The sequence below is a fragment of the Streptomyces sp. NPDC053069 genome (assembly GCF_044546895.1).
Classification (GTDB): domain Bacteria; phylum Actinomycetota; class Actinomycetes; order Streptomycetales; family Streptomycetaceae; genus Streptomyces.
Window position 1 is genome coordinate 55,125 of the sequence record NZ_JBITZN010000018.1, and the last position, 54,597, is coordinate 109,721.

The window sequence follows — 54,597 nt, forward strand, 5'->3', positions numbered from 1 at the left end:
TTGCCCACCTCGGCCCCGTGACCCGTGTGGGACTGGACACCGCGGCCTGGGAAGGTCTCCCGACGCGTATCGCCGTGGACGACCGGGTGGTGCACATCGATGCCTTCCCGGTCGGTGACGACACGGTCCTGATTACCCGGGGCGACACGGACATCTTCTCTCTGCTCGTGGTCCCGCCGGACGCGGCACCGGACGCCGCCCGCGCCGCGATGGCCCAGGCGGTCCGGGCAGACAACATCAGCCAGGCCGAGCAGATTCTCATCGACACCGGGAGCGGGCACGGTTCGCCGGGCTGACGGGCCTGCCGCTGGGCGTGACCGGCCGAGCGGTGTCGGACGGCGGGGGAGATCAGCCGCGCCACTCCACCATGAGCAGCGTTGCGTCATCGCTGGTCTGTCCGCCCCGCGCCTGCTTGAGCGTGTGGGACAGGGAGCGCGTCACCGCCCGGATGCCGCGGCCGGTCCTCTCCAGATGGTTCACGCAGTCGATCAGCTGGTCCTCCCCGAACTCCTCCCCACCGCTCCTGTGCTCCTCGACCACTCCGTCCGTGAAGCAGAGGACTCGGTCCCCGGGCACCAGCCCCAGCTCGCTGATCCGGGGCTCCGAACCACCGAGGCCGACGGGGAGGGTCGTCGGGGCGGCCAGACGCCGCGCGACGCGGTGGTCGCGGACGAGGATCGGCGGCGGGTGTCCGGCGTTGACCCACTGCACCCGTCCCGTCGTCGTGTCCAGCTGCATCATCTGCGCGGTGACGAAATGCTCGGGACCGAATTGCCTGGCCACGGCGCGGTCCATGAACGCGTAGATCTCCGGCAGTCCGATGCCGGCGCGGCGGGCGTGGCGGTAGGCGCCGATGGCCACCGTGGCCATGGTGGCTGCGTCCAGTCCGTGGCCCATCGCGTCGATCATGGCCACGTGGAGGACGTCGTGGTTGAGCGCGTAGTCGAAGCTGTCGCCGCCCACGTCGTAGGCGGGTTCCAGGATCCCGGCCACAGCGACCCGGGGCATGATCATCGCAAGCGGTGGCAGCAGTGACCACTGGATCTCCGCGGCGACGCTCATCGCCTCACCGCGTCGGACGTCGAAGAACAGGTCGGAGTAGCCGTGCTTGGTCACCAGAAGGTCGGCCACCAGGCCGGAGATCCTGAGCAGCAGGCGGCGGTCGTGGGCGTCGATGCTGTCCAGCGTCACCGCCATGACCCCTACCTGGTCACCGCCGTCCAGCAGAGGCAGATGGATCCGGACGCCGTCTTCCTGGGGCACCTCCACGGGGACCGCGTCGAGAAAGCAGCGGCCCGCCTCGGAGTCGTCGATAACCTGCGGTTCCCCGCCGGCGAGGCACTCACCGGGCAGCGGTACGAGCAGCAGCTGGCCGTAGTCCTGCAACAGCACCTGTGGACGGCGGCCACCGAGCCGCTCCACGACGTCGGCGACCAAGGGCCCGATGAGGTGGGGCGGGAGTTCGTGCGCGCTGTCGAGGATCTTTCCCAGGAGAGCTTCCCCGAAGCTTTCGGACCGGTCCGTACGCTGTACTGCCGTCATCCCCTCACCTGCCGCGGTCACGCTTCGTGTGGGGGCGGGCCAGGATGACGAAGGGTCTGTCGGTGCCATGGCTCCATCACGGGGTCGTGGACGCCCGGCCTGCCGGCCACGGAGTCGGCCGGGTCGGGCTGCTCATCTCGGTCCGGCTCCGCCTTCCGACTCCCAAGCGTTCTGTCCGTCGAGGCCGCTCTCGGCGAGTGCCAGCAGGCGCGGAGCCGACAGTGGGTTCCCGGCGTCGGCGGCGGCGGTCAGCAGCCTGGTGGCTACTCCGACCGGCTCGTCCGGGGGGATCACCAGCAGTTCCCAGCGTCCCACGGTGCCGCAGTCCACGGTGATGGCATGCGCCTCGGCGGCCGAATCGGTCAGGACCACCTCGATCACGTGGCCGGGCGCCATCACCTCCTGCGGAGCATCGGGCCAGGCGGCGGACCCCACGGTAACGCGGGTGACGGTGCCGCTGCTCGGATCCAGGGAGCCGACCAGCGCGGGCAATTCGAGTTCGAGTGCGTCGCAGCGCGGCCACCATGCGCCGTCCAGCGGGCCATGGCTGACGTCCGGCGTGAGGCGCAGCCGGGGCATGGGCATCCGGTAGGAGTGTCCGTAACCTGGCGCGGTACCTTCGGCGGGCTTTGTGATGGCGTTCATCGTGCGATCCCGTTCCGGGCGCTGCTTTCCGGCTGCCCGTGTCAGTCACTCGCCGGGAACGGCGCCGCCGTGGTCGTACGCCCGGAAGTTCTCGGTACCTCCCACGCTACCCCCAGCCGTGGCGGGCGGCGTGGTGCGCAGCCATCGCGCCGAGAGGCAGGCAGCCATCGCGTGGAGGCACCTCGGTACGGCGGACGACGGGTCACGTGACCGCCCCGGCCGGTACGACCGCCGGCTCATCGCTCCTCTGCCACGTCATCGGCGTGCCGAGGGCTGCCCTTCGGCGGACAGGGTCAACACGCAGGGGGCTACGGAGCCGGGCAGCCCGACGACCTCACCCATGTTCTGCCAGCCCCAGGACGAGAAGGCGGCTTGTCCTGCCCGGTCGGCAGGATGCAGCAGGGTGATCCCGAGGGAGGAGTGCAGCTCTGTGAGCAGACGCTGTTGCAGCCGGCGGGCGATGTCGCGGTGCTGAACGTGCGGGTGGGCCACGACCTGGGTGAGGACGACGAACCGTGCGCGGGAGGTGAGCCGCTGGATGATCTCCTGGAGCGTTCCGTCGGACCCCCGGCTGCCGGGGCCTTCAGAGCCCATCGGAAAACCGAAGGCGCAACCGACCAGCACCGTCGTCTCGGCGACCAGCAGGGCGAAGCCGGGGCGGCGGGCGGTGATCGACAAGCGGTGCAGGAAGTCCCCGCGGTTGTGGTACCGCTCGCCCGTGGTGCCTGCGACGGACTCCGCAGCCAGGTCCGCGATGTCCGCGCCCATGTCTTCTGCCTGCCAGCGGGTCAGCCGACGAAGGCGGATCCCGTCCTTGAGGACCGGCTGGTCCGGTCGGCGAGCGGAGTCCTCGGGCGCCCCCGTCGCCGCACTCATGAAGCCGTCGGATGCGGCGGGCGGCAGGGGACTCGCGGGGGCCGTAGGGAGCAGCGAAGTCGATCCCGTGGCATCGAGGACCCGGGTGATCTGAGCGCACGGATGGTGCAGCCGCAGGCGAGCGTGGACCCGGCCGGCGCGCTGTGCTGCCGACAGGAGGACGTCCAAGCCCCTGGCGTCGCAGGAGCCGACTGTGGTCAGGTCGATGTCGATCACGGTGACACCGTCCAGCAGACACTGCTCCACTGCGGCCCGCAGCAGCGGCGTCGTGGCCGGCCCGATGTCGCCGGCAAGCGTGACGAGCGTCCGCTCTCCTCGGTTCCGCCGATGGATGTCCAGCCGGGAAAAGGTCATCACGTCTCCCATCGGCGAGGTTGCGGACCTGCACGGGCGCTCAGCGCGACCCTTGCCGTGATGAGCTTGCGCTGAGTTGCTTCGACCGCGGCGTACATGGCCCCGACCCGTCTCCGCGCCGACCGCTGGGGCGGCCCGGATTCACTCGTCTCTCGCCGAGGACGACCCGGCGTGGTGGCCCGGAGTGCGTGATGCCCTCGGTACTTCAACCGTACGTCTGCCGCAACCGGAAGCGGCTGGGTCGAAGGGCGCGGCACGGTAGGGGCCGCGTCACTTGAAAGGCCGTTCTCCCACGTCAGAACGGTGGTGATGCTGCGGCTGCTGGTACGTGTGCACCTCACAGCCGAGGGCCGGCAGGGTAAGGGGGCACCACCTCGCCCCTGCCCTGTCGCGACAGGTGCCCGGATGCGCGCCGCTCTGGACACAACACTGGCCGCCGCGCAGTTCCCCTGGACACAGCACAACACTGCCGCCCGCGATCGAAGCCGGGCGGCAGAGCGGGCGGACGAATTGAATGCCAGCTCACTTCCGAACCCACACGCGACACGACCTCCACTCACCGGGTCTCCGAACCCATTCGAGCGAAACGTCGCACGCCAGGAGGATCGGTCCCTACGTGAAAGCCAGCTTTCGAAAGGCGTTGCGGACACCAGTCAGCGGTTCGCGGTCACGGGTGTAGTAGAGCTTGTTGGTCAGAAGCACCGCCCAGCGACCCTCGGTAGGGGAGATCCACATGCCCGTGCCGGTGAAGCCGTAGTGGACCCAGACGTCCTCCTCGGCAGTGGTGCCGGGAGCCGGGTGCCAGAACAGGCCACGAGCTGGCTGGAGATCACCCGTCTGGATGGCCAGGGAGCGGGTGATCCACTCGGCCCCGAAGCCAGCCCGGAACTGGGAAGCGGCAGGGGCGAGCATGTACCGCAGGACGGCAGCCAGGTCGTCGAGCACGGTGAAGACGCCTGCGATCCCGCAGATGCCGCCGAGGAGGCGGGCCGAGAAGTCGTGGGCGACTCCCTTGAGGTGAGTGTCGGTTTCTTGGTCGAGTTCGGTGGGAGCGCAGCGGGCGGCGAGGTCGGCGGGGAGGGGGCCGAAGCGGGTGCCGGCCATGCCCAGCGGGTGCCAGGTGCGGGCGGTGGCCAGCTGGTCCAAGCGGCGGCCGGAGAGGTGTTCGGCGAGGTAGCCGAGGATGAGGGCGGCCCGGTCGGTGTACTCGACGGCTTCGCCGGGCGAGCGGTGGAGTGGCTCGTGCAGTACGCCGTGGCGGATGTCGTCCGGATTGGTGCCGTAGAGGTTCTTCAGCTGAGCTCGCAGTGGGACGCCGGCGGTGTGTGTCAGCAGTTGCTGGGCGGTGACGGCGCCGAGGGGGTGTCCGGTGACCTCTTGCCAGAAGTTGCCGAGCGGCTCGTCGAGGTCAAGGGTGCCGTCCTCCCACAGGGCGCCGGTGGAGGACCAGACGGCCAGGATCTTGGTGAGGCTGGCGGCGTCGAAGACGGTGTCGGTGCGCATCGGCACGTCCGGCTCGTCGGGGTCGAGGACGCCGGTGGCGCCCTGGGCGAGGGTGCCGGTGGCGTCGCCGAGGGCCCACACGGCGCCTGGGTACACCTTGTCGCGGAGTCCCTCGTCGAGCAGGGCTTCGATGCGGTCGCGGTCGTACGTCATGGTCTCCCTCTTCACCGACGTGTCTTGTCGGGCGTTCACTGAGGAAACCTGGGAACGCTGAACGCGGTCACTCATCACACACCGTGGGGCGAGACGCTTTCCCGGAAAAGGCGCTCAGTTAGTTCCAGCCGTCCAGCGACACCTGGGGCCCGCCGCTGAGGTAGCGGTGGAGGGCGCTGGCGGTGGTCTCGACGAATTCGTCGGGGATGGCGTGGGCATCGACCCAGCGGACTTGGGCGTGCTTGCGCGGTTCGCGGTTTTCGGGCTCGCCGGACCATTCGTCGGCGACGAAGACGACGGTGAGGAAGCCGTTGGGGGCTTCCACACCCCAGGCGCCGTGGATGATGTGGGCGACCTTGAGCGCTTCTGGCTTGACGGTCAGACCGGTCTCTTCGTACAGCTCGCGGACGGCCGTCGCGGTGATCGGCTCGCCGGGCTCGCTCTTGCCGACGGGGAGGTCCCACCTGCCCTTGGCGAATTTGGCCTGGTCGCTGCGCTGGAGGAGGACCACGCGGTCGGTGGCCTTGTCGTGGACGATGACGGCGGCGACCAGCAAGGTCATGGATTCCAGGGCGGGCCTGAGCGCCTCGCGCTGGTCATCGGTTGTCGGCTGAGCCACGGGGGTCCCTTCGTCGGCGGGATTGGTGGGCATGTTAGGCGAGCGCCTCACGGGCGCGGCGGGCGAGTTCGGCGGCGCCGGGTACTTTGCGCCGCTGGTAGACCGCCAGGGTCGAGCGAATGGAGGTGATCGCCTTGCGGGTGCGGTCGGAGGTCATGCCGTCCATCAGCGTGAGAGCCTCGCTCCAGGCGGCGACCGCCTCATCGGCGCGGGCCTGGACGGCGAGGCTGTCGCCGAGGTCGGCGTATGTGAGGGCGTGGACGCGCTTGTACTTCTCAGGATCCCAGCGGACGAGCGCGTCGCGGTGCTGTTGCTCCGTACCGACGTGATCGGCGAGGTCGGTGAGAGTACGGGCCGTGTGGCTGGCGACGGTGCCGGCAGCGGGTCCGCTGACGAGGGAGAAGCTGGGTTGTGGCCCGTCGTCGCGGAGCAGAGCGTCTTCGGCGGCGAGCAGGGCGCGGGCCGCTGCGGGTTTCTCGTGGACTGCGGCGAAGGCGCGGGCGTGGGTGATGTGGAGTAGTGCCTCGGTCTGACCGTCCACGTGGCCGAGTCCACGGCGGAGGGCGCCTTCCACAAGGTCGACGCAGTGGTGGGGCTGCTTGAGGCTGAGGGCCTGGTGGGCGAGGGCGCGCATCATCCAGGCGGCGTGGCCGTGCGCATCGGCTTCGCAGGCGAGTTGGTAGCCGACCTGGTAGTAGCGCTGGGCGGCACCTTCGTGGCCGAGGTCGTGGTGCTTCCAGCCCGCGAGATAGGCCAGCTCGGCGACGGCGCCGAAGGCTGCTCGGCGTAAGGCTTCAGAGGCGAAGCGGGCACGCAGCATGGGGGCGGCGGTGTCGGCGAGGTAGGCGGTAACGGTGGTCAGCCCGTGGCCGCCGCCCAGGCGTTCGTCGGCCGCGCTGAACGCGGCGGTGATCTGGCGGACAACGTCGACGTCTTCCGCTCCCACCAGCGCCCGGCCCGTGCGTGTGCGGAGCATCCGTGATGCGGCTTCGTGGTCGTAGGCCAGGGGCATGGCCACGCCTGCGGTGGTGAAGGCGGCCACGGCGAGGAAGCGGCGCCGTTCCATGTCGGCGCGGCCCAGGTGGGTGACCGTGACGACGGGATCGGGGTCGTCAGGGACGGCGACCTCGGGGTCGCGTAGGCCGATCTCGGTGAGGGTTACGGGGCGGCCGGCCCGGCGGGAGAGGGCCTCCGCCAGGTAACGGCCGGTCCGTCCGGTGGGCTGACGCGTGCCATTTACCCAGTGGGAGATCGCCGACTTGTTGGTGTGGATGATCTCGCCGTTCTCCGCGGCGATCCGGCGCACGTCCTTGGCCAGCGCGTCGTAGGTGCAGCCGATCGCGTCGATGGCCTCGCGTAAACGGACATTGGGCCTGTTGGGTGCCGCCATGACCTCCTCCGTCCTGGGGCTGTAAACCGTGTATACCGCTTGGCCTTGCCCACACCGTACCCACTGTGCGTGACGGACTGTTCACTTAATCACAGCCGCCCGGAACTGCCCGACTGCAGTCCTGGTTCTCCCCACGGCTCCGGGCGGCTCCCTGAAGTTCCGTACGCCCGCTCCGGGTTCGGGCACTCCTGTGCCCGAACCCGGCCGATCAGAGACGGAGACACGGTGACCACCATCGACACCAAGGCCATCACGGTCGAACTGCCGCAGGCGTTCGACGAGCGCTGGAGCCGCCTGCCGGGCATCCAGGTCGACGGCCGGCGCATCACGATCGACCCGGCCGAGTACTTCTTCCGCTTCGAGTCGAATACCTGGCTCGTCGCTGACTGGGACTTGGTCAAGTCCCAGCTCCTGGACGCGCGGGAGACCACCGAGAGCGCGGTCGAGCAGCTCGCGCTGGACTTCATCAAGACCCACGGTGAGTCCACCTCGGACGCCGCCCGCGTGCTGGCGACCGCCTACGAGGTCTACGCCTACCTGTTCCGCGACGAGCACCTCGCCGGCCTCGGCCTGCCGCAGATCACCGCCGAGCACCTGCGCATGCTGCGCGAGGCGGCCACGCTCATGGCACTCAACAAGGTCGAGCTGGACGGGCACATCTCCAACGTCGGCCCGTGCTGGTTCTTCCCCGCCGCCACCTCGGTCGTCTTCGACCTGGACGACGAGATGGGCGGGATGCTGGACGAGGTCTACCACGGCGGCTGGTTCAACGAGCACCGCCGCATCGAGTCCATCAAGGCCCACGCCGCCCTCGGCGGACGCCTGGTGCACGGCTGCCAGTCCGTGCCGGACCAGTCCGGCGGCGTCGTCGCGCCCTACGGTGCGTCGATGGCGAACTTCCGTGGCGACCTGGCCGCCTTCAAGGCCGGCTGGATCGAGCAGGTCTACGCCCAGCGCGTGGCCCCCGCCGCGTAACGCCCAGCAGCAAGGCTCCGGGGCGGGCAGGCTCGCTCGCCCTGGATGCCGCCACCACCGTGATGGAGTCCTCGTGAACGAGAACCTGACCACCGATCTCCTCGCCAACCTGTGCATCGTCGCGAACCAGACCACCGCCAAGCGCGAGGAGGTGAGGGTGTGGTCGATGTCCGGCGTCGAACGCGTGACCTTTCCCGACGGCAGCACGCGGATCTTCAAGTACGCCAAAAGGCCCTTCGACAGCGAGGACCAGGCTCTACGACTGGCCGACACCCTCGGCATCCCCGTCCCGAAGGTCTACCACTCGGTCCGGATCGAGGGCTGGCTCGGCATGTTCCTGGAAGACCTCGGCACTCCTACCCGGGAAGCGGACGATCTCGACGGCGCCGCTGCGGCCGTGGTCCTCCACCGCACCCGCACTGCCGGCGCGCTGCCTGTACTGCACGAGGAAGGGCTGCGGGCCCTGCCCGGCCGCGCCCTGGACCACCTCGACCAGCTCCGCAAGGCCGACCGCTGGCCGGACACCGGCGACATCGAGCACGCCCTCGACCAGATCGCCCAGGCCGCTGGCACCCGCGCACGAGGAACTACCGTCGCCCCGTTCGGCTGGGTGCACTCCGAGTTTCACCCCACCAGCCTCCACATCGGCCGGCGCGGCTGGCGCCTGCTGGACTTCGCCCGCGCCTTCACCGGACCGGGCCTGCTCGACCTCGCCAGCTGGCACGGCACCCTCGACGACCCCGACCCCGTATGCGTGCGCGTCTTCCTGGAGTCCTACGTCACCGAGGGCGGTACTCCCGACGCCCTCGCCGAGCGCGGTGGCCTGCCCGCCGAGAAGTGGGCGCTGGGATGGCACCGCATGTGGGCCGTCGAGTGGTTCATGGAGCAGTCCATCCGCTGGATCAACGACCCCGCCACCGATCCCACCTACATCAAGGTCGTACGCCGACACCTCACCGACGCCCTCCAGCTCCTGGAGGTGTAAGTGCTCGCCCAAGCTTCCCCCTGGTACGCCCACGCCCTCCAGCGCACGGCCGCGGGTCCGGCCGAGCCGCTCGCCCCACCGCCGCGGATGGAGTGGACCACACGGCCGGGCATTGGGCCCGGAGCCGAAATCCTCGGCTCCGACCTGCGCCGCAAGCGCGTGGTGGAACTCGGTTGCGGCCCCGGCCACAACGCCGCCTACCTCGCCACCCGGCACGCGGCCCACGTCACCGGCGTCGACCTGGTCGGCTTGCAAGTCCGTCGCGCCCGCTCACACTACGGACGGCTGAACAACCTCACCTTCGTCGCCGGCCACGCCCTGCACTACCTGCACACCTCCGACGAGCAGTTCGGCGCGATCTACTCCGTATTCGGAGCTGTCGGCCTCGTCGCCCCCGAACTCCTGCTCCCCGCCATCACCCACCGCCTCAAGCCCGGCTGCACCCTGGCCTTCTCCGTCCCCCACCCCCAGCGCGGCGGTCGACCGCCCTCCGCAGACGACCGCCCCCGCCGCGACCACGTCACGCTGCCCGACCGCACCCGCCTGCCCGTCGCGCGCTGGGACTTCGACGCTGCCCGCTGGGAGAAGCACCTCGGCCGCGCGGGCCTGTGGCTCGCCTCGGCCCAGGAGTTCCACGACCCCCGACAGGGCCGCTGGCCCACCACCCTGCTGATCACCGCGCGCAAGCTCTGACCCTCGGCTCCCCGTGGAGGAATCGATGCGCCCGCCCTACCTGCTCCTCGACATCGACGGCGTCCTCATACCCTTCCCCGACGCGGACGGCGCCACCCCGGCCTCCCACGTTCGCCACGACGTCGTCCCCACCGGCCGCAGCGCAGACGACCCGGTCACCATCTGGCTCAACCCCGACCACGGCCCCATGCTCATGGACGTGATCCGTACGGGCCTGATCACACCGATCTGGTGTACGAGCTGGAGGCAGGACGCCACCACGCTGATCGGCCCACTCCTCGACCTCCCGCCCCTGCCGCACGTCGACCTGCCACGCCCCGACATCACCACCAGCCATCCCAACGGCTATCTGTGGAAACGCGACCACGTCGACGCCTGGCTGGGCGACGAGCCCGCTGTGTGGATCGACGACGACTTCACCGGCCTCGACCACGAATGGTCAGCCGAGCGTGTCGCCCGCGGCCTGCCAACTCTCCTCATCCAGCCCAATCCCCGAGTAGGTATCGAGCCACAGCACCTGGCCGAGATCTCGGCATGGGCCACGGAGGTTTCGGCACTCCGCGCAAGCGTGTCCTTGACTCCGCGTGGGGCTGAAGCCGCATAGGTAGAGGTAGAGGCGGCTGCCGCGAATCCCCCGCCGGCTGGTGTCGCCACGCATGGCTCGTACGGGTGGCCGTCGTCCCTCATAGCGGTCGTCGTCGCTGCTCGCGACGTGCCGGTCGCGCTGGCGCGCTCGTGTGGGCTTGGGCGGCTCGTGCTCGGGCGCTGGGCACCTGCCGGGCGGCCAGGCGTTGGATGCGCCAGGTGAGGGTGCTGGCGGTGGAGCGGGCGTCGTCCAGGGCGCGTTGCCGTGCGGTGTGCTGGAGGAGCTGTTCGGGGTCGTGGCCGACGTTCTCGGCTTCGGTCAGGGCGGCGGCCAGTGCCGGCCAGGCGGGGTCGTCGAGGATCTGCTGGGCGTGGTCGGGCAGGATCACGAGGATGCGCTGGGTGTGCCGTTCTATGGTGCGGGCCGGTGGTTGGCGCTGAGCCAGGGCGGCCAGCGGCCCGGCAGCAGCCTGTCGGTAGGCGGTCTGGAGATGGGCCAGGGTCTGGTGGGCGGCGGCGACCTGCTGGTTGTGCCGGCGGGCTTGGTGCCAGCGAGCTGTGGCGATGACGATGAGGACGGCGATGTCGAGGAACATCGCCAGCCCGGAGCCGTCGCTGGTGACCGGCGCGGTGCGCAGGGCTCGGACGGCACCCCGCAGGGCGCGGGCCTGGTCCTGCTGGGCGCGGATGCGGGAGCGGGTGGCGCGCTCGAAGGCGACGGCGGCCTGCTGCAGATGTGGCCGCAGGTGGCTGGGGGCGAGCAGCGGCAGGACGTCGATGGCTTCGCCGAGCGCAGCGATGTGGGCCTGGGCGGCTTCGTCGTCGCCGTGGTCGAGGTGGTGGAGGATGCGCTCGGCTGCTGCCGTGGCCTGGTGCCACGGGTTGGGCCTGCGTCGGCTGCCCGGCTCCGCTGCGGGCGGGGCATCGATGGCGGTGAGGCGTTCGCGGATCTTGGGGAAGGACAGGTCGGGGGCGAGTTTGGCGCCGGAGAACCAGATCGGCTCGCCGGCGGCGTTGGTGTCGCCTTCCACGGCGACCTTGTACCCGCGCACGTCACCGGAGGGAAAGTGCTGCACGTCCACAAGGACGCCCTCGACGCCGTCGAGCAGAAGGAGGAATTCCTCCGGGCTGGTGGCGATGGACACTAGCTGGCGGACGGTGGTGCGCAGGCGTTCGCGGGAGGTCTGGGTCTTGCCGGCGCGGCGGGCTTTCTCCGTCTCGGCGCGGGTGGGGCGCTTGGCGGCGGTGCGGTCGCCGCGCACGACTTGCTTGAGGCCGTATTCCTTCTCGATGGCCGCGAGTTCCTTGTCCGCGGTCAGGTAGTCGTTCCAGTGGCGGGCGGTGCGCAGGTCACCACGGACCTTGGTGGCGGCGATGTGGATGTGGTCGTCGGCGTGGCGGACGGCGACCCACCGGCACCCGTCCGGATCGCCTTGTGGCGCGATGCCAGTGGCCGCCACAACGCGGCGCGCGATGTCCGCCCACTCGGCGTCGGTGAGGTGCCGGTCGCCGGGGGCGGCACGTACCGAGCAGTGCCACACGTGCCGCTCGGGCGCCCGGCCCAGTCGGCGGGCTTGCTTAACCCGCAGGTCGAGGTCGGCCACGAGCCGCTTCTTTGTGGCGTCGAAGCCGTCGGCGCGGCCGGGATCGGGAGCGAAGCCGTCCCAGGAAGCGACCAGGTGCGGGTCGGTGTGGTCCTTGGCCTTCTTCGTGTCGAACAGATACCGGATCAGGCCGGCGGTGCTCTTGCCGCTGCCGATCTTGGCGATCACCAGGCCGCCTTCACGGAGACGGCGTGGTTCATGGTCTGCGCGATGTCGCTGATGGCGCCGCGGACGGCGACCAGGGTGCGTTCGGTCTGGGCGAGGACGGTGGCGTCCACAGGGTGTGGATCGCCTCCGGCGTTGAGGCGGTGCGCGATCTGGTTGACGTTGTTGCCGATGCGCGCGACTTCGGCCCGTAGGGCGTCGAGCTTGTCGAGGCAGTCGTCGAGCTGGGTGCGCTGCCCGGCCAGGCCCACGGCGAGATCACCGTCGAGGTAGGCCGTGATCACGGCGCCGACGAGGTGGGCGCCGGCGATGCCCATCTTGCGGGCACGGGTAAGGATCCGGGCCTTCTCATCGCTGCTGTAGCGGACATCGACACGTTGCTTGCGCTGGACGCTCTCGCGGGTACGGCGGCGAGCGATGCGACGCAGGGTGACTTCGTCGGCGGGGGCGGCGGGCGACTGTTCGGCTGCGTCGCCGGGCGTTACCTCCTCGGGCACCCCCTGGTGCCCGAGGTCCTCCGCCACCCCCGGGGCGGAGGTGCCTGCGTTGGACCGGCCCTTGGACGGTCCAACGCCATACCTTGCTGCGCTGGTGGCGATGGTCATCATCTGCGTCCGGTCGGTGGCGAGTTCGGGGTGCTGGTCGTGCATTGAGGGGTTCTCCGTGCGGTGTTGGGGGGCGAGGCCGTGTCGCCTAGTGGGCCGCTCGTCCCCGCTCCGGGCTGTGCGGGAACGAGCGGAGGGGGTCGATCGGGGTGGGGCGGCGGCCCTCAGCGCGTGCCGACGGGGGCCGTGTCGGGCTCGGCCTGTCGCTGGCGGGCAGCCCGGTCGAGTTCGGCCTGTACTCGGTCCTTGAGCTGAGTGAGACGGTCCTTGCCGATGCGGTACTCAGCGGCTCGGATGGCCGCCTCGATGTTGCGGCGTGAGGCACGGTCCCCGCGTCCCAGCGGTGCGGTGCGGGCGATGGCGAGGAGTTCGTCGAAGGTGACATCCCGTTCGTGGCCCTCGTCTTTGGAGAGCGGCTTCGGGGCCCGCGGCACGTTGGCGGCTGCCTCCGCCAGGTCTGGGCGCTCGGCCACGTCACGCGAGCTCTGTGCCTCCTTCGGCAGGAAGTCATCGTCTTGCGAACGGGCAGGCCGCATGGCGCTGTGCGTGCCGTTGTGGCTGTGGCCAGAGGAGTTGTGGCCCGGTGTGGCGGCGGCCTCTTCGCGCAGACTCGTGGGGTGGCGGCGGATGACGAGGTCGAGGTGGACCGCGCCGGCCAGGGCGAGCGGAGCTATCGCGGACAGGGCGCCGACGGTGACATCGTCCAGATGGAGCCCGGCGGTGTGTGCCTGCTGGTTGAGGCGGACGGCGTGCAGAGCGTTCGCCCAGATGCTCGTGACGGTGGCGAGACCGACCAGTGCCCAGACGTACAGGCGAGAACGCCAGGGCGCGGTACGGAGGATGAGCAGGGCGGCGACGCCGATGGCGATGAACCCGTCGATCACGAGGGGGAAGGCGTAGGTGAGGACTCCGCGGATGTGGATGGCGACGGCCATCTGCCGCAGGGCGTCGTAGGAGAGGGCGAAGCCGATCGTGCCGACCAGGGCGACCCCGAGGCGGATCGCTACGGTCACTGGCGGCACGGGGGCTTGGGCGGTGCGTGAGGGCAAGCGTGGTACTCCAGGGGGAGACGGGTGCCTAGGCACGGTGCGGGGTTGCCAGTGGGGAGGGCGGCGGACTCGTCGCACCCGTCGCATGCCTGGTCAGGGCAGGTACGGGAGCCTGGCGTGATACGGGAGGACCCGTCACAGTTGCCGGACCCGTCACGGGGATGACCTGCGGTGCGACGTGTGCGACGGGTGTTTACGGGTGTACGGCCGACCCGTGACGTGTGGTCTCACCGCCGTCGGGTGGCTGCTCCTCGGGGCAGTAGCGGGCCCAGGCATCGGTGAACTGTGCGTGGGTGAATCCCCGGGCCTGCCGTCCGCCTTCGAAGCGGAGGACGGCTGCCTGGATACCGAAGTCCTTCAGCAGGATCCCCAGGTAGCGCGGGGTCAGACCGGTGTTGCGGTACTCCGCCCACGGCGCCTCCTGGTCCTTGAGTAGCTCTTCCAGCAGGTCCCGCGTGCGCACGGTGTCAGGATCGCCGTAGCACGCGAAGACGCGGCGGATGTCCTTCAGCAGGCGTGTCTTCACGTTGGACTCGTCGTCCTGGCCGACCTCGGCGGCACACATGGCCACGCACGCTTCGCGTGCTCGCTCCGGCCAGGAGTCGCCTGCCAGTTCGGCGACGACCACCAGCGGTTCCCAGGTATCGGCCGCACGGTCCTGCACCGGCATCGGCGGCACCAGGTCGGCTGCGGTGTCCATCAGCGGGCGCAGCCAGGCAGTCAGCCGGTCACGTAGGGCGTGCAGGGCGGGTATGTCGCGGCGGGAGCGGAACTGTTCCACCCGCTCACCTGGCTTGCGCCGCTGCATTCGGATCACCACGGCCCGGTCCATGACCGTGTCCGGCAGGTCCCCGATGCCGGCGAGCGCGGCCATGGCGAAGGTGGGGAACGCCTGCGGCTTGTGCTCCGGCCCGGAGATCCGCAGGGCGGGCCGGTTGCGCTGGTGGCCGGCGTTGAGGAGGCCACGCAGCTCCTCGTTCTTTTCGGCGGCCTTGATGCTGCCGAAGATGGTGTCGGCCTCGTCCACCAGCAGGGTGGGCGGGTCCGCACCGATGGCGCGGAAGACCACCGCCGGGCTGGTGTTGACCGTGATCAGCGGCTCGCGCACAGTCTCGGTGAGCACGTCCAGCAGGCGGGACTTACCGCACCGCTTCGCAGGCCCGACCACGGCGAGGCGAGGTGCGTGCTGGAGGGCGGGCTGGATGTGCGTGGCCGCCACCCACAGCGTGACGGCGGTCAGCGCCTCACTGCTGGGCAGGATCACGTACCGCGCGATGGCTTCCTGCAGCTCGTCCAGTAGCTGTGCGCCTTCTCCGGGCTGCCCTGGCTCGTCGTCCTCCGAGGTCGAGGCTTTCGCGGTGGCGTCCTGGCCCAGGGCGGCGGCGGGCGGCCAGGTGGGTATCGAGGATGCGGCGGAGGAGTCGGGGGACGTAGATTCGTCCATAGGCGTTCCTTCCCGGTGGGCCGGACGGGCAAGGCCCGGCCCACCGATTCGATCGTTCAAGAGCGATGGGGCGGGGACTCTGCGGCTCTCGGCCGTGGCACGCGGTGAGCCGCTTCGCTGTCCCGGCAGGGCGGCTTCAGGCCGTGAGGTCGTACGCGGACTGGGCGTTCACCCAGGCGTCCACCTCGGACCAGCGGTAGCGGAGGTGGCGGCCGACCTTGTGCACGTTGGGGCCGATGCCCCGGTACTTCCACTGGTAGAGCGTTTTCACCGGCACCCCGAGATAGGCAGCGACTTCCGCCGGGGTGGCCAACGGGCCGCGCCGGGCAGCGTCGGCGGAGGAAGGGGCGTTCGCGCTGCGGAGAGAGGTATTCGGCACAGGGCTCCTTTTCGGTCTTGGACAGCGTGCCTGGACAACACAGCCACACCGTCAGCGAAGAAGTCCAGCGTTGGTTCTAAAACTCTCCACTAATTCCCTCGGCGTGGCTGGGAGGGGGAATAACCGTAGAGGCGGATCGGCCGTTGACCAAAAAGTTGGCGACTACCTCCTCATCCCTGATCGCCCGAGGGGCTTCGACCGGGCCTGTCTCGTCGGTTGGTGCAGGCCGGAGCTTGTCTGGGCAGGTGATCAGGTGAGCTGAAGCAAGCGGTGAGCACATCATCGGTTACCGGCTCAAAACGCCCAAGGTTCACGCGCGACGGCAAGTTAGCACGGCGACTCCCGGAATTACCCGTCCGTGCCTCGTGAATGGGCGAGATAAACGCCACGCCGCCCCACGGTCACCCTGCAACGACTTCTGTAGAGTTTTAGAGCCAACTCTTGCCATAAAGGTCGGCTGCAAGTTACAGCTACCTGTCATGGCAACTCGACCCGTTGAAATAGGCCCCGCCGGCCTCCACGCCGCCCGCGCCATAGAGCGAATACGCATCGCGCGCGGCCTGACCCAGCACCAGTTGGCTGCCCGATGCACCGCGCTGGGCCGCCCGATGTCCAACACGGCCCTCAGCCGCACCGAGCGCGCCCACCGCCGCTGTGACGTCGACGACCTCGTCGCGATCGCCGCCGCCCTCGGCGACTCGCACGCAGTCCTGCTGCCTCTGGAGACCTCTGCGATCCAGACCTGGGAGCGCATTCAGGGGGTCCTTCTTGGCTGACGTGTACGACCGCTGGCACAAGTCCCACCCCAAGCCCACCGAGGCCGAGTGCGGTGAACACAAGAGCCGTACGCGGCAGATGGTCCCCACCGCCGATCACGGCGTCGGCAAGCGGTGGCAGGTCCGCTACCGCGATCTGGACGGCCGCCAGCGCAAGGAGAACTTCGACACCAAGGCCGAGGCGGACAACCGGGCCGCCGAGGTCGACGTCGAGATCCGGCGCGGCTCCTACGTCGTACCAGCCGAGACGAAGCAGACGCTCGGCGCCTACGCGCAGAAGTGGCTGGACGCGAACTCCGTCGGTCCGACGACAGCCCTCCGCTACGAGGCGACGGTCCGCAACCACATCGTCGAGCACCTCGGGCGACGCGAGCTGCGTTCCCTCAACCAGCCCTCGGTCATCCAGGGCTGGATCCGCAGGCTCCAGGACGCCCGCCTGGAGGTGTCGACGATCGAGGGCATTTTCGACATCCTCTCCAGCATCCTCGGCGCGGCCGTGGAGGATGGGCTGCTGCCGAAGAACCCCTGCAAGGCGAAGTCGGTCAAGCTGCCGACCGCGACCAAGAAGAAGATCATCCCTTGGCCGCTGGAGCGCGTCCGGGCAGTCCTCGCCGGTCTGCCCAAGCGCTTCCAGGCCGGAGGCAAGCTCGCGTTCGGCTGCGGGCTGCGTCAGGGCGAGGTGTTCGGCTTCGCCGTCGAGGACATCGACTTCAAGGGCGGCTGGATCCACGTCAACCGCCAGGTGCGGCTCGTCGGCACGAAGCCCGTCTTCGCCCTGCCCAAGGGGAACAAGATCCGGTCCGTGCCTCTATCGGCCCAGCTTGCCGCAGCCCTCAAGGCCCACATGAAGGAGTTCCCGCCGGTCGAAGTCGCCCTGCCCTGGGCCAAGCCGGACGGCGAGCCGAAGACCTTCCGTCTCCTCTTCGTCGACGCGAAGGGGCGGGCCTACAACCGCAGCGTCTTCAACATGGGCGATTGGAAGCGCGCTCTGGCCGTCGCCGGCGTGATCCCTCCCCGCGAGCGCGGGGCGAGGTACCTCCAGGCGGCCCCCGAAGACGGGATGCACGCCCTCCGGCACGCCTACGCCTCCGTGCTCCTGGACGCGGGTGAGAGCATAAAGGCGCTCTCCGAGTACCTCGGCCACTCGGACCCGGGCTTCACGCTCCGGACGTACACGCACTTGCTGCCGTCCAGCGAGACCCGCACCCGCAAGGCGATCGACGACGCCTTCACGGAAACGGAAGCCGAGGCGGAAAACGACGGCGACCCACCCGCAGCCCAGGGCACATCAGCACCCCCAGCAAAACCAATGTGCCCTCAATGTGCCCTGGCCGCCTGACGGCCCTCCCCGGCACCAAAAAGGGCGAGGCCCGAAGACCCCGCCCAACCCGCAAGAAACCCCAGCTCAGAGCCGGTCAGGGCCAAACCAGGCAGTACGGCTGATGTCCCGCCTCATGCAGCCGATGGCTGAAGTCCTGCCATTCGTGCAGCAGCTGGTACACGTTGAACGCGTCACGCGGCCCGCCCCGGTCCGGGACCGTCGACCAGATGAAGGCTGCCGCGCCGACCGCCTCCTCGCCGATGCCGCGCAGGGGGTCGACGACGGTCATGGGGAGCTTGACGACCGCGTAGTCGGGGTGCAGGACGACCAGTTCCAGGGGCGGGACCTTGTGCAGGGGGACGCCCTCGATGCCCGTCAGGACCATCGCGGCCATCGTCTCCGGCTTGATCTTGGTGAACATGCCGTTCATGCCCAGCTCGTCGCCGCCGAGTTCCTCGGGGCGCATCGAGATGGGGACGCGGGCCGCGGTCGCACCGTCCGGCGCGCCGAAGTATTTGTACGTCACCCCCACCCGACCACCCTTCCTGCTCCCCGCCCTCAGGCGGTCGGCCCGGTGGTCGAACCGGCCCTCGATCGGTCGCTCCAGCCGGCTCTCCAGCTGCCGATCAACCTGCCGGTCGAACCGCTCGGGCTCGCTCGGTACACCCTGTGTCTGACGTGCGTCGCTCTGCCGTGTTTCGGTCGATTCCTCCGCGTCGCGCCGGTGCCTTCCCCGCCGGGCACGTCGAGGACCCAGGTCATCAGTCCCCTCGCCCAGTCCGCCACCGCGATGCATATCTCCACCCGACTGCTTTTCTAGGACGCGTGGCCCCCGCCGCGCAACCCGATCATCGTGTCAGTGACCTCCCCCACGGCCGCACGCCGAAACGTGCGGTGGAACAACAGTCCACGGGTTCTTGTCCGGCCCCTGATCATTACGTGCGTAAGAGCTGTGTGTATCAGCTCTCAGTCTCGCAGATGGCGGATGGCGGCGCTTGGATCTTGAGGCGGGCCACGCGCCCACCGGGTCGCGGCCTACCCTGAGGAGGTCACCCCAGCAGCCGGAGTCCGAGAAGCCGGAGAAGCAGCACGTCATGAGTGCCCTGAGCGAAACGCCCCATCCCTACGACGCGCCCGCCTCCCAGGCGCTCTTCGACCGCGCCTCCGCCGTCACGCCCGGCGGTGTGAACTCGCCGGTGCGCGCCTTCCGCGCCGTCGGCGGCACGCCGCGGTTCATGGTGTCCGGCCACGGTCCGTACCTCACCGACGCCGACGGCCGCGAGTACGTCGACCTCGTCTGTTCCTGGGGGCCCATGATCCTCGGGCACGCGCACCCCGAGGTCATCGCCGCCGTCCAGGAGGCCGTCGCCCGCGGTACGTCCTTCGGCACGCCCGGTGAGGGCGAGGTCGCGCTCGCCGAGGAGATCGTCGCCCGGGTGGAGCCCGTCGAGCAGGTGCGGCTGGTCAGCAGCGGCACCGAGGCGACCATGTCCGCCATCCGGCTCGCCCGCGGGTTCACCGGCCGGTCCAAGGTGATCAAGTTCGCCGGCTGCTACCACGGGCACGTGGACGCGCTGCTCGCCGCCGCCGGGTCCGGTGTCGCCACGTTCGCGCTGCCCGACACCCCGGGTGTCACCGGCGCCCAGGCCGGCGACACGATCGTGCTGCCGTACAACGACCTGGAGGCCGTGCAGGAGGCGTTCCACCGGCACCCGGGTGAGATCGCGTGCGTGATCACCGAGGCCTCGCCCGGGAACATGGGCGTCGTGCCGCCGGACCCCGGGTTCAACCAGGGGCTCAAGGACGCCTGCCACAAGAACGGCGCCCTCTTCATCTCCGACGAGGTCATGACCGGGTTCCGTACCAGCCGCGCCGGCTGGTACGGCATCGACGGGGTCAAGCCGGACCTGATGACCTTCGGAAAGGTCATGGGTGGCGGGTTCCCCGCCGCCGCCTTCGGCGGCCGGGCCGATGTGATGGCCCACCTCGCCCCGGCCGGGCCGGTGTACCAGGCCGGCACCCTCTCCGGGAACCCCGTCGCCACCGCCGCCGGGCTCGCCCAGCTGCGGCTGCTGGACGACGCCGCCTACGAGAAGGTCGACGCCGTCTCCGCGCAGATCCAGTCCCTGGTGACGGAGGCGCTCGGCAAGGAGGGCGTCGCGCACCGGCTGCAGACCGCCTCCAACATGTTCTCCGTGTTCTTCACCGACCGGCAGGTGCGGGACTACGAGGACGCCAAGCGGCAGGAGTCGTACCGCTTCACCGCGTTCTTCCACTCGCTGCTGTCGAACGGCGTCTACCTGCCGCCGTCGTCCTTCGAGTCCTGGTTCGTGTCCACGGCCCACGACGAGCGGGCCATCCAGAAGATCGCCGACGCCCTTCCGGCGGCGGCCCGGGCGGCTGCGGAGGCCACCGCGTGAGCATCAGCAACGGCAGCAGGGACAAGGACGTCACCGTCGTCCATCTCATGCGGCACGGTGAGGTCGACAACCCGCAGGGGGTCCTCTACGGGCGGCTGCCCGGGTACCACCTGTCCGAGCTGGGGCGGCAGATGGCGGACCGGGTCGCCGAGCACCTCGCCCCGCGGGACGTGGCGTACGTCTGTGCCTCGCCGCTGGAGCGGGCTCAGGAGACGGCCGCCCCGATCGCCAAGGTGCACGGTCTCGACCTGGACACCGACGAGCGGCTCATCGAGGCCGACAACGTCTTCCAGGGCAAGACCTTCGGCGTGGGGGACGGCGCGCTGCGCAAGCCCGGGAACTGGAAGCACCTGGTCAACCCGTTCAAGCCGTCCTGGGGTGAGCCGTACGTCGACATCGTCGTGCGGATGATGGGCGCGCTGAACGCGGCCAAGGACCAGGCGCGCGGTCACGAGGCGGTGCTGGTCAGCCATCAGCTGCCGGTCTGGATCGTGCGGTCCTACGTCGAGCGGCGGCGGCTGTGGCACGATCCGCGCAAGCGTCAGTGCACGCTCGCCTCCCTGACGACTTTCACATATCTGGGCGACAGGATCGTCTCGGTCGGCTACAGCGAACCCGCCATCGACCTCGTCCCGGCCCATCTGCGGGCCGGTGCCAAGCCGCAGAAGGGCACGGGTACCGCCCAGGGGAAGGCCTTCGGCGCCTGAACCAGGGGTTTCTGACGGTCCGTTTGGCACGGCTTAGCGTACTTTTTCAGTACCCGTTACGAAAACCATACAAATTAACGGAACCTCCCCGATCGTCGCGCCCTCTGACTGGGTGACCATCAACAGGCGCAACGATCGGGGAACTCCATGCGCACCGTCTCCCAGGCCCTCTCCCGCAGGGGAATGCTCGGACTCGGCGCGGGCGTGGCGGCCGCCGCCACCCTGGCCGGCTGCGGGAGTCACACGTCATCGGACGGCGCCGGGCACCCGGACGGTTCCGGCCAGGGGAAGAACGCCGAGGGCGGCGCGACCGGCTCGCGTCCGGGCAAGCCGATCGGGGACGGTTCCACGTCGTTCACGGGCAAGCAGCCGCATCAGCCGGCCAAGCCCGAACCGCTGCAGCCGGGTCAGACCCCTCCGCAGTTCGTGATCTTCTCCTGGGACGGCGCCGGCGAGGTCGGCAACGGGCTCTTCCCGCGCTTCCTGGACCTCGCCAAGGAGCACGGCGCGAGCATGACCTTCTTCCTCTCGGGGCTGTATCTGCTGCCCGAGTCGAAGAAGCGGCTGTACCTGCCCCCGAACAACGCGCGCGGCGCCTCCGACATCGGCTACCTCACCGACGAGCACATCAAGGCGACGCTCGCCAATGTGCACCGGGCCTGGCTGGAGGGCCACGAGATCGGCACCCACTTCAACGGGCACTTCTGCGGCGAGACGCACGGCTCGGTCAAGTGGTGGACCCCGCAGCAGTGGAAGAGCGAGATCGAACAGGCCAAGTCCTTCGTGAAGCAGTGGCGGACCAACACCGGCTGGCACGACCTGCCCTCGCTCCCCTTCGACTACGACAAGGAGCTGGCCGGCGGCCGTACGCCCTGTCTGCTCGGCCAGAACAACCTGCTGCCCACCGCCCGTGAGCTGGGCTGGCGCTACGATGCCTCCTCGCCGGGCGGCCGCCAGGTGTGGCCGGAGAAGAAGCTGGGGATCTGGGACCTGCCGCTGCAGCAGATACCTTTCCCCGGACGTTCCTTCGAGGTGCTCTCGATGGACTACAACATGCTCGCCAACCAGTCCGTGAACTCCACCAAGGCGCCCGCCTACAACTACCCGGGCTGGCGCAAGCAGTCCGCGCAGGCGTACATAGCGGGCTTCCAGCGGGCATACGAGACAAACCGGGCGCCGTTCTTCATAGGCAACCACTTCGAGCAGTGGAACGGCGGCATCTACATGGACGCCGTCGAGGAGGCCTTCAAGCACATCGCACGGGAGAAGGAGAAGGGCGCGGACGTGCGGCTGGTCTCCTTCCGGCAGTTCGTCGACTGGATGGACGTGCAGAAGCCCGAGGTGCTCGCCAAGCTGCGCACGCTGGGCGTCGGACAGAAGCCCGCCGCCGGCTGGAAGCAGTTCCTCGCCTGAGCGCGGTGTCGGAAATGTCCCGTGTAAGTACGCCCTGAAATGCGGTTTTCCGCCCGGCAGGGGGGCGCCACAGATCGCCGGAACGGGCATGCGAAACTTTTCACATGAGTACCCGTAGCCGCGCCGTCCTGCTCAGCGCCGTGGCCGCCGTGGCGGGCCTGACCCTGTCCGCGTGCGGCAAGGGCGGCATGTCCGGCGGTGGTGGCAACACCAACTTCGTCACCGGCCACAACGGCATCGAAACCGTGCCCGCAGGCAAGCGCGCCGCGGCCCCGGACCTGTCCGGCGAGACCATCGACGGCAAGACGCTGGACGTCGCCCGGTACAAGGGCAAGGTCGTCGTCATCAACGTCTGGGGCTCGTGGTGCGGCCCGTGCCGCGAGGAGGCGCAGTACTTCTCCAAGGTGTCGAAGCAGTACGAGGGCAAGGGCGTGCAGTTCGTGGGCATCAACACCCGCGACACCAGCACCACGCCCGCGGTCGCCTTCGAGAAGGAGCACGGGATCGGCTACCCGAGCCTGTACGACCCGTCGGGCAAGCTGATGCTCCGCTTCGAGAAGGGGACGCTCAACCCGCAGCTGATCCCCTCCACGCTCATCATCGACCGGCACGGGAAGGTCGCCGCGAGGGCCCTGGAGGCGCTCGACGACACCTCCCTGCTGGACATGCTCAAGCCGGTCCTCGCGGAGAAGTGACGTGAGCGCACTCGTGACGCTGGCTGCGACGGGCCAGAACCAGACCGTACTCAACGGCGCCCTGATCGTCGCCGCGCCGATCGCCCTGATCGGCGGGCTCGTCTCGTTCTTCTCGCCCTGTGTCCTGCCGCTCGTCCCCGGCTACCTCTCCTACGTCACCGGGGTCGCCGGCACGGACCTGGCCGAGGCCAGGCGCGGGCGGATGGTCGCCGGAGCCTCCCTGTTCGTGTTCGGCTTCAGCGCCGTGTTCGTCTCGACCGGGGCGCTGTTCGGCTTCTTCGGCCGGAATCTGCGGGCTTACCAGGACACGCTCGCCCAGGTGCTCGGCGTGCTCATGATCCTCATGGGCGTGTTCTTCATGGGACTGCTGCCCGGCCTCACCCAGCGCGAGTTCCGCTTCCACCGGCGGCCGGTGACCGGCCTGGTGGGCGCGCCCCTGCTCGGCGCGCTCTTCGGCGTCGGCTGGACCCCCTGCCTGGGCCCGACCCTCTCGTCCGTGAGCCTCCTCGCCATGCGCGAGTCCAGCGCCGGGCGCGGCGCACTCCTGCTGGTCGTCTACTGCATCGGTCTGGGCATTCCCTTCGTCCTCACCGCGGTCGCCTTCCGCAAGGCGCTCGGCGCCTTCGGCTGGGTCAAGCGCCACTACGCCTGGGTGATGCGCATCGGCGGCTCGATGATGATCGTGACCGGTGTGCTGCTGCTGACCGGCGCGTGGAACAGTCTGGTGCAGCAGTTGCAGCTCTGGTCCTATGGCTTCGATGTGGGGATCTGACCGATGAGCAAGACCGAAACGGACAACAGCCAGGACCAGGAGGACCTCGGCGCGGCCGGCTCCCAGCTGTCCACCGCGCCACGGGAGGAACTCTCCTCCGCGCCCGGCCTCGGCGTCATCGGATGGTCCCGCTGGTTCTGGCGGCAGCTGACCTCCATGCGCGTCGCGCTGCTGCTGCTCCTGCTGCTCTCGCTCGGCGCGATCCCCGGCTCGCTGATCCCGCAGACCGGCGCCGACCTGAACAAGGTCGACGAGTTCCGCAAGGCCCACCGGACGCTCGCGCCGGTCTACGACAGGCTCGGCCTGTTCCACGTCTACAGCTCGGTGTGGTTCTCCGCGATCTACATCCTGCTGTTCGTCTCCCTCATCGGCTGTATCGTCCCGCGCACCTGGCAGTTCGTCGGCCAGCTGCGCGGCCGGCCGCCGGGCGCGCCCAAGCGGCTGACCCGGCTGCCCGCGTACACGACGTGGCGTACGGAAGCCGACCCCGAGCAGGTCCGCGAGGCCGCGCTCGCCCTGCTGAAGAAGCGCCGCTTCCGCGCCCACGTCGCCGGTGACGCCGTCGCCGCCGAGAAGGGCTATCTGCGCGAGCTGGGCAACCTCGTCTTCCACATCGCCCTGATCGTGCTGCTGGTCGCCTTCGCCTCCGGCCAGCTGTACAAGTCGGACGGCACCAAGCTGATCGTCGAGGGCGGCGGCTTCGCCAACGCGCTCCCGCAGTACGACGACTTCAAGTCCGGCAGCCTGTTCCAGAACGACGACCTGGTGCCCTTCAGCTTCGACCTGAAGGACTTCAAGGGCACCTACGAGGTCACCGGCCCGAACAGGGGCACGCCGCGCACCTACGAAGCGAGGATCGATTACAGCGAGGGTGCGTACGGCAAGGACAAGTCGACCACCATCAAGGTCAACCAGCCGCTGCACATCGGCGACTCCAAGGTCTACCTCGTCAGCCACGGCTACGCGCCCGTCATCACCGTCCGCGACGGCAAGGGCAACAAGGTCTTCCATGACGCCGTGCCGCTGCTGCCGCTCGACGGCAACGTCACCTCCAACGGCGTGGTGAAGGTCTACGACGGATACCGCAACCCGCAGGGCAAGACGGAACAGCTCGGCTTCCAGGCCTTCTTCGTGCCGACGTTCAACCCGAAGAGCGGCACGATGCTCTCGCAGTTCCCCGCGCTGGTGAACCCGCTGCTCGCCGTGAACGCCTACCACGGCAACCTCGGCACCGTGAACGCGGGACTGGCGCAGAGCGTGTACCAGCTGGACAAGACGCACATGAAGGCGTTCAAGGACAGCAAGGGCCAGCTGCTGAAGAAGCTGCTGCAGCCGGGCGACACGCTGACGCTGCCGAACGGCGCCGGGTCCATCACCTTCGAGAAGGACATCAAGGAATGGGCCGGCTTCGAGATCGTCCAGGAGCCCGGCAGCGGCTGGGCGCTCGGCGGTGCCCTCGCCGCGATCTTCGGTCTGGCCGGGTCCCTGTTCATCCAGCGGCGCCGGGTGTGGGTGCGCGCGGTGCGCGGCGCCGACGGCGTGACGGTCGTCGAGATGGCCGGGCTCGGCCGCAGCGAGTCCGCCAAGGTGCCCGAGGAACTGGGCGACCTCGCCGGAACCCTCTACGACCAGGCGCCGGGGGCTCCCGACCCGGGCGACGATCCCGACGACGACTCCACCGAATCTCCCGTCGTACCTGCCGAAGGGGCTGAGAAGTGACTCTCGCCGCCGCAACCAACGAACACCTCGCGAGCATCAGCAACACGCTGATCTACTCGTCGATGGCCGTCTACACCCTGGCCTTCTTCGCGTACATCGCCGAATGGCTCTTCGGCAGCCGCAGCAAGGTCGCCCGTACGGCCGCCGCGCTGACGGCGCAGACCTCCGCACAGGCTCCCGCCGTCACCGTGAAGCAGGCCGGCGGCACCGCCGTGCTGGAGCGGCCCAAGGTCGTCGTCCGCTCGGCGTCCGGCGCCCGTGACGTACCGGACGGGCCCGGCGCGCACGGCGGGGACGTCCAGGGCGACCTCTACGGCCGTATCGCCGTCTCGCTCACCGTGCTCGCCTTCCTGGTGGAGCTGGCCGGTGTCGTCTGCCGCGCGGCCTCCGTGCAGCGGGCGCCGTGGGGCAACATGTACGAGTTCAACATCACCTTCTCCACCGTCGCCGTCGGGGTGTACCTGGCACTGCTGGCGCTGAAGAAGAACGTGCGCTGGCTCGGCCTGTTCCTGATCACCACGGTCCTGCTCGACCTCGGTCTCGCCGTCACCGTCCTGTACACCGCGAGCGACCAGCTGGTCCCCGCGCTGCACTCGTACTGGCTGTACATCCACGTCTCCACCGCGATCTTCTGCGGCGCGGTGTTCTACGTCGGCGCGGTCGCCACGATCCTGTACCTGTTCAAGGACTCGTACGAGAACAAGCTGCAGACCGGCGGCAAGCCCGGCGCGTTCGCGACCTCGGTGCTGGAGCGCCTGCCCGCCTCCGCCTCGCTCGACAAGTTCGCCTACCGGGTGAACGCGGCCGTCTTCCCGCTGTGGACCTTCACGATCATCGCGGGCGCGATCTGGGCGGGCGACGCCTGGGGCCGGTACTGGAACTGGGACCCGAAGGAGACCTGGTCCTTCATCACCTGGATCGCCTACGCCTGTTACCTGCACGCCCGCGCGACGGCCGGCTGGAAGGGCCGCAAGGCCGCCTACCTGGCGATGCTCGCCTTCGGCTGCTGGCTGTTCAACTACTACGGCGTCAACATCTTCGTCAGCGGCAAGCACTCCTACGCGGGCGTGTGAGCCGTAGGTCGCCCACACTGGTGTCATGAGCGGTTCCATCGCACAGGGCACCAGTCAGACCCACGGGAACACGCACATACTCCACTTCCTGGTGCGGCTCCCGAGGCGCATGGAAGACGTCTGGCCGGCGGTGGCCACCCCCCAGGGACTCGGGGCGTGGTGCACCGCCGTCGACGTTCTGGAACCCCGGCTCGGCGGTGCGGTCACCCTGCGGGACCTGGGCTCCGGCAGGGTCACGGCCTGGGACGTGGACCGGGTCGCGGAGTACACCGTCGAGCGCGGGCGGATCCGGTTCCATCTGGAACGGGACGAGGGCGACGGCTGCGCGCTGCGGTTCACGCACGAGTTCCAGGGCGAGGAGGAGTCGGAGCAGAGCTGGCGGACCAGATTCGAACGCCTGATCGGGCACGGGGAGGGGCCGCAGGCCGTTCCGGGTCAGGGGCCCGCCCCGCCCGCCGAGCCCGCGGAGCCCCTTCCCGGGCAGTTCACCTAGGACACTGCGGACAGGCTGCCATGGGCCACCGACGCGATGTGGTCGCGCAGCCGCTCCACGTACAGCCGCAGGTTCTTCGCCGCCACGTCCGTGTCCGGGTACCGGCTCGCCAGCCACAGCCCCTCGTGCAGCCGGTTCACCCACACGCACACCTGATCGCCGTACGACACCCGCAGCAGCGCGTGCGCCCGCTGTTCGGCCCAGCGCTCGGCGCCGGGGACGGCCCGCGTGTCCACGTAGGAGACGATCGAGTACAGGTCGGGTGAGGTCGGCCGGAAGTCCGCACCGAGCAGGCGCAGCACCCTGGCCAGCGGCATCCGGGCCAGTGACCGGTTGGCCTGCAACTGCGCACGGACCGCCCTCAGGGTGTCCGGGAAGCCCGCCGTACGGCCGACCGGGACCTCGATGGGGGCGCCGCCCACGTACCAGCCGACCGAGTCGTTCCACCGCGACTTCACCCGGGTGTGGAACGGCACCACGGTCCGGTACACCGACTGCCCGCCCAGCTCGTGCACGATCAGCCCGGTCGCGGCCAGCAGGCCGACCATGCTGCCGCCGTACGGCCTGCAGTACGCCTCGAACGCCGCCGCCTCGTCCGCGTCCGTCAGCGGCTCGCACAGCATGCGCTGCCTCGGCAGCGGGCCGCCCGGCTCCAGGCCCAGGTCGACCGGGAAGCCCGGCAGCATGCCGTCGCAGCGCTGGATGAACTCGCGCCAGCGGCCGACGATCGCGTGCCGGCCGTCGATGCCGTCCGCGTCGGCCCGCTCGATCTCGCAGAAGTCGACGTAACTCGCTGCCGGTGCCAGGGAGCCGGGCTCGGTGCCGGCCAGGCCCGCCGTGTACAGCTCGTGGATCTCGGCGGCGATCCGGGTCAGGGAGTAGGCGTCGACGTTGCTGTGGTCGAAGGCCATGTACACGCTGGCGCCGTCGTCCCGGACGACCGCGGTGTAGATCAGGTTCGGCCAGCGCAGCGCGTCTGCGACGGTGTCGAAGCGGTCCTGGAGGTGCCGGACCAGCTCGTCGGCGTCGTCGAAGTCGCCCGCCTCCTCCCGGTGCAGGGACACGTCCGAGGCGTCCAGCGTGAAGCGGCGCAGCTCGTTGCCCGAGGGGCCCGCCCAGCGGAAGCCGCTGCGCAGCGTCTCGTGCCGCACCGTCCACGCGCGCAGCGCCTCCTGGAGCGCGTCGAGGTCGACCGGGCCCGGCAGGTCGAAGGCGGTGCCGAGCCAGGTCGGCACGAACAGCCCGTCCTCCCGGACGCACCTGGCCGTCCTGATGTGCGACTCCTGGATGTAGGCGGGCGGCCGGGAGTCCTCCGGCAGTGCCGTCGCCGCCGCCACGGTCGCCGGGCTCAGCGTCCATTCGACGAGCCGTCCCGGCCGGACCTCGCAGCGCTGGATGTCAGTGATTCGCACGCGTCTCCTATCGGCAAAAAAAGGGGGGCCCTGAAGACAGGCCCCCTGGATGGCAATGCCGTGGGACGCGGCCGGGACATGCCCGCCCGGTTCTTTTCAGCGGATCGGGTGGTCGGCCGAACGCGGAAGTGAATAACCGAGGGTGACGGGAGGGGCAGGGCTGGCTCAGCCGACGGTGATCGAGTCGAGCTTCTCGCGCAGGTACACATGCGAGTCGACCGGCGGATACGCCACCCGGCCCAGCGGCGCCGGCACGGACTCCACCCGGGTGCCGGGGGTGCACTCGCCGAAGTACACGAGCGACATCAGCTCCTCGGCGGGTGCGTCGAGCGGCGGCGGAAGCACCCGGTGCCGCCCGGACCGCCACCGGTCACCCGTCCAGCGGGCCAGCAGGTCGCCGACGTTGACGGTGAACGCCTCCGGGTCGTACGGCGCGTCCTCCCAGCCCCCCGCGTCGGTGTAGATCTGCAGTCCGCCCTTCCCGGCCTGCCGGTCGAGGATGGTCACGGTCCCGAAGTCGGTGTGCGGCCCGATCCGGAACTGCCCCGGCAACGGCTCGCCGGTCACCTCCGTGCCCGGATACCAGTTGATGTTGAAGCCGTACGTCGGACGGTCCATGTGCCGGGAGAAGAAGTCGCGTTCGAGCCCCAGCGCGTAGCCCAAAAGCGACAGCAGCTCCTTCTCCAGGGCGGCCATCTCCGCCAGGTAGTCCTTGCACAGCGCGCGCAGCCCGGGCACCTCGGCCGGCCACACGTTGGGCGCGTACCACTGCGCGTTGACGACGGGGTCCTCGAAGGGCTCGTCCGTCGCGAAGGTCAGCGACTCCTTCAGATCGGGCGGGGTCTCGGTGCCCTCCGCGTATCCGTTGGCCTCCGCGCCGGGCCCGAGCCAGCCCCGGCCGCCGACCTTCGCCTCGTACGCCTGCTTGACCTCGGTGGGCAGCAGGAAGAACTCCCGCGCGGCCGCCCGGATCCCGGTCCGCAGCCCGGGTTCCACCCCGTGCCCGGTGACCAGCAGGAACCCTGCGGTCTGCAGCGCCTCGTCGACGGTACGGGCGAGGGCGGCGCGGGCCGCGTGGCCGCCGTCGAACCAGGGACGCAGATCGATGGTGGGAACACGCGTGCTACTCACCGATGTCCTCATTCCACAGCTCGGGGTTGTGCTTGACGAAGCCTGCCATCAGGGCCGTGCACGCGGGGTCGTCGAGCAGGACGATCTCCACACCGTGCGCGGCGAGCCAGTCGTGGCCGCCGTGGAAGGTGGCGGCCTCGCCGATCACCACCCGGGAGATGCCGAACTGGCGGACCAGACCGCTGCAGTACCAGCACGGGGAGAGCGTGGTGACCATGGTCGTGCCGCGGTACGTGCGCTGCCGTCCCGCCGCGCGGAACGCTGCCGTCTCCGCGTGGGCGGAGGGGTCACCGTCCTGGACCCGGCGGTTGCGGCCGCGGCCGAGGAGGGCGCCGTCGGGGGCGTAGAGCGCGGCACCGATCGGGATCCCGCCCTCGGCCAGCCCGGCACGGGCCTCGTCGAGAGCGGTGGCGAGCCAGGCGCGGGCCTGTTCCTGGTCCATGGCTTCACTGTGCTGGGCCGGCCGCCCCGAGGCAACGGGCACCGTTACGCGTCACCGGCGTCCCGTGACGCGTCCGCCTTGGCCCGGCGGCGCCTGAGGTGCCTGCACAGCGCCGCCGAGGCGGCCATGACGCCGGCCGTGGCCAGCTGGGCGGGCAGCTCTGTGAGGATTCCGTGGGCGATGACGGACAGCACATGATTGAGTTGACCGGGCATGGAAGTTCCTCCGGAAGAGGTCCGGTGCCGTGCGCCCCGGGGAGAGCGGTACGGCGGACGGGCGATGGCGTCAGCGTGCTGGCCCGGCCCACCGCGACTCCACTAGTCCAGGTCTTCGTGCGTACAAGTCCGGACAAGGCCGGAGGGGGTCGACGCGTGCCGTGGGCGAGCGGGAGAGCGGAGGTTCGGTGGTGGGCAGGGGACGTCGCACGCGCCCGTGGGCGCGGTTACGCGGGCCCACGGAGGAGGCCAATCGCCTCGCGGAGCTCCTTCGGGGGTGGCTGGACGATGCCGGCCTCCGCCTGGACGACCTGCTGGGGGAACTGAAACCCGAGCACTTCGAGAGCCAGACCGTGCCCGGCAGGTCGACCGTCGCGGACCGGCTGGCCGGGGTGAACCTGCGGTGGGACTTCGTGGAGGCCGTCGCCGACGCCTGCTCCGGCAGCGCCGCCGAGTACGAAGGGTTACGGCAGCAGGCACGCCCCCTCCACCAGGCCGCCGTCGCCGCCGCACGCCACGGGCGGACCGGTGGCGTCGGCCGGCAGGTCCCGTCCCCGGGCGACGCGAGTCCCGGCACCCCGGACCCGGAGCGGGAACTGGTCGTCGCGCAACGGCGGTCGCTGGAACTCTCCGATCAACTCATGCGGGCACTGCACCGCACGGCGGAACTGGAGAAGGCGCGCAACGACGCCCACCACATGGTGTTGATCCTGCTGACGCTCGTCGACAAACTGCACCGTGACATCGCGACGTTGACCGCGGAACGGGACCGCAGCGCCGCCCGCGCCCCGGCCTCCGAAGCCCTCGCGGACCTCCAGGAACAGTTGGGCCACAGCGAGGCCCAGCGTCTCCAGGCCGAAGCCGAACTGACCCGTGCCCGGGACGAACGGGAGAAGGCCGACCGGCTGGCCGAGCAGTCCGCCGAACAGGTGCGCAGGCTCACGGCGGAACTCGCGCGGCTGCGGCTGGAGCAGGATGCCGCACACCCGGAGACGGACGCCGTACCGGAGGACCCGGGTCCCGCGCCGGTGCTGCCGACGCACCCCACCGCCCACGACGACATCGACATCGCGCTGATGAAGGCCGCGCACATCCTGGACTCGGGAGCCGAGCGGCTCGACCGGCTCGCCGAGGAACTCCGGGAGGAGCCCGACGGACTCCCGGACAACTCCGCCGCACGCACCCCGGACAGCGCTTCTGACGAGGCCCCGCGCACCCTGACGGCCGCAGGTGAGTCCCCGGACAACAAGCCGGACAACAAGCCGGACAGGAAGCTGGACAACCGGTCGGACGACCAGCCGCATGACGAGGACGGCACGGACGTCGACACGTTCGTCGAGTGGGCCCTTGAACTGCCGACCTTCGATGCTCTGGAAGAGGCCTTCCCCCGCCTGATGACCACGGGCCGCGACTGGCCGCCCGAGCCGCTCACCGCTGCCCTGCAACGACTGCGGGCGGCGGAGGCGACGGACAGGGCCGATGCCCTGGCCCTCGCGATCGGCTGGTCCCGTCCCGGCCCCGGACTGGTCACCCTGCTCGGAAGCCTCTCCGCCCCGGACACCGACGCGGTGATGATGGGCATGGCGGAACGGCCCGCCCGGAGCTTCCAGCAGGCCATCGGCCATCTGCGCAAGGCCGGCTTCGGCGGGTTCGCCCACCGGGTGCTGCTCGCCGCGGGCCGGCACCGCTCGATGAAGGACCTTCCGCTGCTCCTGTCGTCTCTGCCCGACGAGAGTTTCGCCGACCGGATACTCCTCGTGAACGGCGTGTGCGCACGCAGCGCACACCGGGTCGCGCAGATCGTCCAGCGGCTGCGGGAGGTCGGGATGCGCCAGGACGCCCACCTGCTGACGGTCGCCGCCCTGGCGAACCCGGGCGTCACCCTCACCCCGCTGGACTCCGTGCCGTGGGGACCCGAGGCGTGGTTCGACGGGGCCACGTCACCGCGCAGGCCGACACCGTCGTCCGGGCCGGCCGACACCGTCCTGACCACCCGTATCCGTATCAACATTCCGGGAAGCCGCCCCATCCCGCCGGTCGTCGTACGCCGCCGCCCCGCCCCGCCGCAGGAGCCGCCCGACTCCGGGTGAGGAGGGTCAACCGCGCTCCAGCACCGCGTAGTCGGCGAAGCAGCGGCGGTAGCGGGTGTGGCGGGTCTGCTGGGTGTGCAGGCGCTGCCACTCCTCGACCGGGGCCGGGTCCTTGTACGGCCCGGACGCGGCACCGCAGTCGGCGTCGTCCCCCGAGACGCAGCAGGCCTCGTACTCCGGCTCCGCCGATGGGTCCTGGACGATCGAGTAGGGCACGTAGCGGAAGATCCGCCGGACCTCGCCGTCGGGCTGCACATCGTGGTCGCGCCTGTGGTGGCGGCGGAGCAGGACGTTCGCGTCGGTCTCCGTGGTGCCGTCGTCGCGGGCGCGGGCCTCCTCACGGAGTAAGGCGAGTTCCGTGCAGGCCTGGCAGCCGGGGACCGGTACGGGCGGCAGGGGCACGTTCGTGACCGTGTAACGCCCCTCCACGGAGCGGGCGTTGGCCGCCCGCACCGCCGCGCTCAGCCGCTCCTCCGCAGTCGCCGAGCGGATCGAGTCCGGCGCGGCCTCCCACTCCCGGCCCCCGCCGACCGGACGCAGCATGGCGTACGGGCCCGCCTTGCCGCAGTACTCGCCGACCTTGCCCGTACGGGGGTCGTAGACGAGCGTTCCTGCTTCGATCCGCTGTGCGATGTGCTCAACCATGTCCACTCCAGGCCCACTTCGTAACTCTGGGTGTATCGAGCGTCGCCCACGGGAACCGTCCGTATCAATGCTCGACGCGTGCCACGGGGTACCTGTCACGGAGGGGGCCGACGCCTGTGACCACCAATGCCGCGCTCTTCGGCGAACTGCTACGGCACTTCCGCGAGGCCGCGTTCCTCACCCAGGACGCCCTGGCCAGGCAGATCCCCTGTGACCGGTCCCTGGTGGCCCGGGTGGAGGCGGGGACGCGGGTGCCGCAGGACACGTTCGCCAAGAAGTGCGATGAGGTGTTGGTTACGGGTGGGGTGTTGGGGCGGCTGTGGGGGAAGATCGACTGGTATCCGGAGGTGACGCATCCGGACTGGTTCGAGCGCCGGGCGGAGATGGACGCGAAGGCGGTGGAGCTGTTCGCGTACCAGGAGCGGGTCATCCCGGGTCTGTTGCAGACGGAGGAGTACGCGTGGGAGCTGTTCTCCCGCGTTCTGAGTCGGGACGAGGCCGAGGAGCGGGTCCGCGCCCGATTGAGCCGTCAACAGCGCTTCCTGGCCGACGGCGGCCCTCTGTACGTCGCCGTCCTGGACGAGAGCTGCCTGCGGAATGTGGTGGGAAGTGCCGTTGTCATGCGGGACCAGTGCGCCCATCTGTTGAAGACGGGGAAGCGACCCAACATCCGTATCCAGGTGGCCCTTTCGGGCCTGCCGCATCTCCGGCGTCCAAACACCTCCATGTCGCTGATCACGCTGCCCAAAGGCGAGCGCTGGGTGTACTCGGAATCGCTGGACAGCGGCCATTTCAACAACGATCCGGCCGTCCACGCGCGCCACACCCGGACCTATGATGTGCTCAGGGCGGATGCTCTGTCGGCCCGCGAGTCCGCCACTCTGATCAGCGATGTGATGGAGGGGTACGAGCAGGATGAAGCGGCACGAACTCAGCGCGGTGACCTGGATCAAGAGCAGCTACAGCGGCGACAACGGCGGCGACTGCGTGGAAATCGCCCCCGGTATCCCCGCCGTCGTCCCCGTACGTGACAGCAAGACCCCCGACGGCCCGGTCCTGATGATCCCCCGTTCCGCCTGGTCGGCGTTCACTTCCTCTCTGCGCTGACCGACAGCCAGATCCTGTCCGGCAGGACCAGCGCGGCCTGTTCCAGGTCCACGTCCTCGATGCCGGACAGCCACCGGCGGGCGACGCCGACGACCGGGCCGAGGATCAGGGACTCGATCAACGGCAGGGGCAGCGGGGCCAGTTCGCCGGAGTCGACGTACGCCTGGGCCCACTGCGCGAGCGGGGAGAGACGGGCCTCCTGGGCGTCGCGCAGTTTCTTGCCGTCGGCCATGCCCTGACGGTCGGCGTAGGAGGAGTGCAGGAGCAGCGCGGCCTCGCGGTGCTCCTGCACGAAGGACAGGTAGGCACCGACCAGGGCCCGGATGCCCGTGTGGGCCGTACGCGTGCCCTCCAGCGAGGTGACCAGCTCGCTCAGCAGCCGCTCCAGCCAGCGCAGCAGCAGCGCGTTCATCAGCCCGTCGACGCTGCCGAAGTGGTGGTACAGGCTGCCGAGGCTCACCCCGCTCGCCCGGGTGATCGCCGCGACCGTCAGCCCCTGCTCACCCGACTCGGCGTAGACCCGCAGTGCGGCGTTCAGGAGCTGTTCGACGGTGGCCTCGCCACGCTGCTGCTTGGGGCTCATACTGAAGTGCTTTTCTAGAAAGATATTTTAGTTCTGTGGGCCGTCGGCCCACACTGGTTGCCTCATCCTCACATCCAGGAGCGGCTGGTGTCGTCACCCGAGAATCCAGGAATCGCCGAGATCCCCGTCTCCCTCACCCCGCAGCAGGCAGCCTCCGGTACGGTCCTCAGGCTGCCGCCGGGTACCGGTGTACCGCCCGTCCGCATACCCCCGGTCCGGGACGGCGACGTCGTACGGCTGCGCACCGCCGACGGCGAGGTGCGGCTGCGGATCCGCGTCACCCCGGCCGCCGCAGGAGCGGGCTCCGGGAAGAAGCAGGGCCTCACCTGTCTGGGCGTGCTCGGTGCCGTCGCCGTCGTCGTGTTACTCCTGGTGCTCACGAACCGGGGCGGCAGCGACGACTCGTCCGACGACACGCTCGGCTCGTCGTCGTACTCACCGTCGTACCCGACCGCCACGGCGACCGGCGAGCCGTACAGCAGCGATCCGTACAGCAGCGCTCCGGGCGCCGGCGACACCTACTCCAGCGACCCGTACGGCACCGCCGACCCCTACGGCACACCGAGCCCGGACCCGAGCCCCTACACCTCGGGCACCTGCCTCAACGGCACCCTGCCGGACTCCACCACCGCGCAGTCCGTCAGCGGAGTGGAGGAGGTCTCCTGCTCCGCGTCCGACGCGCACTACAAGGTGATCGAGACCATTCCGCTGACCTCGGACATGAGTCGCTGCAAGGACAACTCCCGGACCCAGTACGCCTTTTCCTCGCGGTACACGATCAACGGGGCGACCGTCAACGAGTACGTGTACTGCCTGGTGGGCCTCGGCTCCTACGCACGCTGAAACAGGGGGAAAGAGTTGAACGGGGAACACAACGGCGTCGCTCCGCTGGAGGAGGACGATCCCCGGCGGATCGGACCGATCCCGCTCGTCGGGCGACTCGGGGCCGGCGGCATGGGGCGGGTCTACCTCGGTGTGCACGAGGGGCGGTACGCCGCCGTCAAGCAGGTCCTGCCGTCGGTCGTCGGCGAGGACAAGGACTTCGTCCGCCGCTTCGGGCACGAACTGGACAACCTCTCCCGGCTGCCCGCCGGGGCCACCGCGCCGCTGCTCGCCGGGGACCGGGACGCCCGGCCGCCGTGGTTCGCCACCGCGTACGTCCCCGGGCTGACGCTGCGGGAGGCCGTCGAGGCGCACGGCGGGCCGCTGCCGGCCGAGTCGCTGTGGCTGCTGCTGCGGGAGGCGGCGGCGGGGCTGGCCGCGGTGCACGGGCTGGAGATGGTGCACCGGGACGTCAAGCCGTCCAACGTCATGCTGACCCTCGACGGTGTCACCCTAATCGACTTCGGGGTCGCCCGGGCCGCCGAGCAGAGCCGGCTGACCCGGACCGGGATGGTGGTCGGCACCCCGGCCTACATGTCTCCCGAGCAGGCCTCCGGGGTCCGTCGGCTGACCGGTGCCGTGGACGTCTTCGCGCTCGGGTCCGTGGTGGCGTACGCGGGGTGCGGGCGGCCGCCGTTCGGTGACGAGTCCGGGCACGGCGTGCTGTACCGGATCGTGCACGAACAGCCCGATCTGGAGGAACTGCGCGCGGCTGACCGTGAGTTGGCGTCGGTCGTCGCCTCCTGCCTGGACAAGGACCCCGACACCCGCCCCAGCGCGGCCGAACTGCTGGAACTGGCCGCCGCCCGGACACCGCCCGCCACCCCGCTGTGGCCCCCCGCCCTCACCGAACCTCTCACGGCCCGCGCGGAGTTCGCCGCCCGGGCACCACAGCCGGAACCGGGCGGACCCCCGGAGGAAAGCCAGGCCCCGGAGAAGACACCGCCCCCCAGCACCCTCCGGGCGATCGACGCGAAGCCCGATCCGGCCACCGAGAACCCCGCACCGGGCACCGGCGGCGCCGACCGGGGGACCGAGGGCGCCGGAGCGGAACCCCAGGGCGCGGGGCCGGAGCCTCAGGACGGTGGACCGGGGCCCGGCGGGGCCGGGGTCGGACGCGGTCGGTCGGAGGGTGAGGTCGTTGTGCGGGCCGGTGGGCGTCCGGCCGAGCGGCGGCGCAGGCGGGTGCTGGTGGCCGTCGTACCGATCGTGGTCGGTGCCGGTGTCGCGACCCTCGCCTTCCAGCTGGCGCCGTACGCCACCGACGCCCACCGCGACGGCGCCGCCGGCACACCGGGCGCCTCCGTCTCCGCGCCGGCGGGTCCCACCCCCGGTGCCTCCTCGGCGAGCCCCACCGGGAAGGGCGCGAAGGGCGCGGGAAAGAAGCGCTCCGCCTCTCCGGCGAGCGGGGGGAAGAAGCGCGAGGACACGGGGGACAGGGAGAGATCGACTGCGGATCCGCGGGGTGGGGCGGACGGCTCCGGCGGTGCATCCGGCACGGGGAGCGGTGCCGATAGCGGTAGCGCTAGTGGCAGTGGCAGTGGCAGTGGCAGCGGCTCCGGATCTGGATCCGGCAGCTCCAGGGGTTCCAGCAGCTCGGGAGGGTCCAGCAGCTCCGGTGGATCCGGCAGTTCAGGCAGTTCCGGTGGCTCCGGCGGAGGGGGTGTGTTCCGGCTGAAGAACGGTGAGAACGGCAAGTGCCTGATCCAGGTCTACGGCTCCTCGGGCCTCGGCGACTGCTCGGACTCCACGGCCCGCTGGACCTTCCGCAGTGCCGCCGGCGGCAGCGTCAAGGTCGTCAACGCCTCGACCGGCGCCTGCCTGAGCGCCAACGGCAACGGCCAGGCGGTCTTCGTCGGCGACTGCTCGCAGGGCGGCAGCAACCTCCGCTGGACGACCGGCCACGGCAACTCCCTGCGCACGGTCTACGACGGCGGCTGCCTCGACCTCGCCTTCGGGGGCAACGTGGCCGAGGCGAGCTGCCAGTCGGGGGCGTCCTCGCAGAGCTGGGCCCGGACATGACGGGTGCCGCCGCCGTAGGCGCTACCCGCTGACCATCGCGGTGATCGCCCGTACGGCCTCGGCCACCGGCTGGCCGACCGCTCCGACGGCGGCGGCGATCCCGGCGATCGCCCGCAGCGCCCGGTGCCGCTCCAGCGCGGGCACGGCGGCGTCGGGGCTGAGGGCGGGCAGGGACTCGTCCAGGAGCTGGGCGTCGGGCGCCGGCACCTGCGCCCGCAACTGGGCGATGAGACCGGTCAGTTCGGCGAGGGCGGCGACCAGGGCCGGGTCCTGCTGCCCGGCTCCGGCGCCGCCCTCGTTCCTGACGATGCCCTGGTTGCCCTGGCCGCCGTACATGTTCACGTTGTCGCCGTAGTAGTAGTTGGTGCCGCTCATGCGCCGATCCCCACGTTTCCGCTGCCGCCGTACATGTTGACGTTGTCGCCGAAGTAGTAGTTCCTCGGCGAGACGGTGAGGCTCTCCACCGTCACCTTGAACTCGGCCTCCGGATGATCGATGGCGTAGGAGATCTGGCCGACGACCTGGTCCAGGTAGCGCGGGTCCGGGCTGGTGACCAGCGCGGTGGAGGCGCCCGAGGTCTCGACCGCCATGACGTGGTGCGGGGCGGCGGTCAGGACGGAGAACATGTCGATGAGGAAGTAGATCTCGATGCACACGGCCGCGATCCAGATGAAGGTGACGTAGCCCGCGGCGCCGGAGTGCTGCTCCGCGCCCCCGCCGAACGTGAGGGAGGGCAGGCTGGGCAGCATCGCGATGAACCCGACGATCAGCGTCCCCGCGGTGTACCGCAGGAACCTCAGCACCGCCTCCTTGCGCCTGGGCCGCAGGACGAAGGTGTAGACGCGGGCGATGTTCGCCAGCGGGTACACCGCCGCGCCGATCCACAGGATCCGCTTGCTGACCCGGAGATCGACCCGGTCCGGCTCCTGCACCGCGGGCGGCGCGGGGACGTCCGGCATGAGCGGCGCCGCGGTGTGCGCGGTGGGCGGGGCCGCAGGCGCCGGAGGAGCGGTCTGCGCGCTCGGCGGATCCTGGGCCGGGCGTTCGGGTGGCTGGCCGGTCTGCATCTGTTTCTGTCCCCCAGAGGTCAGGCGATCCGTCGCAACTCAGTGACCACCATTAACAACATCGCCGGTGGGCGATGGCAAGTCGTTACGGGCCGCGAAGTGACGTCGCAGGGGGAGGAGTTGACGGCCACTCAGTCGACGGTTTCTCGGTCACCTGCCCGTATCGGCGGCGCCGATGGCCCCATCGGCAGCGTCCCGCACCAGTGCGTGGAACCCGGCCGGGACCCGGCCCTAGCGTCGGTGTCATGACCCCGGAACTCAAGGGCTCCGCCCAGCTGACCACCGCCATGATGCTCTCCGGCACCCTCGGCGTCTTCGTCGTCGAGTCGGGAGCCCCGCCCTTCGACGTCGTCTTCTTCCGCGTCCTGTTCGGCGCCCTCGCCCTCGGCGGCTATGTCACCGCCCGTGGCTGGCTGCGCGATCACGGCTTCACCCGGCGCACCCTCGGACTCGCCGTGCTCGGCGGGGTCTTCATCGTCTTCAACTGGGTGCTGCTCTTCCAGTCGTACAGGAACACGTCCATCTCCGTGGCCACGGTCGTCTACCACACCCAGCCGTTCTACGTGGTCCTCCTCGGCGCCCTGCTGTTCCGTGAACGGCTCACCGCCGCCAAGGCCGGCTGGATCGCCGTGGCCTTCGCCGGGCTGGTCCTGGTCTCGGGCGTCACACCCGGAGAGTTCGCGAGCGGCGGGTCGTATCTGACCGGCATCGGCCAGGCCCTCCTCGCCGCCCTGCTCTACGGCCTGTCCACCCTGGTCACCAAGCGGATCACCGGCGTCCGCCCGCATCTGATCGCCCTCGTCCAGGTCCTGGTCGGCATCCCGCTGCTGCTGCCCTTCGCGGACTTCGGCGCCATGAGCGGCACCGGCCGGGGCTGGGGCTGGCTCGCCGGGCTCGGTCTGATCCACACCGGCGTGATGTACGTCCTCATGTACGCCGCGTACGCCAAGCTGCCGACCTCGAAGATCGCCGTGCTCGCCTTCGTCTACCCGGCCGTGGCGATGGTCATGGACTGGGCGGTGTACGGCCACCACATCGGGCTCGTGCAGGCGCTGGGCGTCCCGCTGATCGTGACGGCGAGCCTGAGGGTCACGCTGGCCCGTCCTGCTCGGCGACCAGCCTCCGCGCCTGCTCCACGAACAGCCGCGCGTGCGCCGGAAGCCGCTTCCCGGCCCGCCACGCCAGTTGCGTCCGAAGCGTGAACGGCGGCTCCCAGCCGAGCCGTACGAGAGAGCCCTCCGCGAGTTCGGCGGCGACCGTCACCTCGGGCAGCAGTGCGACCCCGAGGCCGGCCGCCGCCGCGCGCTTGGTGGCCTCGATCGTGCCGAACTCCAGGAAGTCCACGGGCTTCAGCGTCGTCAGCTTCCGCTCGAACAGATCCCGGTAGGCGCAGCCCGGCTCGGTGGCGAGCAGGGGCTGCGCGGTCAGCTCCGCCGTCGTGACCCGAGCGCCGGCCAGGGCGTGTCCGGGCGCCGCGACCAGGGCCAGCGGCTCCACCGTGAGCACCGCGGTCTCCAGCCCCGGGTGCTCGGTCTCCTCCTCCATCAGGAACCCGACGTCGTACGTGCCCTGGCGCAGTGCCTGCCGGGTCTCGTCGCCGATGGTGGTGCGCAGCGCGAGCCGCACCTTGGGATGGCGGTGGTGGAAGTACTCCAGCAGCGGCGGCAGCCGGTAGGAGGTCAGGGACTCCATCGTGCCGACGGTCAGGGTGCCGGACGGCTCCTCCGGCTCGACGACCACCGCCCGCGCCTCCTCGGTCAGCTCGATGATCTGCCGGGCGTACGGCAGCAGCCGCTCGCCGGCCTCGGTGAGCCGGATCCGGCTGCCGAGCCGGTCGAACAGCTCCACCCCGAGGGAGGTCTCCAGGGTGCGGATCTGACCGGTCACACTGGACTGGGCGTACGCCAGCTCGGCCGCGGCCCGGGTGAAACTCAGTACCGTGGCGACCTTCTCGAAGGTGACGAGCAGCCGGAGCTCCATCACGTGTCCCGGTCGTCCTTGCCGAGGGACTTGAGGAACTCGGGGTTGTCGTCGGGCGCGACCCAGGCGGACGCCGAGCCGTCGGCCCGGGCGTGCCGCACCCGGCCGGTGATCAGCCAGGCGACCGGGCCCACCAGCACCTCCCCGAAGAGCAGGATGATGATCACCCACGCGACCTTCGGCAGATGCCGCACCTCTTCCTCGGGGGTGTTCAGACAGTCCACGAAGGCGTAGATCCACAGAGCCAGGACCAGCAGGAACGGCAGATACCTGAGCATGGCGTGCAATCCCCCGACGAAGTGAGAGGGCCCCGGTGACCGGGCCAGAGTAGCGGGTGGTCATGATGGACACCTTCATGATCGCTGCCCGCGGACCGGGGGAGAGGTGGCCGGGATGAGGACGGACGGGCGCAGGAGACGGGCGGCGGCCGGGCTGGCCGCCGGCGGCCTGGTCCTCGGCGGCGTGCTGGTCGCACGGGAACTGGCCTCCCCGGTGTTCGGCATGCGGCAGGGGCCGCTGGCGAAGGACCCGGCATGCGCCCGGATCGCCGCGCACTACCCGGACCGCCTGGATGGCGACCGGCGTGACCCCTTCACCTACGAGGGGCTCGCGGCCTGGGGCCACGGGAAGGTGCGACTGCGCTGCGGCCTCAACCCGCCCGCCCCGGCGAAGGACCCGTGCGTCGCCGTGAACGGCGTGGACTGGGTGCTGCGCGAGGCCGCCGCGCGCGACGGGCACGACCTGCTCGTCACCTACGGCCGCCGGCCCGCCGTGGAGGTCACGCTCTCGGCCTCGGTACGGCAGACCGACACCGTCCTCATGGAGCTGAGCCGGCTGGTGGCACCGGTGCGTCAGAGCGACCACTGCCTGGCCGGCCACTGAGCCCCGCTCAGCGCGTCCCGTCCGCCTTCTCGGCGAGCAGCGGACGCGTGATGGTGCGCACGTCCGCCTCGGTGAGCCCGACCAGGCCCTGCGCGGCGATCTTCCCGTTCCGGTCGATGAACAGCGTGTACGGCAGCGCCTGCCCCAGGTACTTCGGAGGCGTCCGGTGGACGAGTTGCCGGCTGCCCGGGTCGTACAGGCTCGGGTAGGCCAGGTGGTGATCGCTCGCGAAGGCCCGGCCCTGCGAGCGTTCGGCGTCGGTGTCCACGCCCAGCACCTGGACGCCCTTGGTCGCCAAGTGCCGCTGGGCCTGCGAGAGTTCGGGCGCCTCTGCACGGCACGGGCCGCAGTAGGCGGCCCAGACGTTGAGGACGACGACCTTGCCCCGGTAGTCGGACAGCCGGATGCGGCCGCCGTCGAGCGTGGTGCCGCCGAGGTCGGGGGCGGCCTGGCGTTCGGCGGCCGGGATACGGATCACCGGGGATGCGGCGGAGTTGTCCGGGTCCTGCTGCGGCGTGCACGCGGCGAGCGCGATCAGCGGGACCAACAGGGCCGGGAGCCGTGACACGCGACGACGTCTCATGATCGACGAGTATCCCAGCCACGCCGGACCCGGGTCGGGCAGGGGTGGGCGCAGGGACAAAGGGGTAGGTCGGCGATACTTGGGCGCATGGCTTACGACGATCTTCGCTCCCTGCTGCGGGCGCTGGAGCGCGAGGGCGACCTCAAGCGCATCAAGGCCGAGGTCGACCCGTATCTGGAAGTCGGGGAGATCGTCGACCGGGTGCAGAAGTCCGGCGGCCCGGCCCTGCTCTTCGAGAACGTGAAGGGCTCGGCGATGCCGCTGGCCATGAACGTCTTCGGTACCGACCGCCGCCTGCTGAAGGCGCTGGGCCTGAAGTCGTACGGCGAGATCTCCGAGAAGATCGGCGGCCTGCTGCGGCCCGAGCTGCCGCACGGGTTCGTCGGCGTGCGCGAGGCCTTCGGCAAGCTCGGCGCGATGACACACGTGCCGCCGAAGAAGGTCAAGTCCGCGGGCGCCCCGGTCCAGGAGGTCGTCCTGCACGGCGACGAGGTGGACCTCGACCGGCTCCCGGCGCTGTTCACCTGGCCCAAGGACGGCGGCTCCTTCTTCAACCTGGGCCTGACCCACACCAAGGACCCCGAGACCGGCATCCGGAACCTGGGCCTGTACCGCCTGCAGCGCCACGACAAGCGCACCATCGGCATGCACTGGCAGATCCACAAGGACAGCCGCAACCACTACCAGGTGGCCGCGCGCAGGGGCGAGCGGCTGCCCGTCGCCATCGCCTTCGGCTGTCCCCCGGCCGTCACGTACGCCTCCACCGCCCCGCTCCCCGGCGACATCGACGAGTACCTCTTCGCCGGGTTCATCGCGGGCAGGCGGATCGAGATGGTCGACTGCAGGACGGTGCCCCTGCAGGTGCCGGCTCAGGCCGAGGTCGTACTGGAGGGCTGGCTGGAGCCCGGCGAGATGCTCCCGGAGGGCCCCTTCGGCGATCACACCGGTTTCTACACCCCGCAGGAGCCGTTCCCGGCGCTGAGGATCGACTGTGTGACGATGCGCAGGCGCCCGCTGCTCCAGTCGATCGTCGTGGGCCGCCCGCCCACCGAGGACGGCCCGCTGGGCAGGGCGACGGAGCGTTTCTTCCTTCCGCTCCTCAAGATCATCGTCCCGGACATCGTGGACTACCACCTGCCCGAGGCCGGCGGTTTCCACAACTGCGCGATCGTCTCGATCGACAAGAAGTACCCGAAGCACGCGCAGAAGGTGATGCACGCGATCTGGGGGGCGCACATGATGTCCCTGACCAAACTGATCGTGGTCGTGGACTCCGACTGCGACGTGCACGATCTGCACGAGGTCGCCTGGCGGGCCCTCGGCAACACCGACTACGCCCGTGACCTCACGGTCGTCGAAGGCCCTGTCGACCACCTGGACCACGCCTCCTACCAGCAGTTCTGGGGTGGCAAGGCGGGGATCGACGCCACCAAGAAGTGGCCGGAGGAGGGCTACACCCGGGACGGGGGCTGGCCGGACATGGTCCTCTCCGACCCCGATACGGCGGCCCTGGTGGACCGCCGCTGGAAGGAGTACGGCCTGTGAGCAGCGCCTCCGCAGCGATCCCCCAGCCGGGACGCACGAAAGCCTTCCTGCGCCTGGTGATGATCGAGCACTCGGTCTTCGCGCTGCCCTTCGCCTACATCGCCTCCCTCACCGCGATGTACGAGTGGGACAGGACCATCCACTGGGTCCGGCTGCTGCTGGTCACCGTCTGCATGGTGGGCCTGCGCACGTTCGCGATGGCGGTCAACCGGATCATCGACCGCGAGATCGACGCCCGGAACCCCCGCACGGCCCACCGGGAACTGGTGACCGGCGCGATGTCGGTCCGGCACGCCTGGACGGGCGCCCTGATCGCCCTGGTGGTCTTCCTCGGCGCGGCGGCCCTGCTCAACCCGCTGTGCCTGGCCCTCGCCCCGGTCGCCGTCATCCCGATGGTGGTCTACCCCTACGGCAAACGGTTCACGAACTTCCCGCAGGCCATCCTCGGCCTCGCCCAGTCCATGGGCCCCATCGGCGGCTGGCTCGCGATCTCCGGGCACTGGAACTGGGACGCGGTGATCCTCGGCCTCGCCGTCGGTGTCTGGATCGGCGGCTTCGACCTGATCTACGCCTGCCAGGACGTCGAGACCGACCGTGAGATCGGCGTCCTGTCGGTCCCGGCCCGCTTCGGCATCCCGGCGGCGATCCGGGGCGCGCGGGTCTGCCACACCGTGACGACGGGCCTGTTCGTCTGGTACGCCCTGACCACGCACGCCGGTGCCTTCTTCTGGCTGGGCCTGGCGATCGTGGCGGGCGCCTTCGTCTACGAGCACCGCATCGTGCGCCCGCACGACCTGTCCCGTCTCAACAGGGCGTTCTTCTCGGTCAACGGCTTCATCGGGATTGCCCTGTTCGTGTGCGCCCTGCTCGATCTGCTGGTGCGCGGTCTGACGGTCTGACGAACCCCGGGCCACCCGGCCTGAACCCTGCCCGACCCACCGGTACGCTCAAGGTGTGAACGCAGGAGAAACGCAGCGCGTGCCTTGGATCGTAGGGGTGTCCGGTGCTTCCGGGACGCCGTATGCGGCAGCCGTGCTGCGGGCGCTGCTGGGGGCGGGGGAGGCGGTCGACCTGGTGGTCAGCCGGGCCTCGCGGCTGACGCTGCTGGACGAGACGGGGATCTCGTTCCGGGACGCCCACTGGCAGGACGACCTGCGCGAATGGCTGGCCCGGGGCGCCGACGGCAAGCCCGGCACCTTCGACGTGGACGTCAGCGCGGTGCGGTACTGGAGCGCGGGCGACCTCGCCGCCGGTCCGTCCTCGGGGTCGTACCCGGCGAAGGGGATGCTCATCGTGCCCGCCTCCACCGCCTGTGTGGCCGGTGTGGCGCTCGGGCTGTCCAAGGATCTGCTGCAGCGTGCGGCGAGCGTCACCCTGAAGGAGCGCCGGACGCTGGTCGTCTCGGTGCGGGAGACGCCCCTGAATGGGCAGACCCTGCGCCACCTGGTCGCCCTGGACGACGCCGGTGCCACCGTCGTACCGGCCTCGCCCGCCTTCTACGCGGGCGCCACTCACATTCAGGACCTGGTGGACTTCGTCGCCGGGCGGGTGCTGGACGCGGCGGGCGTCGAGCACGGCCTGTACCGGCGGTGGCGCGGTGAGCTCGGCGGCGGCACACCGAGCTAGTTCGGCAAGCACGTACTTCTCTTCAACTTCGGACCTCTTCAGCGGAAGGCTTCGATCGCATGGACGCGGTGGACAGGCAGCTCATCCAGGCCCTGAGGGAGAACGGCCGGGCCTCCTACGCGGAGCTGGGGCGTCTCGTCGGCCTGTCGGGCCCCAGCGTCACCGACCGCATCAACCGGCTGGAGGCGGCCGGTGTCATCACCGGCTACCGCGCCACGGTGAACGCGGCCTCGCTCGGTCTCGGCGTGACCGCCCTGATCGGCATCTCGCTCTCCGACGCCGCCGACCACGAGGACGTCGCCCAGCGGCTGCGGGACCTGCCGGAGATCGAGGACTGCTGGTTCATCGCCGGCGACGACTCCTACATGCTCAAGGTGCGCTCGTCGGACGTCGACGGCCTGGAGAAGACCATCCGCCGGCTCAGCGGCACCAACGGTGTGTCCCGGACCCGTACCACCATCGTGCTGTCCACGAAGTGGGAGAACCGGGTCGGGGAGCTGCCCGAAGAGGTCTAGGGATACCGTTGGCGGTGCTGTCGTAGAAAGGTGTTGGCATGGACGTCGGACTCAAGCGCGAGCTGGAGGAGAAGGTCCGCTCCGGTGAGCGGCTGACCCGCGAGGACGGCATCGCGCTGTACGAGTCGGACGACCTGGCATGGCTCGGCGGCCTGGCGCACGAGGTCCGGACCCGCAAGAACGGCGACGTGGTCCACTTCAACGTCAACCGGCACCTGAACATGACCAACGTGTGCACGGCCTCCTGCGCCTACTGCTCGTTCCAGCGCAAGCCGGGCGAGAAGGACGCGTACACGATGCGCATCGAGGAGGCCGTCAAGCTGGCCAAGGCGATGGAGTCGGAGAACCTCACCGAGCTGCACATCGTCAACGGCCTGCACCCGAACCTGCCGTGGCGCTACTACCCGCGTTCGCTCAGGGAGCTGAAGCAGGCCCTGCCGAACGTCTCCCTGAAGGCCTTCACGGCGACGGAGATCCACCACTTCGAGACGATCAGCGGTCTTTCCGCCTCGGAGATTCTGGACGAGCTGATCGACGCGGGCCTGGAGTCGCTGACCGGCGGTGGCGCCGAGATCTTCGACTGGGAGGTCCGGCAGCACATCGTGGACCACCGCACCCACTGGGAGGACTGGTCCCGCATCCACCGCCTGGCGCACGAGAAGGGCCTGAAGACCCCGTGCACCATGCTCTACGGCCACATCGAGGAGCCCCGCCACCGCGTGGACCACGTCCTGCGCCTGCGTGAGCTGCAGGACGAGACGGGCGGCTTCCAGGTCTTCATCCCGCTGCGCTACCAGCACGACTTCGTGGACATGAAGGACGGCAAGATCCGCAACCGCCTTCAGGCCCGCACCCAGATGGCGACCGGTGCGGAAGCCCTGAAGACCTTCGCCGTCTCCCGGCTGCTCTTCGACAACGTCCCGCATGTGAAGGTCTTCTGGGTCATGCACGGGGTGCAGACCGCGCAGCTGGCCCTGCAGCACGGCGCGGACGACATGGACGGCTCGGTGGTCGAGTACAAGATCACCCACGACGCCGACAACTTCGGTACGCCGAACAAGCTCACCCGTGAGGACCTGCTGGAGCTGATCCGCGACGCCGGCTTCCGCCCGGTGGAACGGAACACGCGCTACGAGATCATCCGCGAGTACGACGGCCCGGACCCGGCCCGCAGGGAGTCTCCCCAGCCGATGCGGGTGTGACGCGGCCCGGTCGGTGACAAGGCGGGGCACAAGGGGTACCCGCCCGGCATGGTTTCAACGAAGGCCCCCGAGGACGCCTACACGGCGGAGCCCTTCGTCCCCGAGGGCGCCGATCTCGCCGCCCTCCGCGAAGCCGCCGCCGGATGCCGTGGCTGCCCCCTGCACCGGGACGCCACGCAGACGGTGTTCGGCGCGGGCAGCGCGCACGCCCGCGTCATGCTCGTCGGCGAGCAGCCCGGCGACCAGGAGGACCGCCAGGGCAGACCTTTCGTCGGCCCCGCCGGCAAGCTGCTCGACAGGGCGCTGGAGGAAGCCGGCATCGACCCGGCGGAGGCGTACGTCACCAACGCCGTCAAGCACTTCAAGTTCACCCGGGCCGAGCCGCGCAAGCGCCGGATCCACAAGGCCCCGAGCCTTCGGGAGATGACCGCCTGCGGGCCGTGGCTCGCCGCGGAGCTGGCGCTGGTCGAGCCCGAACTGATCGTGGTGCTCGGTGCGACGGCCGGGAAGGCGCTGCTCGGGTCGTCGTTCCGGGTGGGCGAGGTGCGCGGGACCGTACTGGAGCGGGAGATCCACGGCCGGCCCGAGCGGCTGGTGCCGACTGTGCATCCGTCGTCGGTGCTGCGGGCGCAGGACGACGCGGACAGGAAGGCCGCGTACCAGGGGCTCGTGGCCGACCTGAAGGTGGCTGCGCGCGCCCTCGGGTGACGGATCCCCCTCCCGTAATGGCTAAAGTGGCCCCATGCCGCTTACCTTCACCCTGGACCCCGCCATCACCCCTGACCTGCGCGACGGCATCCTCGACCTGTGGACGGACGTCTCCAACGCGGGCGGTGCCGTGGGCTTCGTGCCGCCGGTGAGCCGGGAGGACGTCCGGCCGGAGCTGGTGCGCCACTTCGTGGCCATGGCCGAGGGCCGTCACCGGCTGCTGGTCGGCTGTGACGAGACGGGCGAGCCGGCCGCGACCGCCTTCTTCTCCTTCAACACGCACCGGCTCCAGCAGCACTGGGTGTGGCTGTACACGGTGATGGTCCACCCGAGGCACCAGGGCAAGGGGTACGGCCGCGAGCTGCTGGCGGCCGCCGCGGACGCGGCCCGTACCTTCGACGGCATCGACGCGATACGGCTGAGCTGCCGGGGCGGCCTGGGCCTGGAGCGGTTCTACGGCTCCTGCGGTTACAAGGAGGTCGGCCGGGTGCCGGGCGCCATCCGGGTGGCACCCGGCGACGACCGCGACGACGTGATCATGCTGCTGCCCCTCGGCTGACCCCCCTGCAAGATCCCTCCCCGGTCGTGCTTCACTGGACGATGACCCCTTTTGGAATCGGACGAGTGGATTGAGATGCTCCGCTACACGCTGATGCGCCTCGGCATCTTCGCCGGCTGCCTCGTGGTCGTCTGGGGAGCCGTCTACTCCGGCATCTTCCCGCGCGGTTTCGGCGACTCGAACTTCCTGTGGGTGCTGCTGCTGGCGCTGGTCCTGTCGGCGCCGATCAGCTGGGTGGTGCTGCGCAAGGAGCGGGACCGGGCCTCGGTGCAGATCGTCGACAGGGTCGACCGGATGAAGGCCAACCTCGACGCCAACCGCAGCCAGGAGGACGGCGTCGACGACGCCGCGAGGGCGCAGGGCGGGGCAGCCGCGTCCAACTAGTCTTGCCCTCATGGGTGGGGCGAGGGCCAAGCGCATGCCGCGGGCGGTGCGGGAGCAGCAGATGCTCGACGCCGCCGTGCGGATCTTCGGCCGACGCGGCTACATGGCCGCCTCGATGGACGAGATCGCCGAACTCGCCGGCGTGTCCAAGCCCTTGGTCTACCTGTACCTGAATTCCAAGGAAGACCTCTTCACCGCCTGCATCCGGCGCGAGGCCACCGCCCTGACGGAGGCCGTCCGCGCCGGGGTCCGCACGGACCTGCCCGCCGACCGCCGGCTCTGGGACGGGCTCGGGGCCTTCTTCGCGCACACCGCCGCGCACCCCGACGCCTGGTCGGTGCTGCACCTCCAGGCCCGAACGCACGGGGAGCCCTTCGCGGCCGAGGTCGCCGCGATGCGCGAGGAGATCGTGGCGTTCGTGACCCGGCTGGTCGCGGCCGCGGCCCGCGAGGCCCACCGGGCCCCCGACCTGCCCGAGCACGAGGTGGCGGGGCTGGCCGAGGCACTGGTGGGTGCGGCGGAGTCGCTGGCCGTGTGGGCCAACACCACGCCTGGAGTCACCGCCCGCCAGGCGGCGACCACCCTGATGAACTTCGCGTGGTCGGGCCTGGGCAATCTGATGCAGGGCAACACATGGACACCGCCGGCCGACCCGACCCGGGAGTGCGGGTGACGGGCAGGGGCGCGTCACCGGCGGGGAATCAAACGTGAGCCCCCGTCACATAACCCCCGAGGCTGCACATCCCCGGCTCCGGACCATTCCCGGACTCGCACAATCCCCTCACAGCGGAGCCGTACGATCACCTCCCTAACCTGCGGTAACCCCTTTCCGTCAAGGCGCCGCAGGTGCACGCACGCCACAGGAGCCGCTCGTGTCCACGCCGTACCCGAACACCCCCGTCTCCGCCACCGACTACGACGGCCGCCCGGTCCTCGTGGAGCCGTGGGTCCAGCGGCTGGAGGGTGTGGTGCGGGAGGTGTCCGTACCGCCGTTCACATCTCCGCTCAAACACGGCTCCCTCGCCGACCTGCCCTTCGACAACGCGGACGCCGCGCCGGCCGCGATCGTGCTCAGCCGCAAGCTGCCCGACGGCCGCTGGACGGACGTGACGGCCGCGTACTTCGCCGAGCAGGTGCTCGCGGTGGCCAAGGGGCTGATCGCCGAGGGCCTGATGCCGGGCGACCGCATCGCCGTCATGGCCCGTACGACGTACGAATGGACGCTGCTCGACTTCGCCGCCTGGGCCGCCGGCCTGGTCACCGTGCCGGTCTACCCCACCTCCTCGGTCTTCCAGACCCGCTGGATCCTGCACGACTCCGGCGCCGTCGCCCTGATCACCGAGACCGCTGGCCAGGCCTCCGCCATCGGCCCCGAACTCCAGCACCTGCCCGACCTGCGCCATCTGTGGGTGATGGACAAGGAGCACGTGACCCGGCTCGGCGAGGCCGGCGCACAGGTGCCGGACGGTGAAGTCGCCGTACGGCGCGGCATGCTCGGCCCCGACACCCTCGCCACGCTCATCTACACCTCCGGCACCACCGGCCGCTCCAAGGGCTGCGCCCTCTCGCACGGCAACTTCTTCGCCGAGGTCGACAACGCCATCGAGCTGCTCCACCCGGTCTTCAAGGCCCAGGACGAGGAGCCCTCGGTCCTGCTCTTCCTGCCGATGTCCCACGTCTTCGGACGCATGGTGGCCATCGCCTGCGTCCGGGCCCGGGTCCGCCTCGGCCACGCGCCGAGCCTGGCCGCCGAGGACCTGCTTCCGGACCTGGCGGCCTTCAGGCCGACCGCGCTGCTGACCATCCCGTACATGCTGGAGAAGGTCTACAACTCGGCCCGTGCGCAAGCCGAGTCGGGCGGCCGGGTGGCGGTCTTCGACCGCGCCGCCGCCGTCGCCCGGCGCTACGGCGAGGCGCTGGAGGCCCGGCAGACCGGCGCCGGCAGCGGCCCGAGCCGCTCCCTGAAGACGGCCCGCAGCTTCTACGACCCGCTCGTCTACCGCAAGATCCGCACCGCCATGGGCGGACGCGTCCGGCACGCCATCTGCGGCGGCTCCCCGCTCGGCCGGCGCCTCGCCGCGTTCTACGCCGGCGCCGGCATCGAGATCTTCGAGGGCTACGGCCTGACGGAGACCACCGGCGCCACGACCGTCACGCCGCCCCTCAAACCCCGCCTGGGCACGGTCGGCTGGCCGCTCCCCGGCACCCGCGTCCGGATCGCGGCCGACGGCGAGATCCTCGTCGCGGGCGACCACGTCCTGCGCGGCTACTGGGACCCGCAGGCCGGCGGAGTCGTCCCCGCGACCAGGGACGGCTGGCTGCCCACCGGCGACATCGGCGAACTGGACGACGAGGGCTACCTCACCATCACCGGCCGCAAGAAGGAACTGCTGATCACCGCGGGCGGCAAGTCGGTGGCCCCGGCCCCGCTGGAGAACTGGCTGCGCCAGCACCCGCTGATCTCGCAGGTGATGCTGGTCGGCGACGGCCGGCCGTACGTCGCCGCGCTGATCACCCTCGACCCCGACGGCATCACCCACTGGCGGCAGATGATCGGCAAGCACCCGGTGCCGCCGGAACTCCTGCTCGGCGACCCCGAGTTGGAGGCGATCCTGCAGCGAGCGATCGACGAGGCCAACAAGCTGGTCTCCCGCCCCGAGTCCATCCGCCGCTTCGCCGTACTCCCCGTGGACTTCACCGAGGCGGCCGGCCATCTGACGCCCTCCCTGAAGCTCCGCCGTGAGGCGATCACGCGGGACTTCTCCCGCGAGGTGGAGAGCCTGTACGGGAACTGAGGCCGGTGCGTCGAAGCGGCTACGGTCGACACCCGCTCCGCGCTGGTCCCGCCTCGGTCCGGACTCTCGGCGGGGCGTGGAGCGGGTTGCCGCCTGGGTCGGTCGCGGCCCGCCATTGATCCTCGTACGGCACCTGACCCTCAGTCAATCCTTGGGTTTTCTTCGAACCCCCAAGTGCTAGCTTGGGAGTTGTGACGCTGGACGACCTTCGCGTGTTCGTGGCCGTGTGCCGTGCCGGCAGCCTCAGTTCCGTCGCGCGGGACCTCGGCTGCACCCAGTCCGCCGTGAGCCAGCACGTGAAGCGGCTGGAGCGGGAGACCGGGGTGGCGCTGCTGGAACGGCAACCGCGGGGCGTGGTCCCCACGCAGGCCGGCCGGATTCTGGAAGCGGCGGCGGCCGAGGGCATATCCGGCCTCGACCTCGCGGTACGGCAGTTGCGCGACCTCGTCGACGGCCACAGCGGGTACGTCCGCGTCGCCACCGGCGCCACCACCGTCCGGCACTTCATGTCCGACGCGGTGGTCACCTTCCGCCGCCGTCATCCCGAGGTCAATCTGGAGTTCCGTACCGTCAGTTCGGGACGCGGCACCTTCGACGCCCTCGCCGACGGCACCCTCGACCTGGCGTGGATCACCGTCGGCCCCCGGGTCCGCGGCATCGAGCAGCGGACGGTCGCGGAACTGCCCTGGCTGCTCGCCGTCCACGCCGACGATCCCCTCGCCGAACGGCCGGATCTCGACCCCGCGGAACTGGCCGACGTACGCCTCATCCGCCTGCCCCCCAACTCCACCTCCGCCGCCCGACTCGACGCGGCCTGCGCCGAGCTGGGCGTGCGGTTCGCCTACGACACGAGCGTCGCCGACTGGGACACGGCGCTGCTGCTGGCCGAGCTGGGCGTGGGCCGGGCGGTCGTACCCGCCGTACCCGGACTGCCGGTACCGGGGGAGGGCGATCTGCGGCTGGTCCCGCTGCGGGGCCTGCGCCCCCTCCCGGTCGGCTGGGCCGTCCGCCGTTGGGACGCCCTCAGCCCTCCGGCACGCGCCTTCGCGGATACGGTCGCCGCCGCTCGCTGAGCGAGAGTTCCGCCTGGTCAGCCTGCCTTCCGGGCGAGAACAAACGCCTGGTCCGCCGTCTCGCCCAGCGCGGTGTCCTGTGCGCGCACGGTGCTGGAGCGCAGGACGAAACCGCCGTCGGCCAGGAGCCCCGCCATGAACTCGGGACGACGGCGCTCGAAGTCCAGCGTGACCGGACGCCCCCACGGCTGAGTGAGGCGGAGCGGCTCGTCTCCCGTCTGGAAGGCGAGGAGGAGATGGCCGCCGGGGGCGAGGACGCGGTGGAATTCGGCAAGCAGACGGGGGAGTTCGGCCACGGGTGTGTGGATGCTGGAGTACCAGGAGACGACCCCGGCGAGGGAACCGTCCTCAAGGGGCAACTCCAGCATCGACCCCTGCTCGAACCGCAGAGCGGGATACTCGCGGCGGGCGACGGTGAGCATCGACTCGGAGAGGTCGAGGCCGGAGACGGACAGGCCCAGGCTCGCGAGATGGGCCGTGACCGCGCCGGGCCCGCAGCCGAGGTCGGCCACCGGCCGGTCCGGGCCGACCAGTTCGGCGTACGCGGCGAGCAGCGCCCGCTCCAGCGGCCTGTCGGCGAGCGGGTTCCGGAAGTGGTCGGCGTAGTCCTCGGCGACCGTGTCGTAGAAGGTGCGGGTGGCGGTGAGGAAGTCCTCGGTGTCGGTCATGGGGAGGACCGTAACGACCCGCACTGACAGGCCTTTAGGCTTCTGTCGTTCGGTCAGTTGATCGGGGTGGGGGAAAGGGCCGATGGATCAGGCGACAGACGTTTTCCAGCCACTGCAGGGGGACGATCCGCCGGTGGTGGCCGGTTACCGGCTCGCCGCGCGGCTGGGCGCGGGGGGTATGGGACGGGTCTACCTGTCGCACACGCAGGGTGGCCGGCCGGTGGCCCTCAAGGTCGTGCGGCCGGAGCTGGCCGACGATCCGGACTTCCGGCGGCGGTTCGCACGGGAGGTCAGGGCGGCCCGGCGGGTCCGGGGCGCGTACACCGCCGAGCTGATCGACGCCGACGCGGACGGCGTGCCGCCCTGGCTGGCCACGCTCTACGTGCCGGGGCCGTCGCTGGCGGAGGCCGTGGCCCGGCGCGGACCGCTGCCGGTTCCGGCGGTGCTGTGGCTGATGGCGGGGGTGGCGGAGGCGCTGCAGGCCATCCACGCCGAGGGCATCGTGCACCGGGACCTGAAGCCGTCGAACGTGCTGCTGGCCGCCGACGGGCCACGGGTGATCGACTTCGGGATCGCACTGGCCGCCGACGGGACGTCGTACACGGCGACCGGAAACACCATCGGCACGCCCGCGTTCATGGCCCCGGAGCAGGCGTCCGGGGACGAGGTCACGACGGCGACCGATGTCTTCGCGCTCGGTCAGACGGCGGCGTTCGCGGCGCTGGGCAGGCCGCTCTACGGCGACGGCTCGGGCGTCAACATGCTGTACCGCATCGTGCACTCCGCACCCGACCTGTCCCTGCTGCCCGAGCCGCTGCGGCCGCTCTTCGCCCGCTGCCTGGCCGCGGACCCGGCCGAGCGGGCCACGGCTGCGGAGGTCGTGGAGTGGTGCCGGCAGCGGCTGGGGGCGGACGCCGACGCGGGCGGGGGACCGGCCGTGTGGCGGGAGATCACCGGGCCGGAGGTCGTGGTCCCGGCGCCGCTGCCCGACCCCACCCCGGTCTCCCCGCAGCCGCTGATCGGGTACCCGCGGTCGCCGGCCGGGTGGCCGCAGCCGACGGCGGACCAGCGCAAGGCCCGCAGGCGGCGCGCCGGACTGATCACGGCCGCCGGTGTGGCGGGAGGCGCGCTGCTGGTGGCGGCCCTGGCGTGGTTCGTGATGGACGCCAAGGACAGGCCCGTTGGCCGGGGCACGGCGGGCTCCAGGACGTCCGCCACGGGGCCGGCGGCACGGTCGTCGGCGTCCGCGCCGGGCTCCTCCTCGCATGCGCCGGACTCGTCGGCGCGCGGGGCCGGTGACGGTGGCGGCGGCGCGTCCGGGAACGGGGCATCCTCGTCGGCGTCGCCCCAGGACCCGCGGCCGGAGGGTTTCGCCCCGGTGCGGCTCGACGCGAAGACCTCGTTGAGCCTCGGGGACAAGGAGCCCGCACGGCAGGACCGCAGGGGTGACATCCGCTTCGACTGCCGGTCGATCGGGTGTGAACTGACGAGCGACAGCGCCGTCTTCGTCCAGATGTGGGGTGCGC

58 protein-coding genes (2 of these 58 running past the window's edge) are annotated in these 54,597 nt (G+C 70.5%); 34 read left to right on the forward strand and 24 right to left on the reverse strand.

From position 1 onward, the window contains the following. A protein-coding gene (locus ACIGXP_RS33140; protein ID WP_369365184.1) for a DUF5994 family protein crosses the window boundary here: on the forward strand, positions 1–296 show its 3' portion. The gene continues 187 nt to the left of window position 1, outside the view; 296 of the gene's 483 nt are visible here — the last part of the coding sequence; its start codon lies beyond the left edge, outside the window; its stop codon occupies positions 294–296. A 52-nt stretch (positions 297–348) separates the two neighbouring features. Here ACIGXP_RS33140 and ACIGXP_RS33145 read toward each other — a convergent pair whose 3' ends face one another. The 6 genes from ACIGXP_RS33145 to ACIGXP_RS33170 form a co-directional block, all read right to left on the reverse strand. Then, on the reverse strand, positions 349–1,542 hold the full coding sequence (locus tag ACIGXP_RS33145; protein WP_387144423.1) for a PP2C family protein-serine/threonine phosphatase: 1,194 nt from the start codon (positions 1,540–1,542) through the stop codon (positions 349–351). Positions 1,543–1,674: 132 nt separating this feature from the next. After that, the gene (locus ACIGXP_RS33150) at positions 1,675–2,187 is read right to left on the reverse strand and encodes a DUF5994 family protein (RefSeq protein ID WP_351222842.1); all 513 of its coding nucleotides are present in this window, start codon (positions 2,185–2,187) and stop codon (positions 1,675–1,677) included. A gap of 255 nt (positions 2,188–2,442) precedes the next feature. Next, a complete protein-coding gene (locus ACIGXP_RS33155) occupies positions 2,443–3,417 on the reverse strand; it encodes an STAS domain-containing protein (RefSeq protein WP_190179072.1) in 975 nt (324 codons plus the stop codon). A 612-nt stretch (positions 3,418–4,029) separates the two neighbouring features. Continuing rightward, on the reverse strand, positions 4,030–5,073 hold the full coding sequence (locus ACIGXP_RS33160) for a serine hydrolase domain-containing protein (RefSeq protein WP_399774692.1): 1,044 nt from the start codon (positions 5,071–5,073) through the stop codon (positions 4,030–4,032). 118 nt (positions 5,074–5,191) lie between these two features. Further along, the gene (locus ACIGXP_RS33165; RefSeq protein WP_399774694.1) at positions 5,192–5,725 is read right to left on the reverse strand and encodes an NUDIX domain-containing protein; all 534 of its coding nucleotides are present in this window, start codon (positions 5,723–5,725) and stop codon (positions 5,192–5,194) included. Between the two features lies 1 nt (position 5,726). Further along, positions 5,727–7,082 carry a helix-turn-helix domain-containing protein gene (locus tag ACIGXP_RS33170; protein ID WP_399774696.1) on the reverse strand — a complete coding sequence of 452 codons (1,356 nt, stop codon included), beginning with the start codon at positions 7,080–7,082 and terminating at the stop codon, positions 5,727–5,729. A gap of 225 nt (positions 7,083–7,307) precedes the next feature. Between ACIGXP_RS33170 and ACIGXP_RS33175 the strand changes: the two genes are divergently transcribed. From ACIGXP_RS33175 to ACIGXP_RS33190, 4 genes are all read left to right on the forward strand, one after another. Further along, the gene (locus ACIGXP_RS33175; protein WP_399774698.1) at positions 7,308–8,057 is read left to right on the forward strand and encodes a hypothetical protein; all 750 of its coding nucleotides are present in this window, start codon (positions 7,308–7,310) and stop codon (positions 8,055–8,057) included. 73 nt (positions 8,058–8,130) lie between these two features. Then, the gene (locus ACIGXP_RS33180) at positions 8,131–9,042 is read left to right on the forward strand and encodes an aminoglycoside phosphotransferase family protein (protein ID WP_399774700.1); all 912 of its coding nucleotides are present in this window, start codon (positions 8,131–8,133) and stop codon (positions 9,040–9,042) included. Next, positions 9,043–9,735 (forward strand): class I SAM-dependent methyltransferase, encoded by a 693-nt coding sequence (locus ACIGXP_RS33185; protein WP_399774702.1) that lies wholly within the window; start codon positions 9,043–9,045, stop codon positions 9,733–9,735. Between the two features lie 25 nt (positions 9,736–9,760). After that, a complete protein-coding gene (locus tag ACIGXP_RS33190) occupies positions 9,761–10,339 on the forward strand; it encodes a hypothetical protein (RefSeq protein ID WP_399774704.1) in 579 nt (192 codons plus the stop codon). A gap of 79 nt (positions 10,340–10,418) precedes the next feature. Here the strand turns inward: ACIGXP_RS33190 and ACIGXP_RS33195 are convergent, their stop codons facing one another. From ACIGXP_RS33195 to ACIGXP_RS33215, 5 genes are all read right to left on the reverse strand, one after another. Beyond that, positions 10,419–12,092, reverse strand: a complete 1,674-nt coding sequence (locus ACIGXP_RS33195) for a relaxase/mobilization nuclease domain-containing protein (RefSeq protein WP_399774706.1) — start codon at positions 12,090–12,092, stop codon at positions 10,419–10,421. Then, positions 12,089–12,739: a MobC family plasmid mobilization relaxosome protein gene (locus ACIGXP_RS33200; RefSeq protein ID WP_369365165.1), complete on the reverse strand. Its 651-nt coding sequence runs from the start codon at positions 12,737–12,739 to the stop codon at positions 12,089–12,091. Before ACIGXP_RS33200 ends, ACIGXP_RS33195 begins: the two co-directional genes overlap by 4 nt. Before the next feature lie 119 nt (positions 12,740–12,858). Then, positions 12,859–13,716 carry a DUF2637 domain-containing protein gene (locus tag ACIGXP_RS33205; RefSeq protein ID WP_058083974.1) on the reverse strand — a complete coding sequence of 286 codons (858 nt, stop codon included), beginning with the start codon at positions 13,714–13,716 and terminating at the stop codon, positions 12,859–12,861. A gap of 220 nt (positions 13,717–13,936) precedes the next feature. After that, positions 13,937–15,187 (reverse strand): DUF3631 domain-containing protein, encoded by a 1,251-nt coding sequence (locus ACIGXP_RS33210; RefSeq protein WP_399774708.1) that lies wholly within the window; start codon positions 15,185–15,187, stop codon positions 13,937–13,939. A gap of 136 nt (positions 15,188–15,323) precedes the next feature. Further along, positions 15,324–15,566 (reverse strand): AlpA family transcriptional regulator, encoded by a 243-nt coding sequence (locus ACIGXP_RS33215; protein WP_079088060.1) that lies wholly within the window; start codon positions 15,564–15,566, stop codon positions 15,324–15,326. Between the two features lie 479 nt (positions 15,567–16,045). Here ACIGXP_RS33215 and ACIGXP_RS33220 point away from each other — a divergent pair, with 479 nt between their 5' ends. Next, positions 16,046–16,342 (forward strand): helix-turn-helix domain-containing protein, encoded by a 297-nt coding sequence (locus tag ACIGXP_RS33220; RefSeq protein ID WP_399774710.1) that lies wholly within the window; start codon positions 16,046–16,048, stop codon positions 16,340–16,342. Between the two features lies 1 nt (position 16,343). Further along, positions 16,344–17,681: a tyrosine-type recombinase/integrase gene (locus tag ACIGXP_RS33225; RefSeq protein WP_399774890.1), complete on the forward strand. Its 1,338-nt coding sequence runs from the start codon at positions 16,344–16,346 to the stop codon at positions 17,679–17,681. Positions 17,682–17,757: 76 nt separating this feature from the next. Here ACIGXP_RS33225 and ACIGXP_RS33230 read toward each other — a convergent pair whose 3' ends face one another. Further along, positions 17,758–18,195, reverse strand: coding sequence for a hypothetical protein (locus ACIGXP_RS33230; protein WP_003974483.1), 438 nt, complete (start codon positions 18,193–18,195; stop codon positions 17,758–17,760). A 571-nt stretch (positions 18,196–18,766) separates the two neighbouring features. Here ACIGXP_RS33230 and hemL point away from each other — a divergent pair. The 8 genes from hemL (at position 18,767) to ACIGXP_RS33270 (ending at position 26,955) form a co-directional block, all read left to right on the forward strand. Further along, a complete protein-coding gene (gene hemL / locus ACIGXP_RS33235) occupies positions 18,767–20,083 on the forward strand; it encodes a glutamate-1-semialdehyde 2,1-aminomutase (protein WP_363214305.1) in 1,317 nt (438 codons plus the stop codon). 47 nt (positions 20,084–20,130) lie between these two features. Further along, positions 20,131–20,790 (forward strand): histidine phosphatase family protein, encoded by a 660-nt coding sequence (locus ACIGXP_RS33240; protein ID WP_399774892.1) that lies wholly within the window; start codon positions 20,131–20,133, stop codon positions 20,788–20,790. 147 nt (positions 20,791–20,937) lie between these two features. Continuing rightward, positions 20,938–22,203 (forward strand): hypothetical protein, encoded by a 1,266-nt coding sequence (locus ACIGXP_RS33245; RefSeq protein WP_399774712.1) that lies wholly within the window; start codon positions 20,938–20,940, stop codon positions 22,201–22,203. 104 nt (positions 22,204–22,307) lie between these two features. Beyond that, positions 22,308–22,898 (forward strand): TlpA family protein disulfide reductase, encoded by a 591-nt coding sequence (locus ACIGXP_RS33250; protein ID WP_399774714.1) that lies wholly within the window; start codon positions 22,308–22,310, stop codon positions 22,896–22,898. A gap of 1 nt (position 22,899) precedes the next feature. After that, entirely contained in the window at positions 22,900–23,670 is a 771-nt protein-coding gene (locus ACIGXP_RS33255) for a cytochrome c biogenesis CcdA family protein (protein WP_399774716.1), read from the forward strand. Positions 23,671–23,673: 3 nt separating this feature from the next. After that, on the forward strand, positions 23,674–25,389 hold the full coding sequence (locus tag ACIGXP_RS33260) for a cytochrome c biogenesis protein ResB (RefSeq protein WP_399774718.1): 1,716 nt from the start codon (positions 23,674–23,676) through the stop codon (positions 25,387–25,389). Beyond that, positions 25,386–26,462 (forward strand): c-type cytochrome biogenesis protein CcsB, encoded by a 1,077-nt coding sequence (gene ccsB / locus ACIGXP_RS33265; RefSeq protein ID WP_363214266.1) that lies wholly within the window; start codon positions 25,386–25,388, stop codon positions 26,460–26,462. Before ACIGXP_RS33260 ends, ccsB begins: the two co-directional genes overlap by 4 nt. A 25-nt stretch (positions 26,463–26,487) precedes the next feature. After that, a complete protein-coding gene (locus tag ACIGXP_RS33270) occupies positions 26,488–26,955 on the forward strand; it encodes a hypothetical protein (RefSeq protein WP_363214265.1) in 468 nt (155 codons plus the stop codon). On the opposite strand, the gene ACIGXP_RS33275 is transcribed toward ACIGXP_RS33270, so the two are convergent. The 4 genes from ACIGXP_RS33275 to ACIGXP_RS33290 all read right to left on the reverse strand — a co-directional run bounded on the left by ACIGXP_RS33275 (position 26,952) and on the right by ACIGXP_RS33290 (position 30,155). Continuing rightward, positions 26,952–28,367, reverse strand: coding sequence for a condensation domain-containing protein (locus ACIGXP_RS33275; protein WP_363214264.1), 1,416 nt, complete (start codon positions 28,365–28,367; stop codon positions 26,952–26,954). The two genes, ACIGXP_RS33270 and ACIGXP_RS33275, sit on opposite strands and share 4 nt — an antisense overlap. 165 nt (positions 28,368–28,532) lie before the next feature. Continuing rightward, positions 28,533–29,510 (reverse strand): 2-oxoglutarate and iron-dependent oxygenase domain-containing protein, encoded by a 978-nt coding sequence (locus tag ACIGXP_RS33280; protein WP_363214263.1) that lies wholly within the window; start codon positions 29,508–29,510, stop codon positions 28,533–28,535. Then, the gene (locus tag ACIGXP_RS33285; protein WP_399774721.1) at positions 29,491–29,940 is read right to left on the reverse strand and encodes a nucleoside deaminase; all 450 of its coding nucleotides are present in this window, start codon (positions 29,938–29,940) and stop codon (positions 29,491–29,493) included. The genes ACIGXP_RS33280 and ACIGXP_RS33285 overlap by 20 nt, the downstream gene beginning before the upstream one ends. A 44-nt stretch (positions 29,941–29,984) precedes the next feature. Then, entirely contained in the window at positions 29,985–30,155 is a 171-nt protein-coding gene (locus ACIGXP_RS33290; RefSeq protein WP_399774723.1) for a hypothetical protein, read from the reverse strand. A gap of 191 nt (positions 30,156–30,346) precedes the next feature. Here ACIGXP_RS33290 and ACIGXP_RS33295 point away from each other — a divergent pair, with 191 nt between their 5' ends. After that, a complete protein-coding gene (locus tag ACIGXP_RS33295) occupies positions 30,347–32,245 on the forward strand; it encodes a hypothetical protein (protein ID WP_399774725.1) in 1,899 nt (632 codons plus the stop codon). A gap of 6 nt (positions 32,246–32,251) precedes the next feature. Here the strand turns inward: ACIGXP_RS33295 and ACIGXP_RS33300 are convergent, their stop codons facing one another. Continuing rightward, entirely contained in the window at positions 32,252–32,890 is a 639-nt protein-coding gene (locus ACIGXP_RS33300; RefSeq protein ID WP_399774727.1) for a hypothetical protein, read from the reverse strand. 116 nt (positions 32,891–33,006) lie between these two features. On the opposite strand from ACIGXP_RS33300, the gene ACIGXP_RS33305 reads away from it, so the two are divergent. Both ACIGXP_RS33305 and ACIGXP_RS33310 read left to right on the forward strand, forming a co-directional pair. Beyond that, the gene (locus ACIGXP_RS33305) at positions 33,007–33,921 is read left to right on the forward strand and encodes a Scr1 family TA system antitoxin-like transcriptional regulator (protein ID WP_399774729.1); all 915 of its coding nucleotides are present in this window, start codon (positions 33,007–33,009) and stop codon (positions 33,919–33,921) included. Then, entirely contained in the window at positions 33,878–33,997 is a 120-nt protein-coding gene (locus tag ACIGXP_RS33310) for a DUF397 domain-containing protein (protein ID WP_363214257.1), read from the forward strand. The genes ACIGXP_RS33305 and ACIGXP_RS33310 overlap by 44 nt, the downstream gene beginning before the upstream one ends. Here the strand turns inward: ACIGXP_RS33310 and ACIGXP_RS33315 are convergent. Further along, positions 33,978–34,580, reverse strand: coding sequence for a TetR/AcrR family transcriptional regulator (locus ACIGXP_RS33315; protein ID WP_399774731.1), 603 nt, complete (start codon positions 34,578–34,580; stop codon positions 33,978–33,980). The genes ACIGXP_RS33310 and ACIGXP_RS33315 overlap by 20 nt on opposite strands. Positions 34,581–34,667: 87 nt before the next feature. On the opposite strand from ACIGXP_RS33315, the gene ACIGXP_RS33320 reads away from it, so the two are divergent. Then, on the forward strand, positions 34,668–35,423 hold the full coding sequence (locus ACIGXP_RS33320; protein ID WP_399774733.1) for a hypothetical protein: 756 nt from the start codon (positions 34,668–34,670) through the stop codon (positions 35,421–35,423). A 15-nt stretch (positions 35,424–35,438) separates the two neighbouring features. Next, positions 35,439–37,484 carry a protein kinase gene (locus ACIGXP_RS33325; protein ID WP_399774735.1) on the forward strand — a complete coding sequence of 682 codons (2,046 nt, stop codon included), beginning with the start codon at positions 35,439–35,441 and terminating at the stop codon, positions 37,482–37,484. A gap of 21 nt (positions 37,485–37,505) precedes the next feature. On the opposite strand, the gene ACIGXP_RS33330 is transcribed toward ACIGXP_RS33325, so the two are convergent. After that, positions 37,506–37,859, reverse strand: coding sequence for a hypothetical protein (locus ACIGXP_RS33330; RefSeq protein ID WP_363214253.1), 354 nt, complete (start codon positions 37,857–37,859; stop codon positions 37,506–37,508). Next, the gene (locus tag ACIGXP_RS33335; RefSeq protein WP_399774737.1) at positions 37,856–38,551 is read right to left on the reverse strand and encodes a DUF6232 family protein; all 696 of its coding nucleotides are present in this window, start codon (positions 38,549–38,551) and stop codon (positions 37,856–37,858) included. Before ACIGXP_RS33335 ends, ACIGXP_RS33330 begins: the two co-directional genes overlap by 4 nt. 245 nt (positions 38,552–38,796) lie before the next feature. Between ACIGXP_RS33335 and ACIGXP_RS33340 the strand changes: the two genes are divergently transcribed. After that, on the forward strand, positions 38,797–39,753 hold the full coding sequence (locus ACIGXP_RS33340) for a DMT family transporter (RefSeq protein WP_399774740.1): 957 nt from the start codon (positions 38,797–38,799) through the stop codon (positions 39,751–39,753). On the opposite strand, the gene ACIGXP_RS33345 is transcribed toward ACIGXP_RS33340, so the two are convergent. Both ACIGXP_RS33345 and ACIGXP_RS33350 read right to left on the reverse strand, forming a co-directional pair. Further along, entirely contained in the window at positions 39,641–40,531 is an 891-nt protein-coding gene (locus tag ACIGXP_RS33345; RefSeq protein WP_363214303.1) for a LysR family transcriptional regulator, read from the reverse strand. The genes ACIGXP_RS33340 and ACIGXP_RS33345 overlap by 113 nt on opposite strands. Beyond that, entirely contained in the window at positions 40,531–40,809 is a 279-nt protein-coding gene (locus ACIGXP_RS33350; protein WP_399774742.1) for a PLD nuclease N-terminal domain-containing protein, read from the reverse strand. Before ACIGXP_RS33350 ends, ACIGXP_RS33345 begins: the two co-directional genes overlap by 1 nt. A gap of 115 nt (positions 40,810–40,924) precedes the next feature. Between ACIGXP_RS33350 and ACIGXP_RS33355 the strand changes: the two genes are divergently transcribed. Then, positions 40,925–41,413 carry a DUF3515 family protein gene (locus ACIGXP_RS33355; RefSeq protein WP_399774744.1) on the forward strand — a complete coding sequence of 163 codons (489 nt, stop codon included), beginning with the start codon at positions 40,925–40,927 and terminating at the stop codon, positions 41,411–41,413. A gap of 7 nt (positions 41,414–41,420) precedes the next feature. On the opposite strand, the gene ACIGXP_RS33360 is transcribed toward ACIGXP_RS33355, so the two are convergent. Continuing rightward, positions 41,421–41,996 (reverse strand): TlpA family protein disulfide reductase, encoded by a 576-nt coding sequence (locus tag ACIGXP_RS33360; protein WP_399774746.1) that lies wholly within the window; start codon positions 41,994–41,996, stop codon positions 41,421–41,423. Positions 41,997–42,083: 87 nt separating this feature from the next. Between ACIGXP_RS33360 and ACIGXP_RS33365 the strand changes: the two genes are divergently transcribed. From ACIGXP_RS33365 to ACIGXP_RS33415, 11 genes are all read left to right on the forward strand, one after another. Next, positions 42,084–43,541 carry a menaquinone biosynthesis decarboxylase gene (locus ACIGXP_RS33365; RefSeq protein WP_363214247.1) on the forward strand — a complete coding sequence of 486 codons (1,458 nt, stop codon included), beginning with the start codon at positions 42,084–42,086 and terminating at the stop codon, positions 43,539–43,541. Continuing rightward, a complete protein-coding gene (gene mqnP / locus ACIGXP_RS33370) occupies positions 43,538–44,440 on the forward strand; it encodes a menaquinone biosynthesis prenyltransferase MqnP (protein WP_399774748.1) in 903 nt (300 codons plus the stop codon). The genes ACIGXP_RS33365 and mqnP overlap by 4 nt, the downstream gene beginning before the upstream one ends. A 79-nt stretch (positions 44,441–44,519) precedes the next feature. Then, positions 44,520–45,167 (forward strand): UbiX family flavin prenyltransferase, encoded by a 648-nt coding sequence (locus ACIGXP_RS33375; RefSeq protein ID WP_363214245.1) that lies wholly within the window; start codon positions 44,520–44,522, stop codon positions 45,165–45,167. Positions 45,168–45,226: 59 nt separating this feature from the next. Then, complete coding sequence (locus ACIGXP_RS33380) at positions 45,227–45,682, forward strand: Lrp/AsnC family transcriptional regulator (RefSeq protein WP_363214243.1); 456 nt, start codon at positions 45,227–45,229, stop codon at positions 45,680–45,682. Positions 45,683–45,720: 38 nt separating this feature from the next. Further along, on the forward strand, positions 45,721–46,884 hold the full coding sequence (mqnE, locus tag ACIGXP_RS33385) for an aminofutalosine synthase MqnE (RefSeq protein WP_363214242.1): 1,164 nt from the start codon (positions 45,721–45,723) through the stop codon (positions 46,882–46,884). A gap of 48 nt (positions 46,885–46,932) precedes the next feature. After that, entirely contained in the window at positions 46,933–47,592 is a 660-nt protein-coding gene (locus tag ACIGXP_RS33390; RefSeq protein ID WP_363214241.1) for a UdgX family uracil-DNA binding protein, read from the forward strand. 34 nt (positions 47,593–47,626) lie between these two features. Further along, complete coding sequence (locus ACIGXP_RS33395) at positions 47,627–48,151, forward strand: GNAT family N-acetyltransferase (RefSeq protein ID WP_399774753.1); 525 nt, start codon at positions 47,627–47,629, stop codon at positions 48,149–48,151. A gap of 75 nt (positions 48,152–48,226) precedes the next feature. Then, a complete protein-coding gene (locus ACIGXP_RS33400) occupies positions 48,227–48,535 on the forward strand; it encodes a DUF4229 domain-containing protein (RefSeq protein WP_363214239.1) in 309 nt (102 codons plus the stop codon). A gap of 10 nt (positions 48,536–48,545) precedes the next feature. After that, the gene (locus ACIGXP_RS33405; RefSeq protein WP_399774756.1) at positions 48,546–49,208 is read left to right on the forward strand and encodes a TetR/AcrR family transcriptional regulator; all 663 of its coding nucleotides are present in this window, start codon (positions 48,546–48,548) and stop codon (positions 49,206–49,208) included. A gap of 199 nt (positions 49,209–49,407) precedes the next feature. Next, positions 49,408–51,330 carry an AMP-dependent synthetase/ligase gene (locus ACIGXP_RS33410; protein WP_399774759.1) on the forward strand — a complete coding sequence of 641 codons (1,923 nt, stop codon included), beginning with the start codon at positions 49,408–49,410 and terminating at the stop codon, positions 51,328–51,330. 191 nt (positions 51,331–51,521) lie between these two features. Continuing rightward, positions 51,522–52,403 (forward strand): LysR family transcriptional regulator, encoded by an 882-nt coding sequence (locus tag ACIGXP_RS33415; protein WP_363214236.1) that lies wholly within the window; start codon positions 51,522–51,524, stop codon positions 52,401–52,403. A 17-nt stretch (positions 52,404–52,420) separates the two neighbouring features. On the opposite strand, the gene ACIGXP_RS33420 is transcribed toward ACIGXP_RS33415, so the two are convergent. Continuing rightward, positions 52,421–53,071 carry a class I SAM-dependent methyltransferase gene (locus ACIGXP_RS33420; protein ID WP_399774762.1) on the reverse strand — a complete coding sequence of 217 codons (651 nt, stop codon included), beginning with the start codon at positions 53,069–53,071 and terminating at the stop codon, positions 52,421–52,423. Positions 53,072–53,153: 82 nt separating this feature from the next. On the opposite strand from ACIGXP_RS33420, the gene ACIGXP_RS33425 reads away from it, so the two are divergent. Continuing rightward, positions 53,154–54,597: the 5' portion of a protein kinase gene (locus tag ACIGXP_RS33425; RefSeq protein ID WP_399774765.1), read on the forward strand. 221 nt of this gene lie beyond the right edge of the window; only the first 1,444 of its 1,665 coding nucleotides appear in the window; its start codon is at positions 53,154–53,156; its stop codon lies off the right edge, out of view.

Excerpts from the sequence above, each read along its gene's own strand:
- ACIGXP_RS33280 (WP_363214263.1), bottom strand. The coding sequence starts at position 29,510 with ATGAGGACATCGGTGAGTAGCACGCGTGTTCCCACCATCGATCTGCGT.
- ACIGXP_RS33405 (WP_399774756.1), top strand. The coding sequence starts at position 48,546 with ATGGGTGGGGCGAGGGCCAAGCGCATGCCGCGGGCGGTGCGGGAGCAG.
- ACIGXP_RS33390 (WP_363214241.1), top strand. The coding sequence starts at position 46,933 with ATGGTTTCAACGAAGGCCCCCGAGGACGCCTACACGGCGGAGCCCTTC.
- ACIGXP_RS33355 (WP_399774744.1), top strand. The coding sequence starts at position 40,925 with ATGAGGACGGACGGGCGCAGGAGACGGGCGGCGGCCGGGCTGGCCGCC.
- ACIGXP_RS33190 (WP_399774704.1), top strand. The coding sequence starts at position 9,761 with ATGCGCCCGCCCTACCTGCTCCTCGACATCGACGGCGTCCTCATACCC.
- ACIGXP_RS33260 (WP_399774718.1), top strand. The coding sequence starts at position 23,674 with ATGAGCAAGACCGAAACGGACAACAGCCAGGACCAGGAGGACCTCGGC.
- mqnE (WP_363214242.1), top strand. The coding sequence starts at position 45,721 with ATGGACGTCGGACTCAAGCGCGAGCTGGAGGAGAAGGTCCGCTCCGGT.
- ACIGXP_RS33200 (WP_369365165.1), bottom strand. The coding sequence starts at position 12,739 with ATGCACGACCAGCACCCCGAACTCGCCACCGACCGGACGCAGATGATG.
- ACIGXP_RS33335 (WP_399774737.1), bottom strand. The coding sequence starts at position 38,551 with ATGCAGACCGGCCAGCCACCCGAACGCCCGGCCCAGGATCCGCCGAGC.
- ACIGXP_RS33240 (WP_399774892.1), top strand. The coding sequence starts at position 20,131 with ATGCGGCACGGTGAGGTCGACAACCCGCAGGGGGTCCTCTACGGGCGG.
- ACIGXP_RS33330 (WP_363214253.1), bottom strand. The coding sequence starts at position 37,859 with ATGAGCGGCACCAACTACTACTACGGCGACAACGTGAACATGTACGGC.
- ACIGXP_RS33285 (WP_399774721.1), bottom strand. The coding sequence starts at position 29,940 with ATGGACCAGGAACAGGCCCGCGCCTGGCTCGCCACCGCTCTCGACGAG.
- ACIGXP_RS33270 (WP_363214265.1), top strand. The coding sequence starts at position 26,488 with ATGAGCGGTTCCATCGCACAGGGCACCAGTCAGACCCACGGGAACACG.
- ACIGXP_RS33155 (WP_190179072.1), bottom strand. The coding sequence starts at position 3,417 with ATGACCTTTTCCCGGCTGGACATCCATCGGCGGAACCGAGGAGAGCGG.
- ACIGXP_RS33170 (WP_399774696.1), bottom strand. The coding sequence starts at position 7,082 with ATGGCGGCACCCAACAGGCCCAATGTCCGTTTACGCGAGGCCATCGAC.
- ACIGXP_RS33365 (WP_363214247.1), top strand. The coding sequence starts at position 42,084 with ATGGCTTACGACGATCTTCGCTCCCTGCTGCGGGCGCTGGAGCGCGAG.
- ACIGXP_RS33220 (WP_399774710.1), top strand. The coding sequence starts at position 16,046 with ATGGCAACTCGACCCGTTGAAATAGGCCCCGCCGGCCTCCACGCCGCC.
- ACIGXP_RS33210 (WP_399774708.1), bottom strand. The coding sequence starts at position 15,187 with ATGGACGAATCTACGTCCCCCGACTCCTCCGCCGCATCCTCGATACCC.
- ACIGXP_RS33300 (WP_399774727.1), bottom strand. The coding sequence starts at position 32,890 with ATGGTTGAGCACATCGCACAGCGGATCGAAGCAGGAACGCTCGTCTAC.
- ACIGXP_RS33400 (WP_363214239.1), top strand. The coding sequence starts at position 48,227 with ATGCTCCGCTACACGCTGATGCGCCTCGGCATCTTCGCCGGCTGCCTC.
- ACIGXP_RS33245 (WP_399774712.1), top strand. The coding sequence starts at position 20,938 with ATGCGCACCGTCTCCCAGGCCCTCTCCCGCAGGGGAATGCTCGGACTC.
- ACIGXP_RS33165 (WP_399774694.1), bottom strand. The coding sequence starts at position 5,725 with ATGCCCACCAATCCCGCCGACGAAGGGACCCCCGTGGCTCAGCCGACA.
- ACIGXP_RS33315 (WP_399774731.1), bottom strand. The coding sequence starts at position 34,580 with ATGAGCCCCAAGCAGCAGCGTGGCGAGGCCACCGTCGAACAGCTCCTG.
- ACIGXP_RS33250 (WP_399774714.1), top strand. The coding sequence starts at position 22,308 with ATGAGTACCCGTAGCCGCGCCGTCCTGCTCAGCGCCGTGGCCGCCGTG.
- ACIGXP_RS33395 (WP_399774753.1), top strand. The coding sequence starts at position 47,627 with ATGCCGCTTACCTTCACCCTGGACCCCGCCATCACCCCTGACCTGCGC.
- ACIGXP_RS33340 (WP_399774740.1), top strand. The coding sequence starts at position 38,797 with ATGACCCCGGAACTCAAGGGCTCCGCCCAGCTGACCACCGCCATGATG.
- ACIGXP_RS33160 (WP_399774692.1), bottom strand. The coding sequence starts at position 5,073 with ATGACGTACGACCGCGACCGCATCGAAGCCCTGCTCGACGAGGGACTC.
- ACIGXP_RS33145 (WP_387144423.1), bottom strand. The coding sequence starts at position 1,542 with ATGACGGCAGTACAGCGTACGGACCGGTCCGAAAGCTTCGGGGAAGCT.
- ACIGXP_RS33380 (WP_363214243.1), top strand. The coding sequence starts at position 45,227 with ATGGACGCGGTGGACAGGCAGCTCATCCAGGCCCTGAGGGAGAACGGC.
- ACIGXP_RS33150 (WP_351222842.1), bottom strand. The coding sequence starts at position 2,187 with ATGAACGCCATCACAAAGCCCGCCGAAGGTACCGCGCCAGGTTACGGA.
- ACIGXP_RS33350 (WP_399774742.1), bottom strand. The coding sequence starts at position 40,809 with ATGCTCAGGTATCTGCCGTTCCTGCTGGTCCTGGCTCTGTGGATCTAC.
- ACIGXP_RS33290 (WP_399774723.1), bottom strand. The coding sequence starts at position 30,155 with ATGCCCGGTCAACTCAATCATGTGCTGTCCGTCATCGCCCACGGAATC.
- ACIGXP_RS33420 (WP_399774762.1), bottom strand. The coding sequence starts at position 53,071 with ATGACCGACACCGAGGACTTCCTCACCGCCACCCGCACCTTCTACGAC.
- ACIGXP_RS33360 (WP_399774746.1), bottom strand. The coding sequence starts at position 41,996 with ATGAGACGTCGTCGCGTGTCACGGCTCCCGGCCCTGTTGGTCCCGCTG.
- ACIGXP_RS33345 (WP_363214303.1), bottom strand. The coding sequence starts at position 40,531 with ATGGAGCTCCGGCTGCTCGTCACCTTCGAGAAGGTCGCCACGGTACTG.